Here is a 50,623-nt window from a genome sequence, read left to right on the forward strand (position 1 = left end):
AAATAAGCATCAAAAAAAGATACTTAAGAATCAAATTTATAAAATAAACTCTAAAAGATAAGGTATTAATATCTTATCTTTTTATCTTATCAAAAACTTCATCAACTGTAATAATTTTCATAGGCATATCAATATATTCTAATAGGTTTACTCTTTTACTAATTACCGTATGTAAATGCTTATCCTGATAAGGCCCTGTCCATGTTGGGTCTGCCGTCACAAATAAACTCACTGTGGGTACTTGTAATGCTATTGCCAAATGTAGCGGGCCAGTATCTCCCGTGATTAATACCGCCATGGTTTTTATTTGGCTTAACAGATCAGGTAGTGAGGTTTTACCTACCAAATTTTCTATATTTTGATGATATCTTTCAGGTAACAAAGCAAAAAATTCTTCTGGCAATTCCAGCTCTCTCGATGAACCTATTAGCTTTATTTGTAATAATGGCGCACTATCAATTAATTTTTTCGCTAATTCCACAAAAGATCCAACAGGCCATCTACGCTCTTGTGTTGATGCTCCCATCTGAAAACCAACAATGTTATTTTTACTTTGAGCTAATGGTTCTATTTTACAAGGGAGCTCCATTCTAGTATCAGTACTATCAATTCCTAAATTATAAATAAGATTAAGTTTAGTTTGAATGATATGTCCTTTCCCCGGCTGATATTCGGCCACAAGCCACTTTCTAAACCAGGCTGGAATAACATCATAAGTATTGCGTAAAATATATTGGCAACCTGCCATCACGGCAAATAATACGTCATAAGGAAGATGGGAATGTAAAATAATCGCTAACTCAGGTTTATACTTTTTAACTTGTAAAGCCACCGGTAACAAGTTTCTGATCTTATTATCCCAATACACCACACTATCTATTTGCTCATAGTTTTCCACTAACAACTTATTTTTTACACTAGAAACCAGTGTGATATGTGCATCAGGATAATGTGCACGAATTGCTCTGATGGCTGGGGTATTAAACATAAAATCCCCCAGCGCTGTGGTTGAAAAAATAACAATACTGTTAAATTTGATATCAGATGAAAATGTTGCCGTTTTTTTCATCTTACCAAAGAGTGGGTTATAGAGATTTAGAAAATAGTGCACCCATTTTAATTTCTTTAACTTCATCTTATTTTGCCTGCACTTTATTTTGATAATACTCAGCCAATGTCATTCCCTGTACTTTATCTTGTAAGAAATTAAATAGTGTTTCTAAATCATTATATAAGCCATCAATATCTTGTTCTGTTCTAAAAGTAGGGCTTCCACCAGGCATAAACTCTGAAGAGTGCAACATAAATTCAATATGAGAGTGACCTTGGGCTAAAGATTTTTGTGCCACTTCAATCATCTGTTGGGCATTTCCCCCTTTAGGGCGTAACCAATTAACTGAAGGTGAGCGTCGTTTACCTCTTAGCCTATCGTACCCTCGCTTAATTTTATTCATAAAAGGGGAATGTTTATATTGAATACTCATTGGCACTTCAAGTAACGTTGAATTCCCTGCTTTGCTGATATCATTAACATCCATAAAGTACGCATGGCTTGGGAAATTACTGTAATCTGTACCGCCTGATTGTGCCGGATCACCTTTAGTAAAACGCCAATCGACTTTTGGTGTGACTGAGCAATCGACTTGATAACCAAATTCAATCAATAGCTGCGCATAAGTTTCATTAAATGCCCAACGCCCAGCACGGTGACTTAACATTTTTGTTTGTAGTTTATTTTCCAGTAAGTCAGTCATAAAGGCAATTTTATCGCGCATCTGCGATTTGGGGTATTCAATTAAATAAGGCTGATAATGGAGATCATTGTCCGTTAACGCAACAATTGGGGGACTATTCCATGCATGAAGGTGCATACCAATTTCCCCAGTGTTACGGGCTATCACATCTTGTGCAAACTCAATATAGGCTTCATCTATTGCCATTTCATAGTTGGTTAGCCAAACGGGTTTAAATTGAAAACGTTCGCAAAGTTGCTGAAAACGGGGTAAAAAATGCGTATTTTGCGTAGTAATATTATGCTCATTTTCCCAAAGATTATCGCCTTCGGTATCTAATGTGATAATAAATGCTGGTTTTTTCATTGAAAAATACCTAAGTCCTCTTTGAGAATAAGATAGCTAAATTAATGAAATATACTGACGGATCACTTCATCAATATCAAATTTTTGATACATATTAGGCGTAATTTTAGGCGGGTTAAAGTAAGCTAAACGCATTTTTTCAGCCAAGGATGCTGAATTTAATTCAGACTTATAATCTGCTAATTCACCCTCCATAATTTCACTGATCCCACCAAGGCAATTAGTACTTACTATAGGGGTATTACAAATAAGTGATTCGACTAAAACATTTCCTAAGCCTTCACTATCAGAGCTTAATACCACCGCTTTAGCATCTTTGATCACAGGGAATGGATTGGCTAAAAAGCCAATTAAGCTCACTTTATTTTCTAAATTTAGTGCAACAATTTTATTTTTAATATTGCTGGTGACCTCAGAAGATCCCTGTCCTGCAATCAATAATTTACAAGGTAGATTGGCTAAAGCAAACGCTTCTAATAAGCGGTCATGGCGCTTTACTTGATGAAAACGACCAATATGCAATAAATAATCCTGCTTTTGGTAGGGATTATTTTCTGATGCCAATGTTCTGATTTCTTGAATATCAAATGGGTTATAAATTGTTTTTAATTGATTAGGGACAATTTTAATGTTCTCTATTAAATCTTGTCCTGCCGCATTTGATACCGTAATAATATTTTTACCCTGATAGACTTTTTGAATTTTCTTCTGTTTTAACCAGCGGGAAAAACCTTTTTTATTGCCTAAATAAGACTGTGAAAAAATACCGTGAATACAATACCATACATTCTTATCTGCCAGTTGTTTTGATAGTGCAACAATTCTGTCAGTCTTATGTAAGTTAGAGACAATTAACGCAGGAATGCCTTTGCGCGCAAACAATGCCTGAAGGGTCTTATCCATCGAGTTGGCACGTCGTTTTAATTCTGTTTGTCGATAAAATAAGCCATGGTAACTATCTGCATCAATTAATAGTTCAATATCTGCAGGAATGGCATAGTCACATTTTTCTGCTAATGAGAGTAATGTAACTTGATAACCACGTTGACTTAAGCCATGACAAAGCCTGATCGTGACATTTTCAGCGCCACCACCCGGTAATCCATCAATAATAAAAAGTATATGTTCCTTCATAGGCTAAGAACCTTTTGGTAAAGCTCGATCAGTTGTTGAGACAAATTCTCAGGCGTATAGGGTAGTATCTTATTTCGTGCAGCCTTAGACATCTTATTACCTAAGTTATCGGCCGGAATACTCTCTATTGCACCGATCATTGCGGGTATATCTAATGCATCTGTGACAAATCCATTTAGACCTTGTTCAATAAATTCTGCTCCACCACATGTATCACTGGTGATCACCGGTAATCCACATGCCATAGCTTCTAAAATAACATTAGGAAAAGGATCATACAGAGTGGGTAACAATAGTCCATCAGCCATTTGATAGAAAGGTAAGGTGTCTTTCTGTACACCTAAAAATAAGATCCTTTGATGACAGTTTAATCGATGAGCTAATTGTTGGTATTTCTTGTACTCTTTGTCTTGACCAATCACCATCAGGTAAGCATTAGTATGACTAATCGCCTCAATAGCAGCTCTTAACCCTTTACGTTCAAACCCTGAGCCGACATAAATAAAACACTTACCCTCAACCGGAATATGATATTGCTGACGTAATTGTTGCCGATAAAGAGCCGTGGCAGGGAAAAAACGCTGATGATCAATCGCATTATAAATCACACTAATACGTTCACTTTCAACGCCAAAATCTTCCATCACCTCACGTTTGACCATTTCTGAATTGCAAATCACCCGTTTTAGCTCAGGAGATTGATACATCTCTTTTTCTGCGTTCATTACATAACGATGATAACAACTATTTAGCAGTAATTTACTTCGTAAGGGTGATAAAACCCGAGAGCGTTGCAGTAACCAACGGCGATGTACACCATCTCCTGCGCGGTAAATATCACAACCAGCAATACGTTCATGGCTTTGTACTAAATCAAACTTTTCTTGTTGCCAACAGTGTCTTGCTGCTTGTGCAAACCCTTTTTCACGGCTAATCCGTCCCCATTTAAAAGGGTTAACAATATGAATATGCCATTGTGGTTGCACCGCGCCAATCCAAGAGCGTGTAATCACATTCAACTCTACGGATTGATTATCTAACGCTTCCAGTGCGCGAGAAACAAAACGCTCAGCGCCACCGTCTGGTCGATATTTTTGACGTACTATCGCCAAGCGGAATGTATTCATTTTAATTGTCTCCTTACGGCTTCAAGTACATCTTTAACAGGAATTAAACTTAAATAACGCGTTTGCGTGTTGGTATGTACATCATCAGGATCTGGGAGTTCTCCATAATTTCCCGCCCATAAAACTTCGCCAATATGTTGCCATGGCGACCAATGAAATAATTTTGATGGACCAAACAGTGCCACCAGTGGCGTTTTTAGTGCTGAAGCCATATGCATTGGTACTGAATCAACTCCAATGAATAACTCAGCATTATCAATCAATGCACCAAGTTGCGGTAAAGATAACTGCCCTGATAAAGAGACGCTATCATTTGTCTTACATCCTTGAATAATGGTTTCAACCATCTCTTTTTCTCGGGAGTCTGGCCCTGATGTTAAAACAATTTGATGTCCCTGCTGTTGTAGAGTATCTATTAATTCAGACCATTTATGCTCATCCCAACATTTAAAGAACCACCGAGACGTCGGCTGGATCACAATATAAGGGGTTAATACACCATAAGCTTTTAATTTTTCCATCACAGCCTGTTTGTCTTGATGGCTGTATGTCATGGATACTTGCGTATCTATTTGTTGCAATGACAGCGGTTGTAGTAGTGCTAAATTTTGTTCAACAATATGTCGATTATCAACTGAGCCTAATGGGATTAAATCACTAAAACACTTTTTCCAAACAGGACTTTGTCGTTTATAAATATCATAGCCGATACGGACTTTTGCGCCTGTAAAGCGGGTAATAAGCGCACTATTCCACTGATCAGCTAAATTAATCACCACATCATATTGTCGATGTCTTAACTGATTAACTAACCGCCACTCATGACGAAACCGAGCTAATTTACCCTCTTTTTTCCAAGCCTTGTCTAAGGAAAAAATATTTTCAATAGCAGAGAAATTCTCAATCATGGGTGCGGTTTCTTTGTTAATTAAAACATCAACCTCCACATTTGGATAATTCGCTTTTAGCGTATTAATAACAGGGGTAATTAACAACGTATCACCATGATGGCGTAGTTTTATAATTAGAACCCGTTGTATTAATGTCATTTTTTTACTCATAACGCTCCAAAAGCACCCTATTGATCCGTTCTATTATTTGATTATAAAAAATTTCCTCACTAATTTCTTAAATAATCTGAATAATCTGTTTTTAGTACACCAAAAAGCCGTTAAATGATAAATAACGTGGTCTATCATCATATCATTTGTTTTTACACACTTTCTCCTACACAGTGTGGTACTATAGGCTTTCGTCCAGATAAGTGAATTTGATAGCATGTTGTTGCGTTTATATCAGGTACTTCTTTACCTTATTCAACCTCTGATTTGGCTACGTCTTTTATTACGCAGCCGCAAAGCACCCGCCTATCGCAAACGGTGGGGTGAGCGCTATGGCTTTTGTCGAGGCAAAGTCGCGCCTCATGGCATTTTATTGCACTCCGTTTCAGTGGGTGAAACACTTGCCGCTGTACCTCTTGTTCGTGCATTACGCCACCATTATCCCGATTTACCTATTACCGTCACCACCATGACACCAACAGGCTCAGAGCGCGTACGCTCTGCATTTGGTGACGATGTGTACCATGTCTATCTTCCTTATGATTTACCCGGCTCGGTTAATCGTTTTCTTACAACGGTTGATCCGAAATTGGTGATCATCATGGAAACAGAGCTGTGGCCAAATCTTATCTCACAGCTTTATCGTCGCAAAATCCCATTGATTATTGCTAATGCTCGCTTATCAGAGCGCTCAGCAGCGGGTTATCAAAAACTAGGTAGTTTTGTCAAAACTATGCTGAGAAAAATTACCTTAATTGCTGCCCAAAATCAGGAAGATGGCGAACGTTTTATTGCTTTAGGGCTAAAACGCTCACATCTGCATATTACCGGTAGCTTAAAGTTTGATATCTCGGTCACCCCTGAGCTCGCTGCTAAAGCCGTGGCACTACGTCGTCAGTGGGCAGCACATCGTCCTGTCTGGATAGCCACCAGTACCCATGAAGGGGAAGAGGCGATTGTCTTAGATACCCATAAAAAATTACTGGCACAATTTCCTCAACTGTTGCTGATTTTAGTTCCCCGCCATCCAGAACGTTTTGCAAAAGCAGAGCAACTTACCCAAGAGGCCGGCTTTAAATATACCCTACGCAGTAGCGATGCTATTCCCGATGCACAAACCCAAGTGGTGATAGGCGATACTATGGGGGAGTTAATGTTGCTATATGGTATTGCTGATCTGGCCTTTGTTGGAGGCAGTTTAGTCGAGCGTGGTGGACATAACCCATTAGAAGCCGCAGCCCATGCTATTCCGGTATTAATGGGCCCTTATACTTTTAATTTTAAAAATATCTGTGCCAAGTTAGACCAAGCTGAAGGGCTAATTACCGTCACTGATAGTGACTCTATGGCGACGGCTATCGCCTCATTACTCAATGATGAAGATTATCGCCGCTATTATGGACACCATGCCGTAGAGGTACTTCATGAGAATCAAGGGGCGTTATTGCGCTTATTAACCTTACTCTCTCCCTATCTGCCACCACGGAGTCACTGATGAGTGAAAGTAAACGCCTCTCGGTCGTGATGATCAGTAAAAACGTTGCGGATGTTATTGAAGCATGTTTAGACTCGGTACAATGGGCTGATGAAATTATTGTTTTAGACTCAGGGAGCGACGATGCAACTTGCCAATTGGCCCGTGAAAAAGGGGCTAAAGTATTTAGCAACACTCCATGGCCGGGGTTTGGTAAACAGCGACAATTAGCACAGCAATACGCCACAGGCGATTATATTTTTATGATTGATAGTGATGAGCGTGTTACCCCTGAGTTAAAAGCCAGTATTCAAGCCGTGTTACAACAACCTGAATCGGGTGTGGTTTATAATTGTGCTCGCCGTAACCTGTTTATGGGCCGTTTTATGAAACATAGTGGCTGGTATCCCGATAAAGTAACCCGCCTTTATGCTCGTGAACAGTATCAATATAACGATAATTTGGTTCATGAGTCATTAGAAACCCAAGGCGCAACCATTAAAACTTTACCAGGGGATCTGCTGCATCTTACTTGTCGTGATTTAATCGAGTTCCAACAAAAACAGCTAAAATACGCTAAAGCATGGGCACAAGAGCGCAATCAGCAGGGTAAAACCACCCGTTATAGCGCCATTATTAGCCATACGCTGGGGGCGTTTTTTAAAACTTGGTTACTGAGAATGGGTATTTTAGATGGAAAACAGGGATTAATATTGGCATTTGTTAATGCACAGTATACCTTTAATAAATACGCCTCATTATGGGAACTTAGCCGGAAAAACCGTGAATATGAAAAATAAAGCTATCTACCCTGGAACCTTTGATCCCATCACCTATGGGCATATTGATATTCTCACTCGTGCTGCGGGTATGTTTGACACGGTGTTATTAGCTATTGCTGCCAGCGCCCGTAAAAACCCTATGTTTAGTTTAGAAGAGCGTGTCGCTTTAGCAAAAGAAGTGACCCAACACCTGCCGAATGTGGAAGTTGTCGGCTTTTGTGAGTTAATGGCGAATTTTGCTAAAAAACAGCAAGCGACCATTTTGATCCGTGGCGTACGCTCGGTTTCTGATTTTGAATATGAGTGGCAACTGGCGAATATGAACCGTCATTTTGCCCCAGATCTCGATAGTGTCTTTTTGTTACCTTCACAAAATCTCTCTTTTGTTTCTTCTTCACTTATCAAAGATGTGGCACGTCATGACGGCGATGTATCGACTTTTTTACCTGAAGTGGTTGCTACAGCAATGCTACAAAAGCTCGGTAAGCGTTAATCGGTTATTTCACCATGTTGGCAATGTCGGCAAAAGAAAGTGCTACGTTGCCCCTGCTTAATACTTTCAATAGTATGACCACAAATTAAGCACGCTTTATCTTTGCGCCCGTAGACAAATAGCTCTTGGGCAAAATAACCTGGTTTACCATCAGATTGTAGAAAATCTTTTAAAGTGGTTCCCCCTTGCTCTATCGAGCGAGTTAATACCGTTTTAATGGCATTAACCAATACGTCACACTCTTGCTCGGTTAAGCTACTGGCTTTTCTATCTGGCATGATCCCTGATGAAAAGAGTGCTTCGTTCGCATAAATATTGCCGACACCCACCACCAGTTTGTTATCCATTAGCCATGGTTTGATGGCGATTTTTTTATTTTTGCTCTGTTGATATAAATATTGCGCGTTAAATTGCGCCGAAAGCGGCTCTGGCCCTAAATGGGCTAATACGGAGCTGGTGGCTAAATCTTCACACCATAGCCATGCACCGAAACGACGCGGATCGGTATAGCGTAGTACTTTGCCATCACGAAACACTAAATCAATATGATCGTGTTTCTCTTCAGGCCGCTCTTCTGGCAAGATACGTACACTGCCGGACATGCCTAAATGAACAATGATCCATCCTTGATTTAATTCAATTAACAGATATTTAGCGCGCCGTTTAACACTTAAAATCGGTTCATCCAGCAAGGTTTTGATTTTTTCAGAAACAGGCCAACGTAATTTACTGTTACGCACTATCGCGTAGTGCAAGATATTGCCCGCTAAATGAGGCTCAATACCTCGGCGACTGGTTTCAACTTCTGGTAATTCTGGCACAAGTCACTCCATTATTGTCACTTGAGAAATACAGCGATAACATCATTTTTATTGTATGATGAGCCATTCATCCCCACAAACCGCTAGAGCAATATAACATAAAGGACAGTGGTAGCTTATTATGATGTTGTTTAAAGACGATAGTAAAAAATCTTTATGGAATTTATCCATTATTGGACTTTACATTATATTGATCTACTTACCCGATATCACTCGCTATAAAAATATAGTGATGGGGCTAATTGGTGCAACGGCACTTTGGTATCTAGTGCGTGATTTTCGCACTATTGGTCAGATTTTTAAAAATAATCTTGCCTATGCGCTGTTTTTCTTATTGCTCGCCATTGGCTATTCAGTGGTGATTTCCGTAGAGCCCGCACTGAGTCTAAAAGAGATGAATAAGCCGATTTTAAATGGCTTACTGCTCTTTGCTATTGCGTTTCCCATTGTATTGTATAAAGAAACACCTACGGCAATTGCGAAGATGGTGATGGTGTCATTCGCCATGGGGTTATTGGTGATTATGGCAAAGGAGTTGGCGCAGTATTATTTGGAATATCAGCAAAATATTTTGCCTTTTACAAAAAAAAGTCAATTAGCGCATAGAGAAATCTCTTATGCTCTGCTATTTTTCTTTCCTATTATATTGGCCTTATGGGCATTGAAAAAAAATTATTCAATAATTAATTGGCTTTTATTAAGTGTGGTTAGCCTATTATTTTTATTTGCAATCTTAGGGACATTAGCACGCGGGGCTTGGGTCGCATTAGCGATTAGTACATTACTTATCTTAATCATTAATCGCCAGTGGATATTTACTTTACTCAGCATGGGTATCTGCGTTGCACTCTTTTTCGGTGTAACACAATTACCTAATAACCAATTTATTAACGCCAAACTTAAACATAAACTATCGCAAACCAATAGCGGACTAAGATTTGATGGTGGTACCCAAGGCTCAGCCTTAGATTTAATCTTAGCACAACCTATTAAAGGCTATGGTTATGGTAATCAGCTTTACCATAATGTTTATAATCAGCAAGTCAAACAGCATAAAAACTGGGTCTTTAAAAAATCGATTGGTCCCCATAATGTATTTTTAGCTTTCTGGTTTGCCGGCGGTATTTTGGGGTTAATAAGTCTACTCTATTTTTGCGCGTCTTTTATCGCTCAGGGTATTCAATTGATCCGCAAAAATCAGGGAATTATTCGCCAAGCAGCACTGGTGTTATTAATGTCGTTTTTAGGGGTTTATGTACTGCGTGGATTATTTGAAAATGCCTATATTAATCAAGTGGGTATTTTATTAGGGTTAATGTTAGCATTGCGCTATTCATTATTAAATCAGCCCTCAACAATACCGACTCAAGAAGATACATCCGTTAGCTAATCAGTTTATTGATGGAATGTAAAATCGTCTCTGCCCGTTTATCCCAGTTGTAATAATTTTCAACTAATGAGCGGGCGTGATTGATTTTCTCACTGGTACGTTGTGGCTCTTCTCTTAATAATTTAATTTGTTGGGCAAAACTCTGCGCATCACCACTATCAGCAAAACTCACCGCTTTTTCATCCACCACATCACGAATTGATGGAAAATCTGAAATAACCACCGGTTTTCTCATCGCCATATATTCAAACAGTTTTAACGGAGAGGTGTAGCGACTACCGATACTGGTTAAGGTTAAAGGCAACACACAAATATCATGTTGAGCAATCGCCTGAAAGCGTTGTTTAGGATCGATAAAACCAAGAAAGTTAACTTTCTCTTTTACATCCATCTCCTTAGCAAGCAATTGTAGCCCTTTAATTTGCTCAGCCGTCCCACCGGCAATATTCAGTCTAGCATTATCCAGATATTTCATCGCTCGCATCATGGTGGGGATCCCTTTCCATTTATGCAAACTACCTAGATAAAGTACCTCTGTTACATTATTGGTCGTAGCGGTTATATCTCTATGGCTATCTTTGTTGCTATCTGCGGCATATAAATCCACCCCATCGGGTACAATAGTAATAGGCGTGGTTACTTGATATTGCGAAATAATATCGTCCCTTAACAGCGAGGTCAGCACAAATACTGCCGTTGCGCGACTGTATACCAACTTCTCCATTTTTAGCAGTTTATGGTATTTCAGGCGATTTTTTTTCGTTTCAAAAGAGTGCGACTCTGCAAAAGATTGCGCAAAAATCTCATGGCTTTCGAAAAAAAGCGGAATATCTGCATGGTTCTCAGCCAGATAGCAGGCCAGTTTTAAATTACGCGTAAATAGTGCATCAACAGGGTGTTGTTTTAACCAACGTGCAATTTGTAATGAAAATAGCTTTTGCGAATTAAAGGGAAAATACCATTTACGTCTGATATCTCTTAGCGCAATTAACCGCGCATTGCTATGAATATCACGCCCGAGAATATCGCTATCTCGATACTGTCCTTTGGGGGTGACTAGCGTCACTTGTGCACCGGCACGGGCAAACGCATCAACATTTTGCAATATTTGCAATGAAGCCACACGCAAATCGGGAACGGGATAAGGATCAAGATAGGCGATTTTCATCATTCTGTTTTTAATGCCTGTAGTAATCGTTGTGCTGAATGTTGCCAAGTATAGTGAGAAGCAATGCGTTGGCGTGCATTTTCGCCCATTGCTTTACCTCTATCCGGCAATGCCCGAAGATGGTTGATGGCTTTCACCATCGCGGTTACATCACCTGGGGTTACCAATAATCCTGCACTTTGCTCATTGCCTACCACCTCAGGAATACCGCCAATATAGCTGGCAATCACCGGTTTTCCGCATGCCATTGCTTCTGCAATGGTGATCCCAAATGCTTCATCGCCGATACTCGGGAAAACCCCCGCATCACAAGCGGCATAAAACTCAGGTAACATTGCATGCTCAACTGGTTGATGAAAAATAACTTGTTCAGCAACACCTTTTACCATCGCTTTATTTTTTAATTGTTCAAGCGCATCACCCGCGCCGATGATCAGTAACTTAACGTCTTCATCTCGCAATTGGGCTATTGCATCAATAGCAACACTTAAGCCTTTCCAACCGACTACACGCCCCGCAAATGCCAATAAAAATGTAGGCTCACTCACACCGAGCTGTTGGCGCAAAGATGTTGTCATAGGCTTAAACTTTGCCATATCAACACCATTATAGATAACCGCAGGAAATTGTTTAAAATGCTGCTGAATTTGCCAAGCATTAAAATGGCTACACGCAACCCAAGCAGAGATTTTTTTCGCCAGTTTACGATCACCTTTAAAAAAGCTGGTGCCACCACTCATATAACAAAAACGTGTCGAGCAAGATTTGGGCATCATTGCAGGCCAAAAGAAATCAAACGGCTTGGTTAAAATAATCCAATCAAAATTTTGTCGAATAACATCTTGTTTAGCATAGCGAGCAAAACTATAACGTTCAACAATACGACGAAAACGACCACCGAGATCGATAACTTTCTCTCTTGGTGTATAAGGATAGGTATGAATATGAATTTGTCGGCCTGCTAGTTCATGCCTGACATCACCATTGCCCCCATAAAGATGTACCTCATGTCCCGCATCATGTAACTGTTTGGCAAGCTCCCATACTGCGGTTTGGATCCCACCATAAGACATTGTGATTGTGACATCAATTAAGCCAATCTTCATGAGTTACTGTTTCACCTTTATTCCATTTAAAATATCGCTAACGGCATGCCAAACATTGGCGACAGAAATATCAGACATACTATCTTCACGACTTGCATCGGCTAACGCAATAGGATGTTGGATAATATGACAACATGAATGTTGTAATGGCGCTAAATAACATCCGGGATGATAGCTATGATACATAGCTACCATCGGAATACCTAACGCGCCAGCTAAATGCGTCGGCCCTGTATCAACCCCGATATAGAGCGACAAATGCGCCATAATGGCAGCATTTTCGCGCATAGAAACTTGCCCTGCTAATGCCAAACAATGCTCAGTATCTATTTTTTTCGCCAGTTCAATGGCGACTTGTTGGCTCTCTTTCCCACCTAATAACAGAAAATAGGCCTGCTCGTCATGAGTCATTATCTGTTTGGCTAACTGCAAAAAGTGTTCTATAGGCCAATCTCGGTAAGCTTTGGCAGGAAAACTTTGTAATTGTAAGCCAATAATGTGCTTATTAATTAATGCATTACTCTCTATAAACTGTTGGGCAAATTGCTTTTCTTCTGAACTAATAGAGTAGCGTAATTGCCAATTGGTTGGGTAAATTCCTAATGCATTAATTAATAAAGCACGCTCTTTTTGTGCCACCATTAACTCTTTAGGGTAAGCCACCCATGTTATGTCTGATTGCTTTTGGTTATTTTCAGCAAAAGCCACTACATGTTGTGATTGACGGCGGGCATACTGCACTAATGAATGATCATTTCCATATACCAAAGCTAAATCATAAGGTTTATGGGGTAACCATCCTCGCCAACGGGCGCGCTTTTTCGAGAAAGGCTTAACACTAAAAATATCAGGATTGTGCTGCAAGATGCAGGCACTGCGTTTATGCGCCAATACATGAATACGGGCATTCGGCCAACGCTCTTTTAGTGCGTGGATCACCGGCGTGATCAGTAACGTATCACCAAAACGCGCAATTGCTATAACCAATATGTTTTTTGGATCCATACACTTTTTATTTAGTTTAAATGATACATTTACTTTCCAGACTATACACTAAAAAGCATTACAAATATTCATAAACAGAATGAAAATATAACATCAGATACAGGATAATTAGCCCTTAGCGACTTTATTGGATATCAATTATCGTGATTTATCTTTAAGGCTAATGGCGTTAATAAATATTTTTTCCATTTTATCTAGCATGTTATCTAAACCAAACTGAGCTTTGGCATGGGCTAATGACGCTTGCCCCATTTGTTGACGTAACTCATCAGAGGCCATTAATTTAGCAAGGTAATTGATTAGGGTTTCTTGTACTTGAGGTGCCAATGTAAAGCCGGTTTTACCATCAATCACCGCTTCACTAATTGCACCTACTGTGGTTGATACCACCGGTAATCCGCAAGCCATCGCTTGCATAATACCTTGTGGCACCCCTTCGTTACCAAAAGAGGGTAAGGCAAATAAATCCATTGCATTTAAGCAATCCGGCACATCATTGCGGTTGCCTAAGAAAAAGACACTCTCTTCTAACCCTGCAAGTTTAACCATCGGTTGTAAATTTTTACGTTGTGGGCCATCTCCGACGAGAAGTAGTTGCCAGTCAGGAAATTGAAGATGCAGTGTTTTCCATGCTTCTATTAGGTATTTATGTCCTTTCCATACCCGCATTGTTGCCACAATCCCTAATGTAGGTTTATTAGGCACACCTATTTTTTCTCGTGCTTGCTGTTTATTTTGTGGCGAGAATTTTTCTAAATCGATCCCCGTAGGAACTGAAGTCATTTGACTAAGCGGAAAACGATTATATTGATGTAAGGTTTGGCGTAATTTTTCACCAGTAGTGACAATATGGGCACTTGAAGACAGATAGAGCCAACGCGTGGGCAGTGAACGTGATACATCGGTAGATACATGGCGAGTACGTACTATGGCGGGAGAGTGGCGTAATGAAGCACAAGATAGCGCAACTAACCAAGCATCTGTCGAGCTATGGGTATTAATCACATCAAATTGCTGACGATGGACTTTTAACCAATTACGCAATGCCATCAGTGCAGATCCGCGTTTTTTTTCAATCGGTAATGTGACAACCTCAATACCATAGTCAGGGGCTGCTTTGGCAATTTTTGAGTTTGGACAGCAAACCAGTGTCACATGGTGCCCTCTTTGCACCATGCCTTGAGATTCTGTCAAAATACGGATTTCTTGACCACCCCAACCACAAGACGACTCTGTATGTAAGATAGATAACACCGATTTACTCATCTGCAACTATTCACTCGATAGATAAAAAGGGCACTAGTATAACGAAAGAGTCAATAAAGATCATAATAGCTTTACTTTGTTATACTTAGCGCAAGCCAGATAACAAAAAACCCGACGCTAAGGTCGGGTTTTTTTTCAGAGAACTAAAATTATTTAATTTTAGCTTCTTTATAAGTCACATGCTGACGAACAACTGGATCGAATTTTTTCATTTCCAGTTTTTCTGGCATAGTGCGTTTGTTCTTCGTAGTGGTATAGAAGTGACCTGTACCAGCAGAAGAAACGAGTTTAATTTTCTCGCGAATACCTTTAGCCATTTTTCAGCTCCTTAGTACTTCTCACCACGGGCACGTAAATCTGCTAATACAGATTCGATGCCTTTCTTATCGATCACACGCATACCTTTAGCAGATACACGCAGAGTTACGAAACGTTTCTCAGACTCAACCCAGAAACGGTGAGAGTGCAGGTTTGGCAGAAAACGGCGTTTAGTCGCGTTTAATGCGTGAGAGCGGTTGTTTCCACTCACAGGACGCTTGCCGGTAACTTGGCAGACTCGGGACATGTCTATTCTCCAAAAATCTAATCAGCTCGAGCTTTAGTATCAGGTTTGGCCGCCTCGTCAGGCTTTGGAGCCCATCTCAGCAACTTTTAACGATTGAAAAACTGTGTAAACACCTCAGAAAAAACTTGCTGAGATAGGCTCTTCTCGCCAAACCCAAGATCCTCAAAGGTGGCGTAGTATACGCCCAATGGCCTCAACGCTCAAGACCCGTACAATAAAGATTGTCAATAATTTTAAAAAATATTGGCTATAACCAACCTCGTTCAGCAAAAGAAACACAGTTATCATGCCCTACCACAAGGTGATCAAGCACTTTTATACCGACTAATTGACAGGCTGTAAAAATTTTTTCTGTTATCTGCTTATCGGCAAGACTTGGCTCAGACAGACCTGAAGGATGGTTATGGGCTAAAATAATCGATGCAGCGTTCTTTTTAATCGACTGGCGAATAATTTCTCTGGGGTGAACTTCAACACGATCCACCGTTCCTTTAAACATTTCCTCACAGGCGATCATTTGGTTTTGGTTATCTAAAAATAGCACGACAAATACTTCTCTATCACGCCAATTAAGTCGTTTTTGCAAATAACTTTTGGTTTCTGCGGATGAGGAGAGGATATTTTTATGCATAAACTTTGTTTTAATAAAGCGTTGAGCCATCTCATTAATAGCTTGTAATTGGGTAAATTTACCCACACCTATCCCCTTAAAACAGCCTAATGTTTCATAATTCGCATTAATCACATGATAGAGAGAACCACACTTTCTAAGTAAGAAGTCGGCTAATTCTAATACCGATTTTTCATAGGTGCCTGTACGTAAAAAAATGGCCAATAACTCTGCATCCGTTAACGATTCTACACCATGCAACAGCAGTTTTTCTCTCGGTAAGAGTGTCTCTATGGTTGCGTTTTCCATTCTTTGTGCTCTCCCTTTTCGCCAAGCATTTAAACATCAATACGTTATAATTGGCCTATGTTGTTATTTTATCTTTCATGTAATATTTATCACAAAACAACTGTTGTTATATACAGTTAATTTACTATAAACTGTACAAGTTGAATGAAAAAGCCACAGATAAAATTTGTGCGAGGTAATACACAATAATTTATTTTATAAAACATCGTATTACATAGAATGCCTAACTCTGGCTTAGCTTGTGGTAAAATTATGGACATTTATTTATGCAATTAGGCATTTCATCATGACTACACTTCACGACAAAAAGATTATTCTGGGTATCAGTGGTGGTATTGCGGCCTATAAAGCGCCTGAGCTAGTCCGTCGTTTACGTGATAAAGGCGCTATTGTGCGCGTCGTTATGACGCCTGCAGCACATGCCTTTGTCACCCCGTTATCGCTACAAGCGGTATCAGGCTTCCCTGTTGCGGATGATTTGCTTGATCCTGCCGCAGAAGCCGCAATGGGACATATCGAACTAGGAAAATGGGCTGATCTGATTTTATTAGCCCCTGCTACCGCAGATTTAATTGCTCGTTTACGCATGGGGATGGCAAACGATCTGTTAACCACACTCTGTTTAGCCAGTGCAGCACCTATTGCGATTGCCCCAGCGATGAATCAACAAATGTATCGTGCGGCGATTACACAAGAAAATTTAACGGCTTTGGCACAACGAGGTTGTCTTATCTGGGGGCCTGACTCTGGTAGCCAAGCCTGTGGTGATGTAGGACCCGGTAGAATGTTAGATCCTCTTGAATTGGTGGCATTAGCTGAGCAACAATTTGCGACTCAACACGATTTTAAAGGTAAAAAAATCACCATTACCGCAGGCCCAACACGTGAAGCCTTAGATCCAGTACGCTTTATCAGCAACCATAGCTCAGGAAAAATGGGCTTTGCTATTGCGCAAGCGGCCGCTCAACGGGGGGCAGAAGTGACACTCATTGCCGGCCCTGTCACATTGCCGACACCTGCTTGTGTTAAACGTATCGACGTCGAAAGTGCCCAAGAGATGTATCAACAAGTGATGGATATTGTGCCATCCCAAGATATTTTTATTGGTTGTGCTGCCGTTGCCGATTATCGAGCCAAACAGGTTGCCCCTGAAAAAATTAAAAAACAAGGTGATGAAGTAACGATAACTATGATAAAAAACCCCGATATTGTTGCCAGTGTCGGAAAAATGGTTGAGCATCGCCCATTTGTTGTCGGATTTGCAGCCGAAACCCAGAATGTGGAAGAATATGCCCGCCGTAAACGAGAACAAAAACAACTCGATTTAATCTGTGCTAATGATGTATCACTAAAAGATGCTGGTTTTAATAGTGATAACAACGCATTACACCTTATCTGGGCAAATGGAGAAACGCGTTTACCACATAGTAGTAAAACGCAACTGAGTCATCGCCTACTTGACGAGATAGCCAAACATTATGATGAAAAAAATTGACGTTAAAATCCTTGACCCACGAATTGGACAAGAGTATCCACTCCCTGCGTATGCAACAACAGGTTCTGCTGGTTTAGATTTACGTGCTTGCCTTGATGCTCCACTGGTATTAGCACCAGGACAAACTGAGCTGTTACCTACAGGTCTTGCTGTACATATTGCTGATGAAGGGTTAGCGGCAATGGTGCTTCCTCGCTCAGGCCTCGGTCATAAACATGGGGTGGTACTCGGTAACTTAGTGGGATTAATTGACTCTGATTATCAAGGTCAACTGATGGTATCGGTATGGAATCGTGGTCAACAAGCGTTCACTATTGAACCCGGCGAACGTATTGCCCAGATGGTTATCGTACCTGTTGTTCAAGCAGAATTTAATATTGTAGAAGATTTTACGGCAACAGAGCGTGGTACAGGCGGTTTTGGACACTCTGGTCGCCAATAAGCACGACGTCTTGCATTTATTTTAATATCAATGACGATATCACTCCCTTTGCACTAACACTTTTATTTAGTGCAAAGGTTTACTGATTTGTTTTGCTTTTAGCAGGGGCCTTATCAGTCATGGCAGAAGAAAAAGAAACCAAAAAGAAACGCAGAAATAGACGGGATGAAATACTACAATCGCTCGCTCAAATGTTGGAGTCTAGTGATGGTAGTCAACGTATTACTACAGCCAAATTAGCGGCTACCGTTGGGGTATCTGAAGCAGCACTTTATCGACATTTCCCCAGTAAAACAAAGATGTTTGATAGCCTAATTGAGTTTATCGAAGATAGCTTAGTTTCGCGTATCAACCTGATTTTAAAAGATGAGAAAGAAACTATCGCACGCATTCGCCTTATTCTTATCTTGATCCTTGGCTTTGCAGAGAAAAACCCTGGGCTATCTCGCATTCTTACCGGACACGCATTAATGTTTGAGCAAGATAGATTACAAGGGCGCATTAACCAATTGTATGAGCGAATTGAAGTACAACTTCGCCAAGTGATTAAAGAGCGTAAAATTCGCGAAGGAAGTGCCTTTTTACATGATGAAGCACTACTCGCTTCACAACTGCTTGCGTTTTGTGAAGGTATGCTAGCACGTTTTGTACGTACGGAATTTCGTTATCATCCTACACAGGAATTTGAAGCACGTTGGCCATTAATTCAGGCGCAATTACAGTGAGCAAGTAACAATGAAAGAGTGGACTCGTGACTTAACTCAATAATTTGAAAATGACATATATGCCGTTTTTTTCTTATTTGTGTTAACATGCGCTCTATTGATATCAGAGTATCTAAATAGATTTACTGGGAATGGCACTAAGCGATCCCCAATCTGTGACAGTGGCAACGCGCCTTGTCCCTACTGTAAAAGTCCTTTTTATCTTTCAATATCTGTGATAATTATCGCAGAAAATTCATTGTACTACTCACCCCGCCCATTATTGGGCGAGGGCTTTTTTTTACAGCTATTGAGCGATTTTATTGTATTTTTGCTTTTTTAATTAATGCCATAACGTTCACGATAGGCTTTTACTGCTGGCAAATGTGCCGATAATGTCTCACTTTCAGTTAAGTAGCTAATTAAATCATCCAAAGTAATAATTGAATAAACTTGGCATTGATAATCGCGCTCTAATTCTTGTATTGCAGAAAGCGAACCACGCCCTTTTTCTTGTCTATCTAAACTAAGCAATACCCCTGACAGCGTCGCATCATGTTGTTTGATTATTTCCATCGATTCACGAATAGCCGTTCCAGCGGTAATAACATCATCAACAATCACCACATTCCCTGTTAATGGACTGCCGACTAATGTCCCTCCTTCACCATGATCTTTAGCTTCTTTACGATTAAAGCAGTAAGGAACATCCATATCATGATGTTCAACTAAGGCCACTGCGGTCGTTGTCGCGATGGGAATACCTTTATAAGCCGGTCCAAACAGCACATCACAAGGCACATGATTATCTATTAATGTTTGTGCATAAAACTGTCCCAATAAAGCCAAGTCACGCCCAGTATTAAATAAACCTGCATTAAAAAAGTAAGGACTAACACGACCTGATTTCAGCGTAAACTCACCAAATTTTAATACATTTTTTGCTAATGCAAGTTCGATAAAGTGGCGCTGGTAGGCTTTCATTTTTTTCTCCTATTAAGATTGCTTAATGACAGATTTTAGACATAAAAAAAGCGACTTTTCAGTCGCCTTAAAAATAGAATTTATTGCTTTAGCGCCTCTTTTTGCGCTTCAAATATCTTTTCTAATCCCCCTTTCGCAAGGGCGAGTAAAGCAAGTAACTCTTCATGACTAAATGGTGCACCTTCTGCCGTACCCTGTACTTCAATCATACGGCCATCATCGATCATCACCACATTCATATCCGTTTCGGCTGCGGAATCTTCAACATATTCCAAATCGCATAATGGTTGACCATCAACGATACCCACAGAAACAGCAGCTACCATTGATTTAAGAGGGCTCTTTTTCAGCTTACCTTCTGCAACCATTTTATTTAAAGCATCCACTAACGCGACACAAGCACCAGAAATAGAGGCGGTGCGAGTACCCCCATCGGCTTGAATAACATCACAATCAACCGTGATAGTAAATTCACCCAAGGCCTTTAAATCCACAGCGGCGCGTAGTGAGCGAGCGATTAAACGTTGGATTTCCATTGTGCGGCCAGTTTGTTTACCGCGAGCGGCTTCACGAGCATTACGACTGTTAGTGGCGCGAGGAAGCATGCCATATTCTGCAGTCACCCAGCCTTGCCCTTGTCCTTTAAGAAAACGAGGTACACCCTCTTCTACAGTGGCATTACACAAGACTTTGGTATCACCAAATTCAACTAATACAGAACCTTCAGCATGTTTTGTATAGTGGCGAGTAATGGTAATCGGACGTACTTGGTCTGCTTGTCTGTCTGCTGGACGCATGGTGTTATCTCCGCTTTCTCTGACATATTGGGGGCGCATTATACGACCTAAAACGGCTTATGCCTATCCTTGTGTTGATACCTAGGGTTATAATCGTTACATCATTTACAATATTGAGACCCTATTATGATCCGTAGTATGACCGCTTTCGCTCGTCGAGATATCAAAAAAGAGTGGGGTAGCGCCGCATGGGAACTGCGTTCCGTTAATCAACGTTACCTTGAAACATATATCCGTTTACCTGAGCAATTACGTAGTTTAGAGCCTGTTATTCGTGAACGTCTACGTAATCGCTTAACACGCGGTAAAATAGAATGTAACTTGCGTTTTGAACTCAATGCTCACTCACAAGGTGAACTGACTTTGGATGAAAATTTAGCAAGGCAACTGATTGTTTCTGCTAACTGGGTAAAAAGCCAAAGCCATGAAGGTACTATCAGCCCATTTGATATTTTACGTTGGCCTGGGGTTATCTCAGCCCAAGAGCAAGATTTAGATGCCATTGGTAGCGAACTATTAGCAGAGCTTGATGTAGCTATCGATGCCTTTATTGCAAGTCGAGAAGCTGAAGGCCAAGCACTCAAAACGCTGATTGAGCAACGTTTAGATGCCGTAAGTGCTGAGGTCGTAAAAGTAAGAGCACAGATGCCAGAAATTCTCCAATGGCAACGTGAGCGCTTAACCAGCAAATTAGAAGAAGCACAAGTTCAAGTTGATAATAATCGTTTAGAGCAAGAATTAGTGATGTTAGCGCAACGCTTAGATGTCGCTGAAGAGCTTGATAGATTAGATGCCCACGTTAAAGAAACACGCAAAATTCTCAGTAAAAAAGAGGCTGTCGGCCGTCGCCTTGATTTTATGATGCAGGAGTTTAACCGTGAATCCAATACACTAGCATCCAAATCAATTAATACGGATGTCACCAATTCCGCTATTGAATTAAAAGTATTAATTGAACAGATGCGTGAGCAGATCCAGAATATTGAATAGTGTTTGACCCATCTAAGAATGCCTTAAAAGCCCTGTTATTTTATTGTAAATAAAGGGCTTTTTTATTTTTCCCGTCCAAATCGGTTTGCAGATGTCCGTTACCAACTACCCGTATAGTTTCACTTACTCATTAAACGTTAAACGCCGATTTTTTCATGGCTTGCTCAGCTCGGCTGATCCCTAGCTGCTTAGCAACGGTTTGCCATTGCTTAACCGCAATTAATACTTCATCGTAAATTTGCGTAGCTTGGGTTTGTGAAAGTCGGAAGAAATCTTTTACATCAAACGCTAATTGGTAGTCTAAGGCGTTGTCTGCATCGGTAATATTCAGATGCAGGCCATGCTTACCCACTATCGGGTTTAAATCATAAGCAGGTGATAGCTTCCAACCATTCTTTGTTAATAAAAATCCATGGTTACGCAGGTGATCATCCGTGTTGGACACCGCAATATTAAACACGATACGTCGCCATAACTGTGCTAAATCAGCTTCGGTTTGTGCACCACAATTGGAAATAAATTCAGCAATCTCTAAATAGCTAGCACCTTGAGATTGTTCACCATCATAGTATTGAAGCTGTGTCATGGCCGATGAAAAATGCAGCCGCTTTTCACCCTCGCGGTCAAACCGTTTTGTTAAAAAGGTATGATGCCCTGAGGAAAACTGCCTAATCTCACTTGGAAACATGTCAACACCTGCCGCCAAGGCCAATTCATAACAGAGCATCTCCCACGCCCCCACGTCATGGGTATCATTTAAATTGGGAAACTTGGCAATCCACAAGTGGCCTTGTTCATCTGTCACACAAGCCTTAGGTCTTGCACCACCTAATGATGAGCCTGGAGAAATCAGCATTTTTAACCAGCGATAATACTCGTCACTGTCGATGTTATCGTCTTTTTCAATCTGCATGGCTGCGTGCTCTAGCTCTCGTAGAGAAGTCATTGGCGGCGCAGTAAATTCAGAATTGTCGTCCAAAAAAGCATTCGAGCCTGCTCGTTTAAATCGAATACCCCCCATCCGGTAAGAGTCGTGCACACCCAACAAGTAATCCAATTCGTTTAATCGACTTGTTGCTCGAATACCTTTGCGCGCTTCAATGGCTGCACGCCGCTGCATTAAAATACGTCCCCATCTATCGGGCGATGAATCGAGAAATGCACGAAAGTTTTTATCGGCTTCATCGTTGTAAAGTTCACCGGAGTGAAGCGTTAGGATTGGATCAATTTGCAAACGATAGGTTGAGGTTAAAAATGTTTTATCGTAGGCAAAACTAAACACGCCACCTCGGCTTGAATCGCTGTAAGCAAGCTGCCCAATTAGCAAAGGCGCTTCCATTGGTTGCCAGTCAGCATAGACTTCGACGATTGTACGGCTCATCTTGAACCTTCCAGTAATTTTATATTTTGCAGCTTAATACCCACTTCATCATGGGCAGCCATTTCTGCAAAGTTGCTTTCCATGCCAAGGACGGCCATCACTTTTAAGTAAGTGCCTATGGCAACGCCCGGATCACCTGCGAAGACTTTGTTCACGGTTTTATGATCAAAGCCTGTACGTTCACACAACAGCTTTTTTGTAAAACCACGTCGTTTCATCGCTAACAATAGGTCTTCACCAAAATGAGTCAGGATTTTGCGCTGCTTTGGAAACAGTACATTGTGCAAATCACGCTTAGCCATATCACCAATCCAAGGGACTATAATCCCATTATTTAATCATTACTAGGAATATAGTCCAACTTTGAAGTTCTAGCAACTCCAACAAGTTAAATATGGGACTATATTCCCATTTTACTCAATATAATTGGATTTATATCCTACTTTTAGGTTTAGTTTGCATGCTGGCCAAGGCGATGATGTGGATCCCTGAATACCAAAGGACACCAAATTACACTTTTACGCGTAAAAGTGTGAAATGCAAGTTGAGTACTCGTCTATGCGCTTTACAGAACGGGAAAAGCGCCTTGCCGATTCTGAGCCAAGACTCCAACAGAGATCTGTTCACCTGAGCTTAACATTGCGACGGATCACTCACCAATACGAAGATAGCATTTATCATTCCGTTTAAAAGCAAATCTGTAACGCTATCATTTAGCTAGAGCTTGTCTAATAAACCCTTTATTTTGCGCCAATAACTGTGTTGCTTGTTGTGCATCTACGCCGGCTAAAATCATCAAAATCGCTGTTTTACAATGACGTTGGCATTGTGCTAGTGCTTGTTCAGCTGTGGCTCGTTCACACTCTGTCGCTTGCATCACAATACGAATTTGGCGTTCAATTAATTTGGCATTAGTGGCTTCAACATCCACCATTAAATTACCAAACACTTTACCCATCTTTATCATGGCACCTGTGGTTATCATATTTAATACCAGTTTTTGTGCTGTGCCTGCTTTCATACGTGATGAGCCAGTTACCACTTCAGGCCCCACAATCGGCGTAATGGCAATATCGGCACGTTGCGCTATGGGACTATCAGGATTACAACTAATTGCCCCGGTCACCGCACCTAGTGAGCGTGCATATTCTAATGCGCCAATCACATAAGGCGTTCGACCACTGGCTGCAATCCCAACTAGTACATCCTTAGCATTAAAATTAAGCTGGCGTAAATCCTCTGCCCCCAATTGGACATTATCTTCTGCATTTTCAACCGCTTGTAAAATGGCTTTGTGTCCCCCGGCAATTAAGCCAATCACCATATCATGGGGGGTTCCATAGGTTGGAGGACATTCACTGGCATCTAAAATTCCCAAACGACCAGAAGTACCTGCACCGCAATAAATTAATCGACCACCTTGAGAAAATGCTGTTACAACCTTATCCACCAGCCGTGCAATATGGGGTAATGTGGCTTCAACCGCAAAAGGCACTTTTTTATCTTCATTATTAATGACTTTTAGCATTTCAAGTGTTGAAAGTGTATCAATATGTTCACTGTGATGATTGCGACTTTCCGTGACAAGATTGCTAAGGTCAATAGCCATTATTACTCTCCAAATATTATTAATTATTTGATTAAGACAAAGAAATTAACTGCTTTTATACCACTATTATTGGTAATATTTTCAAAATCATTATAAACGGTACTCTACATGACATTTATTAAATCTATTTCGACCTTTATCAGTCTAATAACACTTTTTTGCTCATTTTCTTTACACGCTAATTTCGAAGAGCAAGATAAAAAATTATTTGAAGATACCCGCAAAGAAGCACTAAACCATAATGCACTCGCTCAATATCAGTTAGCCGAAATGTATTTACTGGGGGATGGCGTAGAAAAAAACCTGCTAAATGCACAGCTGTGGGCAAATGAAGCAATAAAAAGTGGCTATGCCGATGCCTATGCGCTCCTTGCTGACATTTACCTCTTTAATGCCGACCCTTATTTTAAAAGCTATTATGTCGAAGCAAAAGAGTTAGCCACCACTGCCGTTAATAAAGGAAGCATGAGAGGAAAAATCAGCTTAGCAACCGCGCTTATTGCCCCTTTATCTGGTGAAGTAGATTATCAGCAAGCGATGGTATTACTTGAAGAAGCCACACAAGCGCATCAACAAGAACTTGTTTATGCCCCCATTTGGTTAGGTATTTTATATAGTGGTATAGGTAATATTCCTGTCGATATGGAAAAAACCAATAAATTATTTGCACAAGCCAATGAAATGACATTTGAAGGATTTGCTCAAGCAATGGCCTCTTTTATGTTCTCAGGTCAATATCATATTATCGAGCCCAACAAACAAAAAGCAGATGCATTTATGAAACAAGCCTGTGAAGAAGCGAGAAAAGTTGGCAATGAATTTTATTGCCAACCAGAATTAAATTAACCGAAATTAAAGCTAATAAATGCCCCTAGCTCAGAAAAGGGATGGTTATGCTTATATCATCTCTTTTCTATTCATCTCGACGTGACACCTATTTTTTACAACGCCATACGGTATTCAATTACACCTGGTTTTTCAGCCACCCAATCATACAGACGTTGACCCCGTAAATTGGTTTCCTGTGTATGCCAGTACAAACGAGCACAATTACGTTGTTTAGCCTGTTGATTTACAAAATCGATTAATTTTTTCCCCACATGACAACCACGAGCTTCAGGTGAAACAAACAAATCTTCGAGGTAACAAAAATCACTTTCAGCCCAAGTTGAACGATGAAAAAGATAATGAACAAAACCCAGTATTTTTTTGCCATCTGTTGCAACAGCACAGTAAATCAGCTCTTTCTCATCAAAAAAGCGCGCCCATGTTTTTAATGTTATCTCTTCTGATAATTCAACGTTATAAAATTCCTGATAACTTAACCAATATGCTAACCATTGAGCATAATGCTCTTGCTCAATAAGTTGAACAGAAACTGCCATCGATATTGTGCTCATTTATTTACTTCCTTCTACTCTCATCAACGCGATAAAAAGATATCACTCGGCCTGTTATTGCTGTCATAGTACGTTTAATTCTGGCTCTTAATAAGGTACACTTTTTGTGTTTTTATAGGATCCACTTTATGAAACAGAAACCAACAGCTTATTTCCCTAACCTTGTATTAGAAGAAGGGTCTATTAGCTCACAAGTCTATTACGCCGTTAGAAAGGCTATTTTAGAAGGCGTTCTATCTCCGGGTAGCCGTCTACCGTCAAGTCGCACATTGGCTGAAATGATGTCGATTTCTCGCAATTCTGTTATTGCCGGATTTGAACGTTTAATTGATGAAGGCTATTTATTTACTCGTCGCGGGTCGGGCACTTTTGTTACGAATACCATTCCTGATAGCATTCATTCCAATCAGTGGGTTAAAACAACCCTGCCGACGTCTTCATTGCATATCGATAATGAATTAGGAACACTTAATCCTAATTTGCAAAAGATGCATGCTTTTTGGCAACAATCACAACTAAATACCAATAGTCGCTTTATGTTTCATGTGGGTGTTGGGTGTATTGATCTTTTCCCCCATGAGCTTTGGGGAAGATTATTAGGACGAGTTTGGCGACACTCCAAAAAAGAACTCGCAACCTTTAACTCGCCAACAGGCTATACACCATTAAAAAAGATGATATGCCAATATGCCCAATCAACACGTGGGCTTAACTGTCAACCTGAGCAAGTCATCATTGTCAATGGCACACAGCAAGCGATTAATCTTGCTACTCGAGTGCTATTACAAGAGGAAGATACTGCTTGGTTAGATGATCCTGGTTATGACAGCGCTCGAGCTATCTTTACATCGTATGGTATAAAAATACACCCCGTTCGTTCAGATAGTGACGGTATGGATATTTCTCAAGCTATAGACCAATGCCCGCAAGCAAAACTGGTTTTCACCACACCTTCACATCAATTCCCTTTAGGTAATACTCTTTCACTTTCACGTCGTATTGCCTTATTAGAGTGGGCATCGTCCAATAACATGTGGATCTTTGAAGATGATTACAATAGCGAATTTCGCTATCACACTAAACCCATTCAAGCTCTACAAGGATTAGACAAACATCAGCGGGTTATTTATGCCGGAACCTTTTCAAAAATGATGTACCCAGGATTTCGTTTAGGCTTTTTAGTGGTACCTCCATCTTTAATTGACAGCTTTAAAGTCGCTAAATACTACACCGACTCTCATTCTGGTTTTTTAGAACAAGCAACATTAGCGCTATTTATATCTCAAGGACATTATGCTCGCCATGTTAGACGGATCAGAAAAGCCTGTTATGAACGTTATCTAACGTTAACCAATACGATAAAAAAGTATCTCTCTCACATTTTTCGTATTGAACCGACTGATTCTGGCATCCATATTGTCTGCTGGTTACAGTCTGGTTATACAGAAGAATATATTGTGAAAGAGGGACGGAAAATTGGGTTAGCCATACAGCCTTTATCGCGTTATTGTATTCAATCTTATCCTAAACAGGGTATATTATTAGGGTATGCCGCACACCATCCCTCTGAAATTGAAAAAAATATTATTTTGCTTTCTCAAGCTTTATCTAAATAAATAACATTTATTCTTATTTATCATTTTCACTATAAAAATCGAATAAGATTTCTATTTACCCTATTTTATTTTTGGGCGTGCAATAATAAACCCAAGCTGGCGGTACATTTAACATCACACGTTTTTTCTCTAAATGAAAATAACGAGATAATGTTTTTTCATATCGAGTGGTATATTGAAACAACACAAAACAACCTTGGGTTTTTAATAATTCGCTATGTACCCGCTTTAAGATTTTTAACCCTAACCTTCTGTTAATAGACAAGAAAGGCAACCCAGAAATAATCATATTATAATGACTATCTAACTTTTCAGCCGACGCTGTATAGATGGTTAAACGGGGATCATTAATCTTATTCAGCTCATTAGCGAATGCTGGCTCTATCTCAAAAACATCTAATACCGAGTTTGATGACATACGTTTTAAGATCTGTTGCGTAATCACCCCAGTACCCGCACCTAATTCGGCGATTTGGATATCTTGTTGCCAATTTAATTTATTGAGCATTTCATAACATAACCAACGTGATGAAGGCGCAATAGTTCCCATTGTGGTAGGAGACAGTACAAACCGCTTTAAATATGAATAATAGGTTGATAATGGAAAGTAGGTTGATAAATCCATCTTGCGCCCCCTAAAGCTTTTATCTAGATAAAATAAAAATCAGATAAAATGAAGTACATTCATCGTTATTTTTTATTTATGAATTTATGTCATCTCACCAATGACGGATTTCAGTATAAAGCTTGGAGCTATCTCTAAGTAAATACGTTTTTCTTATATATTACACTATTTTACATTTTTCTATTTTTATCATTGTTTATTAGACAAGAATATAAATTTATTTATCAAAAAAATGAAATAAGTCATAACGGAATCATCTTAATCTTTTTTATAAATGATTTATGCTTAATGTTCACTTAATTAATGGCGCATTATTTTTAACAAATTCGTGATATTTGTTCGTTCTGTGGTTTCCTTTTGTTAACTCTATGCAGACTATTAGAAACACTTCTAATTCTTTGGTAAATAATCAATAAATTCACTTGCACCTCTCTCTATATTTTGTCAGGTTAGTGTGAAGTCTCTCACTATTCCTACAGACAAAGACAGGGTAATTACAATGAAAAATGTTGGTTTTGTGGGCTGGCGTGGTATGGTCGGCTCCGTTTTAATGCAAAGAATGGTTGAAGAACGTGATTTTGATGGGATAAACCCTGTTTTCTTCACCACTTCTCAATTAGGTGAAGCAGCACCTGCTTATGGCAATCATCGTAGTACACTGCAAGATGCTTATGATATTGATACGCTCGCCTCACTCGATATCATTATCAGTTGCCAAGGGGGTGATTACACCCATGATATTTATCCCAAATTACGTCAAGCGGGTTGGCAAGGTTATTGGATTGATGCGGCATCTGCACTACGCATGAATGATGATGCGGTGATTATTCTTGATCCCGTTAATGGTCAACATATCCAAGATAGCCTCAATAAAGGTATTAAAACCTTTGTGGGGGGGAATTGCACCGTAAGCTTAATGTTGATGTCTTTGGGCGGACTTTTTGCTAACGATTTAGTTGAGTGGGCTAGTGTCTCCACTTACCAAGCCGCATCCGGCGCAGGTGCGCGTCATATGCGTGAATTATTGTCACAAATGGGTGCATTACATAACCAAGTGGTTAAAGAGCTAGAAAATCCAGCTTCGGCAATTTTAGATATTGAGCGCAAAGTCACTAACTTTACTCGCAGTGGTACTATGCCGACAGAGCAATTTGGTGTTCCACTGGCTGGTAGCTTAATTCCTTGGATTGATAAACAATTGGAAAATGGCCAGAGCCGTGAAGAGTGGAAAGGCCAAGCTGAAACCAACAAGATCTTAAACACCGGTTCAAATATCATTCCTGTGGATGGTCTTTGTGTTCGTATAGGTGCATTACGTTGTCATAGCCAAGCATTCACCTTAAAACTGAAAAAAGATTTACCGGTTAACGAAATTGAGCAATTGCTTGCCCAACATAATGATTGGGTAAAAGTAGTGCCAAACGATCGTGAATTAACAATGCGCGAATTAACCCCAGCAGCCGTAACGGGCACATTAAGTACCCCTGTAGGACGTATTCGTAAACTGAATATGGGACCTGAATTTATTTCTGCCTTTACCGTGGGTGATCAGTTGTTATGGGGTGCTGCAGAGCCACTTCGTCGTATGTTGAAGATTTTAGCTTAAAACACAACGAATATTATAAATATAAAAAACCCGCTAACCTATTGAATTAGCGGGTTTTGTTTGACTCAAGAAAACGTTATTAGATATCGATATTTTCTGCTTTTAGTGCATTTTCTTCGATAAAAGCACGACGAGGTTCAACAGCATCACCCATTAAGGTTGTGAATAACTCATCGGTCGCAATCGCATCTTTCACAGTGACTTGCATCATACGACGTGTATCTGGGTTCATGGTGGTTTCCCATAATTGTTCTGGGTTCATTTCACCAAGACCTTTATAACGCTGTACAGCAAGACCACGACGTGATTCTTTGGTTAACCATTCTAGGGCTTCTTCAAAGCTTGAAATCGCCTGACGACGTTCTCCACGCTCAATATAGGCCCCTTCTTCAATCAGGTTACCAATAATATCGCCCAAATTAGTAATACGTTGATATTCACTACTATGAATAAAATCGTAATCCAATTTATAGTCTGTATCGATACCGTAAGTACGAATGCGTAATACTGGCTCAAATAAACGATTTTCTTCGTTTTGTGTGATGGTATAGCTGTAAGTACTGCTTTGCTCTTCCGCATTATTTAAACGGTTCACCAAGCCACTCATCCACTCTTCCACTTTCGCTTTATCAGAGAGATCATCTTCTGTCAGCGTTGAGTGATAGACCAAGCTATTTAACATACTCAGTGGATAGAGACGCTCCATACGACGAATAATTTTATGCGCAGCATGGTAGTCAACAACCAGTTTTTCTAATTGTGCACCATGCATAGCAGGGGCATGTTCACTGACGTAAAGCGCTGCACCATCAAGCGCAATAGACATCAGATATTCATCCATCGCATCATCATCTTTAATGTATTGCTCTTGTTTCCCTTTTTTCACTTTATAGAGAGGTGGCTGAGCAATAAAGATATGACCACGTTCGATAATTTCTGGCATTTGACGATAGAAGAACGTCAGTAATAATGTACGAATGTGAGAACCATCGACGTCCGCATCCGTCATGATAATAATGCTGTGATAACGCAGTTTATCTGGGTTATATTCATCACGGCCAATACCACAACCCAATGCCGTGATAAGCGTTGCCACTTCTTGAGATGCCAGCATCTTATCAAAACGCGCTTTTTCAACGTTTAAGATCTTACCTTTTAACGGTAAAATCGCTTGCGTTTTACGGTTACGCCCTTGTTTTGCCGAACCACCCGCAGAGTCCCCTTCCACTAAGTAGAGTTCAGAAAAAGCAGGATCACGCTCAGAGCAGTCCGCTAATTTACCCGGTAAACCACCTAAATCGAGTGCGCCTTTACGACGCGTCATCTCACGTGCTTTACGCGCAGCTTCACGGGCACGAGCAGCATCAATAATTTTACCGACAACAATTTTTGCGTCAGTCGGATTTTCTAATAGATATTCCACCAGCTTCTCATTCATCAGCGTTTCTACCGCTGTTTTAACTTCAGAAGAAACCAGTTTATCTTTCGTTTGTGATGAGAATTTCGGATCAGGTACTTTAACAGAAATAACCGCAATCAGGCCTTCACGAGCATCATCACCCGTTGCACTGATTTTCGATTTCTTATTAAAGCCTTCTTTATCCATATAGTTGTTTAGCGTACGGGTCATTGCGGTACGGAAACCAACTAAGTGAGTACCACCATCACGTTGTGGAATATTATTGGTAAAGCAATAAACGTTTTCTTGGAAACCATCATTCCACAGCATCGCCACTTCAACACCAATGCCATCTTTCTCTGTAGAAAAATAGAATACATTTTGGTGAATAGGCGTTTTATTACGGCTTAAGTATTCAACGAATGCTTTGATACCACCTTCATAGTGGAAATGATCTTCGCGGTTATCACGTTTATCAATTAAACGAATAGAGACTCCTGAGTTTAAGAAGGAGAGCTCACGCAGACGTTTCGCTAAAATATCATATTGGAATTCAGTCTCACCTTTAAAGGTATCAAGACTTGGCCAGAAACGAACAAAGGTTCCTGACTTATCTGTTTCACCAATCACTTTTAAGCGATCGTCAGGTACACCTGAACGGTAAATTTGTTGATGAATTTTACCATCACGATGGATAGTCAGTTCAAGTTTTTCAGACAACGCATTAACAACGGAAACCCCTACACCATGCAGCCCACCAGAGACTTTATAGGAGTTATCATCGAATTTACCACCCGCATGCAGAACCGTCATAATCACTTCTGCTGCAGAAACGCCCTCTTCTTCATGAATACCCGTTGGAATACCACGGCCATCATCGCGAACAGAGACTGAGTTATCTGAATGGATAGTGACAATAATCTCATCACAGTAACCCGCGAGGGCTTCGTCGATAGCGTTGTCGACCACCTCGAAGACCATGTGATGCAGACCGGTTCCATCATCTGTATCCCCGATATACATCCCCGGGCGCTTACGCACCGCATCCAGCCCTTTTAATACTTTGATACTTGAGGAGTCATATGTATTCGACATCAACGTTTCTCGCTTTATTCCTATGGTTTAACCTCTATTTTGCCATGTTCTACGCTAAATAGCCTGCTATTTACATCTAGCATATCTTTAACTTGCCCAGAAGTGATTGCACTGACAAACACTTGAGCTTGCGTAGACTTTAAACGCTCGGCTAACAACTGGCGCCGATTTGCGTCTAATTCAGAAGCAAAATCATCGAGCAGATACAGGCATCTTTGCCCATTCTTACGAGTGAAATATTCACCTTGTGCCAGCCTTAATGCACACATTAACAACTTAAGCTGACCCCGTGACAACATATCTTCTACCGGAGTGCCGTTAGCACGAATACGTAAATCCGCTTTATGAGCACCTAACGAGGTATATGATAACACTTTGTCACGTTCAAATTGACGTTCTAGCAACTGTGCATAATCGGTTTCTTTATCCCATCCTCGTTGAAAACTGACTTTCAAGGTAAATTCAGGGAGAAATAATTGGCACGTTTCTTCAATATCTTTGGCGATATCTTCTGTATATTCAGCTCGCCATTGGCTTATCTGTTCTGTCAGTAAGATAAGCTCTTTATCCCAAGGTAAGAGTTGTCGATAAGACGACGCTTGCCTGAGTGCTGCATTACGCTGTTTTAAGACGCGTTTTAAATCTGACCATGCAACAAAAAATCGAGGCTCATTATGAAAACAACCCCAATCGATAAAAGCACGACGATATTTAGGCCCACCATTAAGTAATGTGAACCCCTCAGGGGTGATTAATTGCATCGGTAATAACTTCGCTAACTCTGCAATTTTATGCCCATCGCTACCATCAATACGTACCGTACTGTTACCCTCGCGATCTTTACTTAAACCAATCGAGTAACCGCGACTTTCTTCATCAAGGCCACTTAAACGCCCATGTAAAATAAACGCATTTTCATCATGCTGGATCACTCGATTCGCTTGGGCACTACGAAATGCCCGTCCATGGCCTAATGTGTAAATCGCTTCAAGTATACTGGTTTTCCCACTCCCGTTTGGTCCTACAAGAAAATTAAAACCATCCGCTAATGGCAAATCAGCCTGTTCAATATTTCTAAAATGGCGGATCAATAAACGGGATAAAATCATATTAATCGTGATTACAAGCGCATCGGCATAACAACATAAGCTGCAGCTGCACTTGCCACATTCTCAACCTGTACACTTGAAACAGCATCAGTCAGTAATAATTTTACCTCTTCACACTTGAGTGTATTTAACACATCAAGAAGGTAGCTCACATTAAAACCGATCTCCATCTCTTCCCCCTGATACTGAACATCGACAATTTCTTCTGCTTCTTCTTGTTCAGGGTTGTTAGCGGTAATTTTTAATTGTCCATTAGTGAGGTTAATACGCACCCCACGGAATTTTTCATTCGATAAAATCGCCGCACGAGAGAACGCTTGTTTGAGGATATCACAACCTGCGATAACTGTTTTAGTCGGATTTTTCGGTAATACGCGGCGATAGTCAGGGAAACGACCATCAACCAGTTTCGAGGTAAAAATAAAGTCGCCTACATGAGCGCGTAAGTTATTACTGCCAATTTGTAACTGTAATAAACTCTCACCACTGCCATCAAGTAAACGCATCAGTTCAATAACACCTTTACGTGGCACAATAACAGAATGTCCGGGTAAAGATTGTCCAATATCCATGGCACAGACCGCTAAACGGTGACCATCAGTAGCAACCGTGCGCAATTCCGTGTTTTCCGTTTCAAATAACATACCGTTGAGGTAGTAACGCACATCTTGATGCGCCATTGAAAACTGTGTGGATTCAATCAAACGTTTTAGAGTGGCTTGTGGCAAAGTAAATTCAACCTCACTTTGCCAATCGTCTAAATTTGGGAAATCAGACGCAGGGAGTGTCGATAAAGAAAAACGACTTCTTCCTGAACGAACGAGTAAGCGATCACCGTCTAATTCTACGCTGATTTCTGCTCCCTCAGGTAATCCGCGCCAAATATCAAAAAACTTACGCGCAGGAACAGTCGTTGCACCGATTTCATGAGATTGGCTAAGACTCACTCTTGCCATCATCTCCATCTCAAGGTCTGTACCTGTTAGCGATAAGGTATTCTCCGTCACCTTAAGCAACAGGTTGCCTAAAATAGGTAAAGTTGGGCGACCGCCTAAAGGGCCGCTGACTTGTTGCAGCGGCTTTAGCAGCTGTTCTCGTTCAATGATAAATTTCATAGCGCTAGGATGATAATGTTCTGATTAAGTTAGAAAAATCTTCTTTGATATCGTGACTTTCTTCACGCAGTTGCTCTATTTTTCGGCAAGCATGCAGTACCGTAGTATGGTCACGACCACCAAAGGCATCCCCGATTTCAGGCAAGCTGTGGTTTGTTAATTCCTTTGCCAGCGCCATTGCCATTTGCCTCGGACGGGCAACCGATCGGGATCGTCGCTTTGACAACAAATCCGCTACCTTAATTTTATAATATTCTGCTACAGTTTTCTGAATATTATCGATAGTAACGAGTTTCTCTTGTAATGCGAGTAAATCACGTAATGCTTCACGCACAAAGTCGATGGTAATGGCTCGACCGGTAAAATTTGCGTTAGCTATTACTCGGTTTAATGCACCTTCTAGTTCACGGACGTTAGAGCGGAGTCGTTTGGCAATAAAAAACGCCACTTCATCAGGTAACTGGATTTGATTTTCGTCCGCTTTTTTCATCAAAATCGCCACACGTGTTTCTAATTCTGGTGGTTCAATGGCTACGGTCAATCCCCAACCAAAGCGCGATTTTAATCGATCCTCTACCCCATTAATCTCTTTAGGATAACGGTCTGAGGTTAAAATAATTTGCTGATTTCCCTCTAACAAAGCGTTAAAGGTATGAAAAAACTCTTCTTGTGAACGCTCTTTATTGGCAAAAAATTGAATATCATCAATTAATAGCGCGTCTACAGAGCGATAGTAGCGTTTAAAATCTTCAATAGCATTATTTTGTAACGCCTTTACCATATCTTGCACGAAACGTTCCGAATGCATATAAACAACTTTAGCATTGGCTTTACGTTCCATAATACTGTTGCCCACCGCATGCAATAGATGCGTTTTACCCAGACCCGTTCCCCCATATAAAAACAGTGGGTTATAAGCTCCTCCAGGATTATCAGCAACTTGTCTTGCGGCAGCTCTAGCAAGTTGGTTCGATTTACCTTCAACGAAATTATCAAATTTATGTTTAGGATTAACATTAGAACGATAATTAAGTTCAGGTAACTGGGATTGCGGTTGATTATCCCAGCTAGGACGCACCGGCTGGCTGTTAGTCGGTGTGGAATTAACCGCGGGATGTGTCACGGTTTTGGGAACACTCTCGGTGGTACGTGCTGATACAGGTTTATTCCCCACTTCAAAACGCAACGAAGGGACATCAGAACCACAAAAGTCGACTAATAACGCATTAATATTATTAATGTACTTTTCTCTTACCCAATCTAACACAAAACGATTAGGTGCATACAGTGCCAGCGTGTTATCGCTTAGTTCTGCCTGCAAGGGACGTATCCACATACTAAATTCAGTGGCAGGTAACTCATCCTGCAATCGGGCAAGACAATGCTGCCAAAGCGAAAGTGACACGGCGGACTCCCCTCAAAAACAAGACTAAAAAATAAACAGGAAAAATGTGATTAAACACTTAGGTACACAACACCGTTCCTCTTCAATTCTTAATAAGGAACAACTTTGATGACCACGATTTTTACATCGTGCTTCACGATCGCAGACTGGTTGTTCTGATCGTGACGGGGGATCATATCGCAAAATGAAACGAAGATCCTCTTTCTTTTACACAGTTTTTATGGTTTTTATCCACAGGCTTACCTATTTGTGATAATTCTCCGAAATAAATAGGTAAGGGAGTTCTAGTGTACTTGAGTCACCCTATAAATAGCAATTGGGGATAACTTTCTGTAGGTAAATTTCTGCTCTTCTTATAAAGGATGATCAATTATCTGCATGATGATCCACCAAAGATCCTTGCGCTTTCACCCTGAGTCCGTATAATCTTGCACCCTGCGTGCTTGTACCAACAATTCGCCCTTTATCTTCCCTTTTTAGGGTGTCGATAAGAGCGAGCGTTGCGCATAAGTAAGGATTGATAATCGGGTTTGCTAAAAAAGACGACAAAAATCGGTACTTAAAACGTCATCTTCATTGACGCATTTGAGTGATTTTATTACAATCCCGCATCTTTCCATCATTGATGCTGCGATTGAAGTACTGGTTTGTTTATTTATTGCACTCCTGTCTGTCAACGCATTTGCTGAATCAGTAATAATATAAAGTAGGTAGAAATCGCTATGAAACGCACTTTTCAACCGTCTGTACTGAAGCGCAACCGTAACCACGGCTTCCGCGCTCGTATGGCCACTAAAAATGGTCGTCAGGTTCTGGCTCGCCGTCGTGCGAAAGGCCGCGCTCGTCTGACCGTTTCTTCGAAATAATAAAAGCTAACCATTCCGTGGTTAAGCTCGCTTTTCCAAGGGAGTTACGTTTGTTAACTCCCAAGCATTTCAATTTTGTTTTCCAGCAGCCACAGCGTGCGAGTTCACCAGAAGTTACAATTTTGGGTCGCCAGAATGAGCTGGGGCATCCCCGCATCGGTCTAACTATCGCAAAGAAAAACGTTAAACGTGCTCATGAGCGTAATCGGATTAAACGATTAGCCCGTGAATACTTTCGTTTACATCAGCATCAATTACCTGCTATGGATTTTGTGGTATTAGTAAGGAAGGGGGTAGCTGAACTTGATAACCACCAATTGACGGAAGTGTTGGGTAAATTATGGCGTCGTCATTGTCGCTTGGCTCAAAAATCCTGATCTTGCTGATTAGGGGCTATCAACTGGGGATTAGTCCTCTGTTGGGGCCTCGTTGTCGTTTCAATCCTACGTGCTCTCATTATGGTATTGAGGCATTGCGCAGGTTTGGAATGATAAAAGGTAGTTGGTTAACAGTGAAACGCATATTAAAATGCCACCCTTTACACGAAGGTGGTGATGATCCTGTCCCACCTAGAAAAAACGACGATAACAGAGAAAATTAACGATGGATTCGCAACGCAATCTTCTATTCATCGCTTTACTGTTCGTTTCTTTCCTGATCTGGCAGCAGTGGGAGGGTGATAAAGTATCACAAAACACCACCACTACTACTCAGGTCTCGCAACAAGCGGACATGCCAAGCAGTGATAGTCTTGCTGTGACTGGTAACAGCAATGAGCAGGCAAAATTGATTACCGTAAAAACTGACGTACTTGATCTTCGTATCAATACTCAGGGCGGTACTATCGATGAGGCTGATTTGTTAGCCTATCCCGCCGAGCTTAATTCAAAAACCCCTTTCCGTTTACTGGAAACTACACCTCAATTCCTGTATCAGGCTCAAAGTGGCTTAATTGGCCCTGATGGTCCAGATCAGAAATCTCGCCCTGTCTACAGTGCCACACAACAAGAATTTATCTTAGGTGAAAACCAAGATGAATTACGTGTACCTATGACTTTTGTGAATGAAGAAGGCGTGAAATTCGTCAAAACCTTTATTCTGAAAAAAGGTCAGTATGACATTGGTATTGAATACAAAGTTGAGAACCCAACAGATAAAACACTGACAATGAACTTTTATGGTCAGTTAAAACAGTCTGTTAAGTTACCAGAACACCGTGATACTGGAAGTAGCAACTTTGCGCTACATACCTATCGTGGTGCGGCTTATTCATCAGATGAAACCAACTATAAAAAATATAGCTTTGGTGATATCGAAGATAAAAACCTTTCTATCACAACCAACAATGGTTGGATTGCGATGTTACAACAATACTTCGCAACCGCGTGGATCCCAGCTAAAGATAGTCAGAATAACAACTTCTACTCTATCACTTTAGATAATAAATCTATCGCACTGATTGGTTATAAATCAGCACCTATTACTGTTGCACCGAATAGCACACAGGATATCACTTCAACATTATGGGTCGGGCCTGAGATCCAGTCTGAAATGTCTGCAATCGCACCACATTTAGACCTATCTGTTGACTATGGTTGGTTATGGTTTATCTCTCAGCCACTGTTTAAGCTGCTGAAATTCCTGCACAGCTTTATCGGTAACTGGGGTTTCTCCATCATCATGATCACCTTTATCGTTCGTGGTATTATGTATCCACTCACGAAAGCGCAATACACCTCTATGGCGAAAATGCGTTTACTGCAACCAAAACTGGCGGCACTTCGTGAGCGTATTGGTGATGATAAACAACGTATGAGCCAAGAAATGATGGCGTTATACAAACAAGAGAAAGTTAATCCTCTTGGTGGTTGTTTACCGCTGATTATCCAGATGCCAATCTTCCTTGCCTTATACTATATGTTAATGGGCTCGGTTGAATTACGTCATGCACCATTTATATTATGGATCCAAGACTTATCAGCACAAGATCCGTACTATATCCTGCCATTATTAATGGGTGTGACGATGTTCATCATTCAGAAACTGTCACCAACAGCAGTCACTGATCCGATGCAACAAAAAATTATGACCTTTATGCCGGTTGTATTTACTGTATTCTTCCTGTGGTTCCCATCAGGTCTGGTTCTGTACTATATCGTCAGTAACCTAGTAACCATTATCCAGCAGCAGTTAATCTACCGCGGTCTGGAAAAACGTGGGCTACATAGTAGAGACAAAAAATAAGGTCACATCAGGAAAAACCTCTTCTTTGGTTACATTCAAAGAAAAGTGACATAAAATAGTGAAGGCGGTCTAATAGGCCGCCTTCTGTTTTTTTATTTTTATACGATTAATGATTATTCTGATTAAGCGAGTTCACCATGCATAGCACTGATACTATCGTCGCTCAGGCCACACCTCCTGGAAGAGGCGGTGTTGGTATCCTACGCGTTTCTGGCCCTAAAGCGGCTGTTGTAGCACAAACTATTTTAGGCAAAGTACCTAAGCCACGTTATGCCGACTATCTTCCTTTTCGCAATGAAGATAACTCAGTGCTTGATCAGGGTATCGCCCTTTTCTTCCCTAATCCTAACTCTTTTACGGGTGAAGATGTTTTAGAACTACAAGGCCATGGTGGCCCAATTATTCTCGACTTACTCTTAAAGCGTATTCTACAAATTCCCGGTATCCGTATTGCTAAGCCCGGTGAGTTCTCAGAGCGAGCCTTCTTAAACGATAAACTCGATTTAGCGCAAGCTGAAGCGATTGCCGATTTAATTGATGCCAGTTCAGAGCAAGCAGCACGCTCTGCGATTAACTCTTTACAAGGTGCTTTCTCCTCTCATATTAATGAGATGGTCGAGTCCTTAACCAATTTACGTATCTATGTTGAAGCGGCTATTGATTTCCCTGATGAAGAGATAGACTTTCTTTCTGACGGGGTGATCGAGGGCAAACTCAATACGGTTATCAGTCAATTAGACGATGTTCGTGCGCAAGCGCGCCAAGGCAGCCTATTGCGTGAAGGGATGAAAGTCGTCATTGCCGGGCGCCCTAATGCTGGTAAATCAAGCTTATTAAATGCATTAGCGGGAAGAGAAGCGGCCATTGTCACCGATATAGCGGGTACGACACGAGATGTATTACGCGAGCATATCCATATTGATGGTATGCCATTACATATTATCGATACAGCAGGTTTACGTGAAGCCAGTGACGAAGTAGAACGTATTGGTATCGAGCGTGCATGGCAAGAGATTGAGCAAGCAGATAGAGTCCTCTTTATGGTTGATAGTACCACCACCGAGGCGACGACACCGGAAGAGATCTGGCCTGAGTTTATGGCTCGTTTACCTAGCACACTGCCGGTCACCGTTATTCGCAACAAATCAGATTTAACGGGTGAACCTGCCGAGATCACCTCGCAAGGTGACTATCCGATGATCCGTTTATCTGCCCGTGATGGAATGGGCATTGAATTACTACGCTCACACCTTAAAGAAGCCATGGGCTTTAACAGCAATACTGAAGGGGGCTTCTTAGCGCGCCGTCGTCATTTACAAGCATTAAACACAGCCGCTGAACACCTACAACAAGGCTATCAGCAATTGGTTTATGCCAAGTCAGGTGAGCTATTAGCAGAAGAGTTAAGACTTGCTCAACAAGCATTAAGCGAAATTACTGGTGAATTTACATCAGATGATTTATTAGGGCGAATTTTCTCTAGTTTCTGTATTGGGAAGTAACGACCAAACTTTACCTGCTATAGCGTGTAAATATTACTTTACCGGTTATAGCAGGTAATTATAACTCTACACGCTATAACCATTAAATCTTGATCTACACGCTATAACCGGTATATTAGATATTAACGCCTATAACCGGTAGAAGATGATGATCATAATTAATGCCTATCAACTCAGTGTGCATCTAAAAGATGTCCGATTAACAAAAAAACTGTCTCAAAGTAAAGTCGCCCAAAAAGTAGGGATCCGACAAGATACCGTGTCCAATTTTGAACTTAATCCTAATTCCACCAAACTAGAAACCTTTTTCAAACTGCTCTCCGCACTAAATTTAGAGATGGAAATTCATCCTAAAGATGCTAAAAATAATTTAGCACACAAAAGTGAATGGAAAGAGGAGTGGTAAATGGCGAGTCTTGATGTATATATGAATGAATACTATGTGGGCATCTTTACTAAAAAAAGCTCAGGTGCGCATTCATTCCAATATACTGAAGATTGGGTTAATCAACCAGGAAGTCGTCCCATCTCTCTTTCGATGCCATTACAGCTTCAAGAATATCAAGGAGACTGTGTCTATAATTTCTTTGATAATCTGTTACCTGATAATACTGAAATTAGAAATCGTATTGTGAGTCGCTATAATGCGAACTCAAATCAACCCTTTGACCTATTAGCGGCTATCGGTGCAGATACTGTTGGTGCATTAAGGTTACTTCCTAGTGGCAGTACGCCTGCGGATATCAAAAAAATAGAATATCAAAAACTCAATGATATTGAGCTTGAAAAAATTCTACTAGGATATAAATCCAATACTCCACTCGGTATGCTTAAAGAATATACTGATTTCAGAATTTCCATCGCTGGAGCACAAGAAAAAACAGCATTACTTTTAAAAGATAATCATTGGTGTGTGCCACATAATAACACACCAACTACCCATATTATTAAACTGCCAATTGGTGTTATTGAAAGTCATTCTTATACAATGGATTTATCCAATAGTGTAGAAAATGAGTATCTTTGTACCTTAATTGCCAAAGAATTTGATCTTCCCGTCCCCCACTGCTCTATTATTAAAACAAAAAATGTTAAAGCGCTTGCTGTAGAACGTTTTGATAGAAAATATTCATCTGATAAATCGTGGATAATACGTTTACCTCAAGAAGATTTTTGCCAAATTTTAAATATACCTTCTGCGCTAAAATATGAAAATGAAGGAGGGCCTGGCATTATCGATATTATGAAATATTTACTTGGCTCATCAAATGCCGATCAAGATCGTTTTCATTTTATGAAGGCACAAGTGCTATTTTGGCTTTTGGCTGCAACGGATGGACACGCAAAAAATTTTTCTGTTTTTATCAACCAAGAAGGACGTTTCCATCTCACTCCTCTTTATGACATTATGTCCATCTATCCCAATTTCGGAGGACGAGGACTTAATCCACGAGATGCAAAACTTGCTATGGGATTAAAAGCAAGCCGAGGCAAAAAATACGCAATAGAACAAATTTTTCCTCGTCATTTCTACCAAACAGCTGAAGCTGTCGGTTTCGATCCTTCATTAATGAGCGATATTCTTCGTTATTTTTATCAAGAAATGGACGATGTCATACAACGCGTAAAACAGCAATTACCCGAGGATTTCCCTTCTGAGATTAGCAATACAATATTAGATGGAATGAAAGCACGCGCTGTTAGATTAGCTAACATTTAGCCATTTACCTGCTATAGCGTGTAAATATTACTTTACCGGTTATAGCAGGTAAAAATTACATATATACGATATAAAGTTAGGTAATGCTTTTTTCAAAAAGAGTGTCATAAATTAATTATTTTTATTTCTTATATTATTTATATACTCGATTTTAATTAACCTATTAATAATATATATCAAACAACATACTTGGTTATTTTTTATTTAACTACAAATCTAATAAAGCAATCGTTTACTTTATCTTTTTATTTTTCAATAGATAAATAGATTTCAGATAGCAAAAAAATTGTTATTTAAATGATGATGTTTAATGATCTAAATATAGTAAATCAACTAATGACAATGCTAAACTTCACCTTTAGTTAACAGGGTAAATATCCCCACTACTTTTAAGAGTCTATCGTGAGAACGCTTTATTTTACTGCGCTGACAACAGGCATTCTTTCTGCCATTTGGGCATTTGTTGCTAGCCAATTTGACTTATTAAGTTGGGCTGGTTTTTTAGGTTGCACGGCTTATTTCGCCTACCCTAAAGAAGGTTTTAAAGGCTTAGTCGTGACGATTGCGACTATTATGAGTGGTGTTATTTGGGCATTAGCGATTATTTATGGTAGCCAACTGTTTAATGATAGTGCGATTTTTGGCTACGCCGTCACCGGTGTAATTGCCTTTGTAATGTGTGTACAAGCTAAAAGCACATTACTGGCTTATATTCCGGGTACTTTTATTGGCGCATGTACTATTTTTGCCGCACAAGGTCATTTAACACAAACTATCCCTTCACTCATTCTCGGTATTTTATTTGGTTACTCGATGAAAATGAGCGGACTGTGGATCGCGAATAAATCACAGAAGAAAGCCATTTAATCAATTTACCTCACCATGAAAAAGCGGTAACTCTATAGGTTTTATTTCTAGAGCGCCGCTTTCTCTTTTTCACTACTTTCTCCAATGTTTCTCACAGATCACTAATAAACTTTGCAATTGTAGTTTATGGCTATTTAGGTCAAAAAGGAGGCTACCCCATAAAAATGTAACGAGGAGTATCGCGATGACAACAACACAATCTACTGATTACAATATTATTGTCATGTCAGATCCACAACCTTGGCGTCTAGATCTGGATAATAATGACCCCAATAATGATCAATCCCGTTGGGAAACCACCGTAAAAAGCGTTAGAGACAGTATTCAAGCATTACACCGTGAAAAATCTTTTGCTTTTGGCATTATAAATGGTGACTTAACAGAATTTGGCCGTCGCTCCCAACGTGAAAGTTTTCGTGCACTGTTTGCCCCTTCACCTTTAGGATTTAATACCTATGTTGGACTTGGTAATCACGATTATCAAAACAATGTGGGGGACTGTGCAGAGCCGAGTAATGCCGATTACAGTATGAATGCCTGTGCAAGAGGCATGGTTTTTGATATGCACTACCGTATTGAAGAGTATCGTAATTATGCGACTTCAGGTAATTTTAGATACGATAGTAGCGAATATTCAGGTAGTAAGGCTTACTCTTGGGAATATGGTGATATTCATTTTGTACAATTACAAAACTATCCCACTTATCATGTGGTGCTCGATCACTGGTCAGCTTCAACCATTAATGTCACAGATTCTATTGATTGGTTAGAAAAAGATTTAATTCAGGCGCGAAATAGCAATAAAACCATCATATTAAACTTCCATGATGGAAACCAACACTTCCCAGAAAAATCATCTCAAGAAGAGCTGACCTTCTTTAAATATATGCTAGAACATTACGGGGTAAAGGCGGTATTTGTTGGGCATACCCATTATGTTGGTCAAGATAACCGTTATGGTGGCAGTGAGATCTTCGGCGATGTCCCAGTTTATAATAGTGGTGCGCTATTTAAAGGAGATTATTTAGCCGTAGAAATCCGTGGTACAGAATTATCTATCACTGTTTATAACGGTTTATCAGGTACACCTCAATTAATAGAAAAATGGAATTAAATAATACTACGTCAGAGAAGGAGTCTCTTTTATGCATTTAAATCCGTTAAAAATATCAATAAGCCCTTCGTCACTCCCCTGTACTCAACCTTTAACCTGCATTGAATATGAGGACTTAAAGGATGGGATGTTAGATATGATTAATCGCAACAGTAATATATTACCCACTGTTGTGGATGAATTTAATCAACAAGATCCGCTTAATGCGCCTATTATGGTGGGTGAAGTGGTCGTGGGTCATATCATTGGTCTAATACCTGTTGTTGGGGGGGTACTTTCAAAAATTACTTCCGCACTTTTTGGCCTCATGAATAAAAATATGAAAGATAGCTCTTTAGCTGAGCAAATTATTGCCCATGTCTCTCGTATTATTGATGCTAAAATCACTGATAACAATATAAAAATCATTAAACTCACAACAGAAGGTATTAGCGACGTTTATCAATTATTTTCAGATTCTCTCGCTCGTTATCTTGACCCCAATGTGCATTATTCAGAAGAACAATTACGAGATTTACGGGAACAAGTTCTTAACCGTTTTGATGATGTGATTTCGACAATTATTGCTCAACAACCATTAGTATTAAATTTAGCACAATCAGCAGGATTGCCCTTTTATTGCCACTGTTGCGCACTTTTTGTCGCCGCCCATTGCGATATATTAACCAATAAAGAAAAACTTGCTCTGGAAGAGGATTATTTCAAAAATAATCTAAAAACATTAAGAAACAGCATTGATAAATTTAACGCCAATATTCATAAAGCCATTTATCAGCAGACCTCCCAAGTTTTTAAAGATGATTATAATAAATGTAATACTTTTTTAGTGGGTATCTATACTTCTGGTTTATCTTTCTATCAAACTTGGGTTAAACGTAGTTTTGAAATTGAATTTACAACCCCCTTTGCTCGTTGGAATAGCTTAGAGCTTTATGGAAATGACTATAGCCATGATCCAAAAATCAGTTATTACAAGACTTACGTTGAGATGGGAAAAGATATATTACATAGAACATCCATGCTACAAAGTATTGAATCCTACTCTCATATTGATGCAGTGATCCGTTTAAAACAGAACTACTTAACACCTGAAAAAGAGGTAGATAGTTTTCAATATGAAGGCTGTAATGGCGTGGCAGGAGATAGCCATGATGTTATAAAAAACGACACATTTTTTACCCCAGACAGTCAGAAAGCCTATCTGTCACCAACACAAATTTTACCCTCCGTTCGCTATATTTCTGACACACCTTGGGGAGGGTTAAAATATATGGTACTTGATGATGTTAACAATAATAGTTTTACTATCGGTCAAGGTAATCGAGATAATAAATCGTATCTTAATATTCCTGGCTACTGCTTTAATGGCGTAAATCTTTATTTAAGTCGTCACAATGGAAAAAGCTGTCAAGCTGACTCAGGAGCTTGGTTAACTGAATCTGCACCTATATTTCGTTTTTATGATGGTTATGCATCCTTACCTCTTGACACTAAAAATCATTTACCCACAGCAAAAAAGAGCTATGAACTCGATTTAAATCATGGATTTATGACTCAATTAAGCAAAGCTCAATATGGCTATAGTGATATGTTAGTGGGGAAAAATTGTATTTTGTTAAATCACGATGCTTATTTTTGTTTACCATCCGAAGAGCCGATTGGCAAAGTAGGTTTATCACAAAAAATCACCTTGTTATTACAGTGTGCAATTACGCAGGAACAATCGTTAGCCATAGTGGCAAGAACGGGCGATGCGACCCAAGGCACTATTATTGGTTCTGCTGAATTTAAGCTCACCACAGATCAAGATAATATTATTTATAAAATAACCCCATTACTTAATCATCCTATTTCCGATAATAAAAGTTATTTTTATACTTATCAAATTGATTTATCTTGTATTTTTAGTCAAGAAGATCAAAAAAATCTCTATTTTCATCTCTATTTCTTTGAGCCTAATACCTTGTTGGCTGATATGACTGTTTTATTCTAATGTTTTATTTCCATAAAATACCTAAGTGTAATATTGACTTAGGTATTTTTTATTCAATTTAATTGAAATTTTAACGAGATAGTTAAAGGATCAGATAAGTTATTAGGTTTCGGGCCAATTGGTTTTACCCGTTTTACCGCGGCAAGTGCAGCATTATCAAGAGATGCCACCCCTGAGGTCTGTTCAAGTGCAACGGATGAAATATAGCCTTCATCGGTTAATGAAAAACGCACAACAACCAGCCCTTCATCTTGCATACGACGAGCTTGCGCAGGATAGCGCTTATGACGCTCAATTTCTCGGCGCAATAAACTGATATAGTGATTTTCAGACTCTCCCTGCCCAATACCATTTTCACTTAATGCACGACTGCTCCCTGCCAATGAACTCGCGGTATGCTGTGTTAAGTTTTCTGCTGATGGTTGTGATGTACTTTGAACTATGTTGTGATTTGTTAAATCAGGTAGTTTTATAGGTACTGTTTTGTCTACTACTGGCTGTTTTTTTACCTGTTTTATCGCTTTAGGTGTTATTGGGGCCGGTTGTTGTTGACGCTTTTTTGCGGGTTGTTTGGGCGCTTCAATAAATTCACCGTTCTCACTTCTTGGTAGTGCAATAGGTGGTTGTTGTGACTCGATCTTTATTCTCGGTTCAATCATGGTAGTAGATTGTTTAGGTGGCGAAAACATCACCTGATAGACCGATAATGTATTTTGCTGTTGCTGATCAATATGGTGCGCACTTTCTGTCATAGACCATGAATTAAGTACCCAACTCAATAAACTGATATAAACTAATGATATCGCAATGAGCCAATAATAAATATTAAGTGGCTGTCTGACAGAAAGTGCCAACATAAATAAAACTCCTATTTTATCCTTGTATTAAAATTGGGCTGTTACACCTAATCGCAAACTTCTTCCTGGTGCCGGCATACCAGAACGGGTCAGCGGATCAATGTAATATTCATTTAATAAATTACTTCCTGTTATTTCAAAAGATAAGTTGGGGCTATATTGATAAGTTGCATAAGCATCAATAGTAAATACTTTTGCCCAACGCATCGGATTATTATTTATGCCAAAATAGCTATTAGGTAAATTTTCTTTAAGCCATTTCTCATCTTTATTTTCAACTTCTGATGAATAGAGCCAGCGACTACCTAATTCTAATTTATCATTTAGCCAGCGCGTGCCTAAATGTAGGTTAACTGAGTATTTAGGCTGCATTGAGGTGCGCAAAAATCCGCCAGGGTATCCCCCTGTCATACAGTTTTTAATACCCGATAATCCTGATGCATCAAGCTCATAAAAAGCATTTTCATCACAGACTTTATTTTTATGGCTATACACTAATGCGGTATCAAAGAAAATAAATCCATTATCAAACCGGGCTTGTAACTCTACACCTTCTAATATTTGTTTTTCTAACTGTCTAATTTGCCAATTAGCATCTCTATCAAATACATTTTCAATGTTCGTTTTAAAGTAATTAATTTTAATATCAGCATGGCGCTCTATATTCAACCAATGCGTAAAATCAACAACCACACCAAACTCACTGCTTTTGGCACGCTCTGGCTTTAACTTAAAACCATAATAGCGAGCTTTAGAGCCTGAAAAACCACTGGTATCTTCAAATAAGTTAGGCAAACGCAATTGCTCAGTATAACGGCCATAAAAACGCACCATATCGTTGGCATAAAGGGTGGCAGAGATTAAAGGGGAAAATGCGCCATGCTGATAGCTAGGCTCCAGTGCGTAGGGATCTTGAATATCTTCTGATAGAGAAAATGCCTGAGGATTAATAACATCTTTTTCAAAGCGATAGACTAACTCCCCCGTCACTGGATGAGGGACTTTTTCCTCCATATCAAGAAAACCATTAAGTAAAATATTCTTACTCTTAGATAGCACGCCATTTTCATCAAATAACCAAAGGCTAAACTCTCTTTTCATCGGGATGGCTTTAGCGTTTTTTATTTGCATCTTTCCATGGTTATTACGAAGAAAATCTTCATGCTCCATATCATGCTGTATTCTCTGAAGATATGGCCTAACAATCTGCTCCTTGATTTCCTCTAGCAAAGCGCCACCTTCAGGATAAACTAAATCCGCTTGTTGAAAGTCTCTAATTTTTTTACTCAGCTCAGCAGAACTTCGGTAATTTTTTAACTCGTCAGGTAAAGTATCGACATCAATTTTATTAACCGCGCGATAGAGTAAATACTCTTCTGGCGTTAATACTCGTCGATAAGAGATCAGATAACCGCGGATAGGGGCTGTTTTCTCGTAATTTTTAACCCTATTCTTCCGTTTATTATTTAAAAAGGTATCCGTCAGATGATAGTAATGATATTTACCGCCAATATTCATCGCAAACCAGGGTAATGGTTTCCAATCTGTGGCTAACGCTAAATTGACTTCATGACGTTGCCCGGCTCGCCCCTCGGTCACGAAATCAAAACCCATGGGAAGTTCAAGCTCATGACTATCTAATTTTTCCAATTGATATTGACCGGAAAAAGAAATAGAAAACTGAGGTGATAATTTAAATAACGATGAAAAATCAACACCATAACGATTATTATCTTGATATAGAGATGCTGTATCTAAAAAGCCTGTATCAATAGAGGGATCCCACCTTGTATTTCTGCTAGCTCTAAAATCAACCATTTTAGGCTCTCTTGGTTTTCCTCCCCGAGTATTAGTATGTCCTAAAGTTAAATTGCCCCATAAACGCAGTAATAAATCTGTTTTTTTATCTTCTGGTTTATATTGATAGGTTAATATGCCTGCTTGTTGTGTAATATTTGCCAAAGGCCATTGATTAACTAAATTTTCTTGATAACGAACCCAACTTAATCGTGATGGCATAATATCGCCAAATAATAAATCGGTGTATCGATAATTAATGGAGAAACGATGCGTTTGTTGTGGAAATAGAGTTCCTTTTACTAAAAAAGAGCGGTTACGATTAGATGTATTTGGTACTTCATTACCAGGTCGATAAATATGAGCAATAAAAGGTAAATAAGGCTCAAAATGTCTTTTCCCGTCCATTATATAAACAGAATTAAGCAATTGCTCATCTACTTTACTATACTCTTCTACATTTCTCTTTCCTGCAAAATAATTACCTTTTTCACGTATTGCATATGCAAAAAGTAAATTAAATTTTTCTTTATCAAATCCTACACCTAAGCGAAATGAATAATCTTGAAAGTTTTCTATTTTACTTTTTTTAGGTGTTATTTCTAATGCAGGATCGATAATATAAGCATTTTGTTGATAGAATTTTGGATAATAACGGTACTCTTCAATCATATTAGTATAAATATCTTTATAGCCTGTGGCATTATTACTAATATCCCCTTTAAAATTAATACCAAAAGACTCACCAATGGGCACAATATCACGTATATCTAATGTTTTAATGGCAACCCCTCCGCCAATTCCTGTTTTTATATTAGGATTAAGTGAAGGGCCTTTTTCTATATAGATACTGCTTATCAAATTTGAATCAATATAGTTACGATTAGATGCACCGCTATAACCACGATAAACCGTAATCGCCTGCTCAGTACCATCCACAGTAACGGGGATACGCCCTTGGCCTTGAATACCACGAATATTCGGATCCAATGCTCCTCCATTACGGGCTTCACCACTATAAACACCTATCGCGCTTTTAAATAAATCTGCAGGTGATACCCCTTGATAACGTTCAATAAGAGCTTTACCTAAATAAATATTAGCCACATCCTTTTCATAGACTTGAGCATAACCTTGTTGATCTTTTTCTAAATTATCTGCAACCTGAATTTGTCCAAGATCGGTTGTATTATCCTTCGTCTTGGAATAACTATTGAGAGAAAATAAGGAGAGTGAAACCATCATGGAGACTAACGTACGTTTGTGAAAAAGCACTACATGCATTGTGTTACCTACTTAATTAATAAAGAAGTCATGCATTAAATTAATTAAAATTGTTTTTCTAATTTAAATAAGACTTCATGCTGCTGATATTGATATAACCAATCCACATTGCTTAATCTACGGGTATAACTTAATTCTATTGCTGGATAAAACCCCCAGATAATAGGTGCTTTATTTTTAATAGTTGTTGTAAAAAC

General features: G+C 39.7%; 48 protein-coding genes. 21 read left to right on the forward strand and 27 right to left on the reverse strand.

The window, feature by feature from the left end; genetic code table 11:
* Positions 1 to 73 precede the first annotated feature (73 nt).
* The 5 genes from AACU98_RS15575 to rfaQ are packed head-to-tail and all read right to left on the reverse strand — an operon-like array spanning position 74 to position 5,421.
* Entirely contained in the window at positions 74 to 1,135 is a 1,062-nt protein-coding gene (locus tag AACU98_RS15575; protein ID WP_012368657.1) for a glycosyltransferase family 9 protein, read from the reverse strand.
* Position 1,136: 1 nt separating this feature from the next.
* Positions 1,137 to 2,099, reverse strand: coding sequence for a polysaccharide deacetylase family protein (locus AACU98_RS15580; protein ID WP_012368656.1), 963 nt, complete (start codon positions 2,097 to 2,099; stop codon positions 1,137 to 1,139).
* Positions 2,100 to 2,135: 36 nt separating this feature from the next.
* Positions 2,136 to 3,233: a glycosyltransferase gene (locus AACU98_RS15585; RefSeq protein ID WP_004249931.1), complete on the reverse strand. Its 1,098-nt coding sequence runs from the start codon at positions 3,231 to 3,233 to the stop codon at positions 2,136 to 2,138.
* A complete protein-coding gene (locus AACU98_RS15590; RefSeq protein ID WP_012368655.1) occupies positions 3,230 to 4,360 on the reverse strand; it encodes a glycosyltransferase family 4 protein in 1,131 nt (376 codons plus the stop codon). Before AACU98_RS15590 ends, AACU98_RS15585 begins: the two co-directional genes overlap by 4 nt.
* Positions 4,357 to 5,421, reverse strand: a complete 1,065-nt coding sequence (rfaQ, locus tag AACU98_RS15595) for a putative lipopolysaccharide heptosyltransferase III (RefSeq protein ID WP_017826995.1) — start codon at positions 5,419 to 5,421, stop codon at positions 4,357 to 4,359. Before rfaQ ends, AACU98_RS15590 begins: the two co-directional genes overlap by 4 nt.
* A 217-nt stretch (positions 5,422 to 5,638) precedes the next feature.
* Between rfaQ and waaA the strand changes: the two genes are divergently transcribed.
* Genes waaA through coaD form a run of 3 tightly spaced genes read left to right on the forward strand, consistent with a single transcriptional unit; the run spans position 5,639 to position 8,170 of the window.
* Entirely contained in the window at positions 5,639 to 6,916 is a 1,278-nt protein-coding gene (gene waaA / locus AACU98_RS15600) for a lipid IV(A) 3-deoxy-D-manno-octulosonic acid transferase (protein ID WP_004246472.1), read from the forward strand.
* Positions 6,916 to 7,695 carry a glycosyltransferase family 2 protein gene (locus AACU98_RS15605; protein ID WP_161734617.1) on the forward strand — a complete coding sequence of 260 codons (780 nt, stop codon included), beginning with the start codon at positions 6,916 to 6,918 and terminating at the stop codon, positions 7,693 to 7,695. The genes waaA and AACU98_RS15605 overlap by 1 nt, the downstream gene beginning before the upstream one ends.
* Complete coding sequence (gene coaD / locus AACU98_RS15610; protein WP_004246474.1) at positions 7,685 to 8,170, forward strand: pantetheine-phosphate adenylyltransferase; 486 nt, start codon at positions 7,685 to 7,687, stop codon at positions 8,168 to 8,170. Before AACU98_RS15605 ends, coaD begins: the two co-directional genes overlap by 11 nt.
* On the opposite strand, the gene mutM is transcribed toward coaD, so the two are convergent.
* Positions 8,167 to 8,991, reverse strand: coding sequence for a bifunctional DNA-formamidopyrimidine glycosylase/DNA-(apurinic or apyrimidinic site) lyase (gene mutM, locus AACU98_RS15615; RefSeq protein ID WP_036971872.1), 825 nt, complete (start codon positions 8,989 to 8,991; stop codon positions 8,167 to 8,169). The two genes, coaD and mutM, sit on opposite strands and share 4 nt — an antisense overlap.
* 121 nt (positions 8,992 to 9,112) lie before the next feature.
* Here mutM and rfaL point away from each other — a divergent pair, with 121 nt between their 5' ends.
* Positions 9,113 to 10,381 carry an O-antigen ligase RfaL gene (gene rfaL, locus AACU98_RS15620; protein WP_161734620.1) on the forward strand — a complete coding sequence of 423 codons (1,269 nt, stop codon included), beginning with the start codon at positions 9,113 to 9,115 and terminating at the stop codon, positions 10,379 to 10,381.
* On the opposite strand, the gene AACU98_RS15625 is transcribed toward rfaL, so the two are convergent.
* From AACU98_RS15625 to radC, 7 genes are all read right to left on the reverse strand, one after another.
* Entirely contained in the window at positions 10,374 to 11,552 is a 1,179-nt protein-coding gene (locus AACU98_RS15625) for a glycosyltransferase family 4 protein (RefSeq protein WP_161734623.1), read from the reverse strand. The two genes, rfaL and AACU98_RS15625, sit on opposite strands and share 8 nt — an antisense overlap.
* A complete protein-coding gene (locus AACU98_RS15630) occupies positions 11,549 to 12,655 on the reverse strand; it encodes a glycosyltransferase family 4 protein (RefSeq protein WP_161734627.1) in 1,107 nt (368 codons plus the stop codon). The genes AACU98_RS15625 and AACU98_RS15630 overlap by 4 nt, the downstream gene beginning before the upstream one ends.
* Before the next feature lie 3 nt (positions 12,656 to 12,658).
* A complete protein-coding gene (locus tag AACU98_RS15635; RefSeq protein ID WP_161734630.1) occupies positions 12,659 to 13,660 on the reverse strand; it encodes a glycosyltransferase family 9 protein in 1,002 nt (333 codons plus the stop codon).
* A 138-nt stretch (positions 13,661 to 13,798) separates the two neighbouring features.
* Positions 13,799 to 14,926 (reverse strand): glycosyltransferase family 4 protein, encoded by a 1,128-nt coding sequence (locus tag AACU98_RS15640; protein ID WP_012368651.1) that lies wholly within the window; start codon positions 14,924 to 14,926, stop codon positions 13,799 to 13,801.
* A gap of 149 nt (positions 14,927 to 15,075) precedes the next feature.
* On the reverse strand, positions 15,076 to 15,243 hold the full coding sequence (gene rpmG, locus AACU98_RS15645; protein WP_004246483.1) for a 50S ribosomal protein L33: 168 nt from the start codon (positions 15,241 to 15,243) through the stop codon (positions 15,076 to 15,078).
* An 11-nt stretch (positions 15,244 to 15,254) separates the two neighbouring features.
* Positions 15,255 to 15,491 (reverse strand): 50S ribosomal protein L28, encoded by a 237-nt coding sequence (gene rpmB / locus AACU98_RS15650; protein WP_004246485.1) that lies wholly within the window; start codon positions 15,489 to 15,491, stop codon positions 15,255 to 15,257.
* A gap of 247 nt (positions 15,492 to 15,738) precedes the next feature.
* Positions 15,739 to 16,410, reverse strand: a complete 672-nt coding sequence (gene radC / locus AACU98_RS15655) for a RadC family protein (protein WP_161734633.1) — start codon at positions 16,408 to 16,410, stop codon at positions 15,739 to 15,741.
* Between the two features lie 286 nt (positions 16,411 to 16,696).
* Here radC and coaBC point away from each other — a divergent pair, with 286 nt between their 5' ends.
* From coaBC to slmA, 3 genes are all read left to right on the forward strand, one after another.
* Positions 16,697 to 17,905 (forward strand): bifunctional phosphopantothenoylcysteine decarboxylase/phosphopantothenate--cysteine ligase CoaBC, encoded by a 1,209-nt coding sequence (gene coaBC, locus AACU98_RS15660; RefSeq protein ID WP_036919447.1) that lies wholly within the window; start codon positions 16,697 to 16,699, stop codon positions 17,903 to 17,905.
* Positions 17,889 to 18,347 carry a dUTP diphosphatase gene (dut, locus tag AACU98_RS15665; protein ID WP_004246490.1) on the forward strand — a complete coding sequence of 153 codons (459 nt, stop codon included), beginning with the start codon at positions 17,889 to 17,891 and terminating at the stop codon, positions 18,345 to 18,347. Before coaBC ends, dut begins: the two co-directional genes overlap by 17 nt.
* Before the next feature lie 119 nt (positions 18,348 to 18,466).
* The gene (slmA, locus tag AACU98_RS15670) at positions 18,467 to 19,072 is read left to right on the forward strand and encodes a nucleoid occlusion factor SlmA (RefSeq protein WP_004246491.1); all 606 of its coding nucleotides are present in this window, start codon (positions 18,467 to 18,469) and stop codon (positions 19,070 to 19,072) included.
* Positions 19,073 to 19,390: 318 nt separating this feature from the next.
* On the opposite strand, the gene pyrE is transcribed toward slmA, so the two are convergent.
* A complete protein-coding gene (pyrE, locus tag AACU98_RS15675) occupies positions 19,391 to 20,035 on the reverse strand; it encodes an orotate phosphoribosyltransferase (protein ID WP_004246493.1) in 645 nt (214 codons plus the stop codon).
* An 80-nt stretch (positions 20,036 to 20,115) separates the two neighbouring features.
* Positions 20,116 to 20,832 (reverse strand): ribonuclease PH, encoded by a 717-nt coding sequence (gene rph / locus AACU98_RS15680; protein ID WP_004249946.1) that lies wholly within the window; start codon positions 20,830 to 20,832, stop codon positions 20,116 to 20,118.
* Between the two features lie 126 nt (positions 20,833 to 20,958).
* On the opposite strand from rph, the gene AACU98_RS15685 reads away from it, so the two are divergent.
* Complete coding sequence (locus AACU98_RS15685; RefSeq protein WP_004249947.1) at positions 20,959 to 21,822, forward strand: YicC/YloC family endoribonuclease; 864 nt, start codon at positions 20,959 to 20,961, stop codon at positions 21,820 to 21,822.
* Positions 21,823 to 21,952: 130 nt separating this feature from the next.
* Here the strand turns inward: AACU98_RS15685 and AACU98_RS15690 are convergent, their stop codons facing one another.
* The 3 genes from AACU98_RS15690 to murQ form a co-directional block, all read right to left on the reverse strand.
* Positions 21,953 to 23,203, reverse strand: a complete 1,251-nt coding sequence (locus AACU98_RS15690) for a type II toxin-antitoxin system HipA family toxin (RefSeq protein ID WP_049212124.1) — start codon at positions 23,201 to 23,203, stop codon at positions 21,953 to 21,955.
* Complete coding sequence (locus AACU98_RS15695; RefSeq protein WP_004249763.1) at positions 23,200 to 23,505, reverse strand: helix-turn-helix domain-containing protein; 306 nt, start codon at positions 23,503 to 23,505, stop codon at positions 23,200 to 23,202. The genes AACU98_RS15690 and AACU98_RS15695 overlap by 4 nt, the downstream gene beginning before the upstream one ends.
* A gap of 407 nt (positions 23,506 to 23,912) precedes the next feature.
* Entirely contained in the window at positions 23,913 to 24,812 is a 900-nt protein-coding gene (gene murQ / locus AACU98_RS15700) for an N-acetylmuramic acid 6-phosphate etherase (RefSeq protein WP_017628715.1), read from the reverse strand.
* A gap of 108 nt (positions 24,813 to 24,920) precedes the next feature.
* On the opposite strand from murQ, the gene AACU98_RS15705 reads away from it, so the two are divergent.
* Positions 24,921 to 25,658, forward strand: a complete 738-nt coding sequence (locus AACU98_RS15705; RefSeq protein ID WP_004249950.1) for a tetratricopeptide repeat protein — start codon at positions 24,921 to 24,923, stop codon at positions 25,656 to 25,658.
* Positions 25,659 to 25,753: 95 nt separating this feature from the next.
* On the opposite strand, the gene AACU98_RS15710 is transcribed toward AACU98_RS15705, so the two are convergent.
* Positions 25,754 to 26,212, reverse strand: coding sequence for a GNAT family N-acetyltransferase (locus AACU98_RS15710; RefSeq protein WP_004249951.1), 459 nt, complete (start codon positions 26,210 to 26,212; stop codon positions 25,754 to 25,756).
* A 128-nt stretch (positions 26,213 to 26,340) separates the two neighbouring features.
* On the opposite strand from AACU98_RS15710, the gene pdxR reads away from it, so the two are divergent.
* A complete protein-coding gene (pdxR, locus tag AACU98_RS15715; protein WP_155289676.1) occupies positions 26,341 to 27,828 on the forward strand; it encodes a MocR-like pyridoxine biosynthesis transcription factor PdxR in 1,488 nt (495 codons plus the stop codon).
* 55 nt (positions 27,829 to 27,883) lie between these two features.
* Here pdxR and AACU98_RS15720 read toward each other — a convergent pair whose 3' ends face one another.
* Positions 27,884 to 28,453: a class I SAM-dependent methyltransferase gene (locus AACU98_RS15720; protein ID WP_004249768.1), complete on the reverse strand. Its 570-nt coding sequence runs from the start codon at positions 28,451 to 28,453 to the stop codon at positions 27,884 to 27,886.
* 499 nt (positions 28,454 to 28,952) lie between these two features.
* Here AACU98_RS15720 and asd point away from each other — a divergent pair, with 499 nt between their 5' ends.
* Positions 28,953 to 30,059, forward strand: coding sequence for an aspartate-semialdehyde dehydrogenase (asd, locus tag AACU98_RS15725; RefSeq protein ID WP_004249769.1), 1,107 nt, complete (start codon positions 28,953 to 28,955; stop codon positions 30,057 to 30,059).
* A gap of 79 nt (positions 30,060 to 30,138) precedes the next feature.
* Here the strand turns inward: asd and gyrB are convergent, their stop codons facing one another.
* Genes gyrB through dnaA form a run of 4 tightly spaced genes read right to left on the reverse strand, consistent with a single transcriptional unit; the run spans position 30,139 to position 36,182 of the window.
* Positions 30,139 to 32,553 (reverse strand): DNA topoisomerase (ATP-hydrolyzing) subunit B, encoded by a 2,415-nt coding sequence (gyrB, locus tag AACU98_RS15730; protein ID WP_004246504.1) that lies wholly within the window; start codon positions 32,551 to 32,553, stop codon positions 30,139 to 30,141.
* 20 nt (positions 32,554 to 32,573) lie between these two features.
* Positions 32,574 to 33,662 (reverse strand): DNA replication/repair protein RecF, encoded by a 1,089-nt coding sequence (gene recF, locus AACU98_RS15735; protein ID WP_017628724.1) that lies wholly within the window; start codon positions 33,660 to 33,662, stop codon positions 32,574 to 32,576.
* An 11-nt stretch (positions 33,663 to 33,673) separates the two neighbouring features.
* On the reverse strand, positions 33,674 to 34,777 hold the full coding sequence (gene dnaN / locus AACU98_RS15740) for a DNA polymerase III subunit beta (RefSeq protein WP_004246506.1): 1,104 nt from the start codon (positions 34,775 to 34,777) through the stop codon (positions 33,674 to 33,676).
* Positions 34,778 to 34,781: 4 nt separating this feature from the next.
* The gene (gene dnaA, locus AACU98_RS15745) at positions 34,782 to 36,182 is read right to left on the reverse strand and encodes a chromosomal replication initiator protein DnaA (protein WP_004246507.1); all 1,401 of its coding nucleotides are present in this window, start codon (positions 36,180 to 36,182) and stop codon (positions 34,782 to 34,784) included.
* Positions 36,183 to 36,904: 722 nt separating this feature from the next.
* Between dnaA and rpmH the strand changes: the two genes are divergently transcribed.
* From rpmH to AACU98_RS15795, 10 genes are all read left to right on the forward strand, one after another.
* Entirely contained in the window at positions 36,905 to 37,048 is a 144-nt protein-coding gene (gene rpmH, locus AACU98_RS15750) for a 50S ribosomal protein L34 (RefSeq protein WP_004246509.1), read from the forward strand.
* Between the two features lie 17 nt (positions 37,049 to 37,065).
* Positions 37,066 to 37,425: a ribonuclease P protein component gene (rnpA, locus tag AACU98_RS15755; RefSeq protein WP_004246510.1), complete on the forward strand. Its 360-nt coding sequence runs from the start codon at positions 37,066 to 37,068 to the stop codon at positions 37,423 to 37,425.
* Complete coding sequence (yidD, locus tag AACU98_RS15760; protein WP_012368639.1) at positions 37,389 to 37,649, forward strand: membrane protein insertion efficiency factor YidD; 261 nt, start codon at positions 37,389 to 37,391, stop codon at positions 37,647 to 37,649. The genes rnpA and yidD overlap by 37 nt, the downstream gene beginning before the upstream one ends.
* Before the next feature lie 2 nt (positions 37,650 to 37,651).
* A complete protein-coding gene (gene yidC, locus AACU98_RS15765) occupies positions 37,652 to 39,292 on the forward strand; it encodes a membrane protein insertase YidC (RefSeq protein ID WP_004246512.1) in 1,641 nt (546 codons plus the stop codon).
* Positions 39,293 to 39,429: 137 nt separating this feature from the next.
* A complete protein-coding gene (gene mnmE, locus AACU98_RS15770; protein ID WP_004246513.1) occupies positions 39,430 to 40,794 on the forward strand; it encodes a tRNA uridine-5-carboxymethylaminomethyl(34) synthesis GTPase MnmE in 1,365 nt (454 codons plus the stop codon).
* Positions 40,795 to 40,942: 148 nt separating this feature from the next.
* A complete protein-coding gene (locus AACU98_RS15775; protein ID WP_004249771.1) occupies positions 40,943 to 41,200 on the forward strand; it encodes a helix-turn-helix domain-containing protein in 258 nt (85 codons plus the stop codon).
* On the forward strand, positions 41,201 to 42,514 hold the full coding sequence (locus AACU98_RS15780; protein ID WP_012368637.1) for a type II toxin-antitoxin system HipA family toxin: 1,314 nt from the start codon (positions 41,201 to 41,203) through the stop codon (positions 42,512 to 42,514).
* A 402-nt stretch (positions 42,515 to 42,916) separates the two neighbouring features.
* A complete protein-coding gene (locus AACU98_RS15785) occupies positions 42,917 to 43,381 on the forward strand; it encodes a DUF1097 domain-containing protein (protein ID WP_004249773.1) in 465 nt (154 codons plus the stop codon).
* 184 nt (positions 43,382 to 43,565) lie between these two features.
* On the forward strand, positions 43,566 to 44,495 hold the full coding sequence (locus AACU98_RS15790) for a metallophosphoesterase (RefSeq protein ID WP_004246518.1): 930 nt from the start codon (positions 43,566 to 43,568) through the stop codon (positions 44,493 to 44,495).
* A gap of 31 nt (positions 44,496 to 44,526) precedes the next feature.
* Positions 44,527 to 46,488, forward strand: coding sequence for an insecticidal delta-endotoxin Cry8Ea1 family protein (locus tag AACU98_RS15795; RefSeq protein WP_161680120.1), 1,962 nt, complete (start codon positions 44,527 to 44,529; stop codon positions 46,486 to 46,488).
* A 53-nt stretch (positions 46,489 to 46,541) separates the two neighbouring features.
* Here the strand turns inward: AACU98_RS15795 and AACU98_RS15800 are convergent, their stop codons facing one another.
* The 3 genes from AACU98_RS15800 to AACU98_RS15810 are packed head-to-tail and all read right to left on the reverse strand — an operon-like array spanning position 46,542 to position 50,608.
* On the reverse strand, positions 46,542 to 47,345 hold the full coding sequence (locus AACU98_RS15800; protein WP_161734636.1) for an energy transducer TonB family protein: 804 nt from the start codon (positions 47,343 to 47,345) through the stop codon (positions 46,542 to 46,544).
* 27 nt (positions 47,346 to 47,372) lie between these two features.
* A complete protein-coding gene (locus AACU98_RS15805; RefSeq protein WP_161734639.1) occupies positions 47,373 to 50,426 on the reverse strand; it encodes a TonB-dependent receptor domain-containing protein in 3,054 nt (1,017 codons plus the stop codon).
* Positions 50,427 to 50,470: 44 nt separating this feature from the next.
* Positions 50,471 to 50,608, reverse strand: a complete 138-nt coding sequence (locus tag AACU98_RS15810) for a surface lipoprotein assembly modifier (protein ID WP_259605203.1) — start codon at positions 50,606 to 50,608, stop codon at positions 50,471 to 50,473.
* Between the last annotated feature and the right edge of the window lie 15 nt (positions 50,609 to 50,623).

It is taken from the genome of Proteus sp. G4380, assembly GCF_963885725.1.
Classification (GTDB): domain Bacteria; phylum Pseudomonadota; class Gammaproteobacteria; order Enterobacterales; family Enterobacteriaceae; genus Proteus; species Proteus mirabilis.

Bases quoted from the DNA above. Each gene is read 5' to 3' on its own strand.
- rfaL (WP_161734620.1), top strand. From the start codon at position 9,113: ATGATGTTGTTTAAAGACGATAGTAAAAAATCTTTATGGAATTTATCC.
- AACU98_RS15635 (WP_161734630.1), bottom strand. From the start codon at position 13,660: ATGGATCCAAAAAACATATTGGTTATAGCAATTGCGCGTTTTGGTGAT.
- AACU98_RS15630 (WP_161734627.1), bottom strand. From the start codon at position 12,655: ATGAAGATTGGCTTAATTGATGTCACAATCACAATGTCTTATGGTGGG.
- AACU98_RS15720 (WP_004249768.1), bottom strand. From the start codon at position 28,453: ATGGATTTATCAACCTACTTTCCATTATCAACCTATTATTCATATTTA.
- rpmG (WP_004246483.1), bottom strand. From the start codon at position 15,243: ATGGCTAAAGGTATTCGCGAGAAAATTAAACTCGTTTCTTCTGCTGGT.
- AACU98_RS15780 (WP_012368637.1), top strand. From the start codon at position 41,201: ATGGCGAGTCTTGATGTATATATGAATGAATACTATGTGGGCATCTTT.
- dnaN (WP_004246506.1), bottom strand. From the start codon at position 34,777: ATGAAATTTATCATTGAACGAGAACAGCTGCTAAAGCCGCTGCAACAA.
- AACU98_RS15605 (WP_161734617.1), top strand. From the start codon at position 6,916: ATGAGTGAAAGTAAACGCCTCTCGGTCGTGATGATCAGTAAAAACGTT.
- AACU98_RS15625 (WP_161734623.1), bottom strand. From the start codon at position 11,552: ATGATGAAAATCGCCTATCTTGATCCTTATCCCGTTCCCGATTTGCGT.
- mnmE (WP_004246513.1), top strand. From the start codon at position 39,430: ATGCATAGCACTGATACTATCGTCGCTCAGGCCACACCTCCTGGAAGA.
- pyrE (WP_004246493.1), bottom strand. From the start codon at position 20,035: ATGAAAGCCTACCAGCGCCACTTTATCGAACTTGCATTAGCAAAAAAT.
- AACU98_RS15590 (WP_012368655.1), bottom strand. From the start codon at position 4,360: ATGAATACATTCCGCTTGGCGATAGTACGTCAAAAATATCGACCAGAC.
- asd (WP_004249769.1), top strand. From the start codon at position 28,953: ATGAAAAATGTTGGTTTTGTGGGCTGGCGTGGTATGGTCGGCTCCGTT.
- AACU98_RS15790 (WP_004246518.1), top strand. From the start codon at position 43,566: ATGACAACAACACAATCTACTGATTACAATATTATTGTCATGTCAGAT.
- rpmH (WP_004246509.1), top strand. From the start codon at position 36,905: ATGAAACGCACTTTTCAACCGTCTGTACTGAAGCGCAACCGTAACCAC.
- pdxR (WP_155289676.1), top strand. From the start codon at position 26,341: ATGAAACAGAAACCAACAGCTTATTTCCCTAACCTTGTATTAGAAGAA.
- rph (WP_004249946.1), bottom strand. From the start codon at position 20,832: ATGCGTCCAGCAGACAGACAAGCAGACCAAGTACGTCCGATTACCATT.
- AACU98_RS15705 (WP_004249950.1), top strand. From the start codon at position 24,921: ATGACATTTATTAAATCTATTTCGACCTTTATCAGTCTAATAACACTT.
- radC (WP_161734633.1), bottom strand. From the start codon at position 16,410: ATGGAAAACGCAACCATAGAGACACTCTTACCGAGAGAAAAACTGCTG.
- coaD (WP_004246474.1), top strand. From the start codon at position 7,685: ATGAAAAATAAAGCTATCTACCCTGGAACCTTTGATCCCATCACCTAT.
- AACU98_RS15800 (WP_161734636.1), bottom strand. From the start codon at position 47,345: ATGTTGGCACTTTCTGTCAGACAGCCACTTAATATTTATTATTGGCTC.
- AACU98_RS15690 (WP_049212124.1), bottom strand. From the start codon at position 23,203: ATGAGCCGTACAATCGTCGAAGTCTATGCTGACTGGCAACCAATGGAA.
- AACU98_RS15775 (WP_004249771.1), top strand. From the start codon at position 40,943: ATGATCATAATTAATGCCTATCAACTCAGTGTGCATCTAAAAGATGTC.
- AACU98_RS15805 (WP_161734639.1), bottom strand. From the start codon at position 50,426: ATGCATGTAGTGCTTTTTCACAAACGTACGTTAGTCTCCATGATGGTT.
- AACU98_RS15685 (WP_004249947.1), top strand. From the start codon at position 20,959: ATGATCCGTAGTATGACCGCTTTCGCTCGTCGAGATATCAAAAAAGAG.
- dut (WP_004246490.1), top strand. From the start codon at position 17,889: ATGATGAAAAAAATTGACGTTAAAATCCTTGACCCACGAATTGGACAA.
- AACU98_RS15710 (WP_004249951.1), bottom strand. From the start codon at position 26,212: ATGAGCACAATATCGATGGCAGTTTCTGTTCAACTTATTGAGCAAGAG.
- AACU98_RS15640 (WP_012368651.1), bottom strand. From the start codon at position 14,926: ATGAGTAAATCGGTGTTATCTATCTTACATACAGAGTCGTCTTGTGGT.
- AACU98_RS15585 (WP_004249931.1), bottom strand. From the start codon at position 3,233: ATGAAGGAACATATACTTTTTATTATTGATGGATTACCGGGTGGTGGC.
- AACU98_RS15695 (WP_004249763.1), bottom strand. From the start codon at position 23,505: ATGGCTAAGCGTGATTTGCACAATGTACTGTTTCCAAAGCAGCGCAAA.
- rfaQ (WP_017826995.1), bottom strand. From the start codon at position 5,421: ATGAGTAAAAAAATGACATTAATACAACGGGTTCTAATTATAAAACTA.
- murQ (WP_017628715.1), bottom strand. From the start codon at position 24,812: ATGGCTATTGACCTTAGCAATCTTGTCACGGAAAGTCGCAATCATCAC.
- rpmB (WP_004246485.1), bottom strand. From the start codon at position 15,491: ATGTCCCGAGTCTGCCAAGTTACCGGCAAGCGTCCTGTGAGTGGAAAC.
- waaA (WP_004246472.1), top strand. From the start codon at position 5,639: ATGTTGTTGCGTTTATATCAGGTACTTCTTTACCTTATTCAACCTCTG.
- recF (WP_017628724.1), bottom strand. From the start codon at position 33,662: ATGATTTTATCCCGTTTATTGATCCGCCATTTTAGAAATATTGAACAG.
- AACU98_RS15580 (WP_012368656.1), bottom strand. From the start codon at position 2,099: ATGAAAAAACCAGCATTTATTATCACATTAGATACCGAAGGCGATAAT.
- AACU98_RS15795 (WP_161680120.1), top strand. From the start codon at position 44,527: ATGCATTTAAATCCGTTAAAAATATCAATAAGCCCTTCGTCACTCCCC.
- coaBC (WP_036919447.1), top strand. From the start codon at position 16,697: ATGACTACACTTCACGACAAAAAGATTATTCTGGGTATCAGTGGTGGT.
- gyrB (WP_004246504.1), bottom strand. From the start codon at position 32,553: ATGTCGAATACATATGACTCCTCAAGTATCAAAGTATTAAAAGGGCTG.
- AACU98_RS15575 (WP_012368657.1), bottom strand. From the start codon at position 1,135: ATGAAGTTAAAGAAATTAAAATGGGTGCACTATTTTCTAAATCTCTAT.
- yidC (WP_004246512.1), top strand. From the start codon at position 37,652: ATGGATTCGCAACGCAATCTTCTATTCATCGCTTTACTGTTCGTTTCT.
- yidD (WP_012368639.1), top strand. From the start codon at position 37,389: ATGGCGTCGTCATTGTCGCTTGGCTCAAAAATCCTGATCTTGCTGATT.
- slmA (WP_004246491.1), top strand. From the start codon at position 18,467: ATGGCAGAAGAAAAAGAAACCAAAAAGAAACGCAGAAATAGACGGGAT.